The following is a 57,168-nucleotide window of genomic DNA, read 5'->3' on the forward strand; positions in this document are numbered from 1 at the left end:
TGGGCGGCTTCGTGGTGACGGACCGCATGCTGCACATGTTCCACGCCAGGAAGGACGCCGCGCGGCCCGCGGCCGGGGACAAGGCGGCGGGCAAATGAGCGTCCTGGACCCCGCCTGGACAGCGCTCCTGTACCTGGTGGCCGCCGTCTTCTTTATCCTGGCGCTGCGCGGCCTCAGCTCACCCCGCACAGCCCGCCGCGGCAACCTGGTGGGCGCGGCCGGCGCCGTGATCGCCGTCGTCACCGTGTTCCTGTCCGCGAGGCTGGAGAACATCCCCTGGATCCTGGCCGCCATCGCCGTGGGAGCCGCCGTGGCCGCCCCGGTAGCCCGGCGCGTGAAGATGACGCAGATGCCCCAATTGGTGGCGCTGTTCAACGGGGTGGGCGGCGGCGCCGCAGCGTTGGTGGCGCTGTTGGAACTGCCGCACGCGGACGGCCCCTGGGTGCGGCTGGCCATCGTCTTCACGCTCCTGGTGGGTGCCGTCTCCTTTGCCGGCTCGGGGGTGACGTTCGCCAAGCTGCAGGAGCTCATGACCACCCGGCCGGTGCTGTTCCCCGGCCTGCCCGTGGTGATGGCCGCGGTGCTGCTGGCCTCCGTGGCTGCTGCCGCCGCGGTCATGGTGACCGGGTCCACCGCGCTCGCGGTGCTGCTGCTGGTCCTGGGCCTGGCCGCCGGTGCGCTGCTTGTGCTGCCCGTGGGCGGCGCCGATGTTCCCATCGTGATTTCACTGCTGAACGTCTTCACCGGCCTGGCCGTGGCCGCGTCCGGCTTGGTGCTGGGCAACGTGCTCCTGGTGGTGGCCGGCACCCTGGTGGGCGCCTCCGGCACCATCCTGACCCGCGCCATGGCCGCCGCCATGGGCAGGAGCGTCGCCGGCATCATGTTCGGCGCCTTCCGGGGAAGTTCGACGGCGGGATCCACCGCCGTGAGCGAACGGCCGGTCCGCTCCTCCACGCCGGAGGACGTGGCGGTGCTCCTGCGGTACGCGCAGCGGGTCATCATCGTGCCCGGCTACGGGTTGGCGGTGGCGCAGGGCCAGCACACGGCGGCGGAGCTGGCCCAGGCCCTGGAAGCCCGCGGGATCGAGGTGGACTTTGCCATCCACCCGGTGGCCGGCCGGATGCCCGGGCACATGAACGTGCTCCTGGCCGAAGCCAACGTCCCGTACGAGTCACTCAAGGAAATGGTGGAAATCAACCCGGAGTTCAAGACCGCGGACGTGGCACTGGTGGTGGGCGCCAACGACGTGGTCAACCCGGCCGCCAAGACCACCGCGGGCTCGCCGATCTACGGCATGCCCATCCTGGAGGTCGCGGCGGCGCGGCAGGTGGTGTTCCTCAAACGGTCCATGCGCCCCGGCTTCGCGGGCATCGAAAACGACCTGCTGTACGAGCCGCAGACCTCCCTGCTGTTCGGCGACGCCAAGGATTCCCTGGCCCAGGTGCTGGGGGCCGTCAAATCCCTGTAGCCGGCGCTGGCGGGAACTCCCCGGCGGTCAGGCTACTCTTCTCTGAGAAGCTTGCTTTCCATTCCGCCACCTAAGGACGCCATGACTGCCAACAGCTCCACCTCACCCCGGCGCGCAGCCATCATTGTCAATCCCGCCAAGCCGGTGGACATCGACGTGCGCGGCCTGGTGGCCAAGCACTGCGTGGAAAACGGCTGGGGCGAGGCCATCTGGCTGGAAACCACCAAGGAGGATCCCGGCGTCGGGCAGGCCAAGGAAGCGCTGGCGCAGGGGGCCGACATTGTCATTGCCGCCGGCGGCGACGGCACCGTCCGCTGCGTGGCCGAGGTCCTCTCCGGCGGTGACGTTCCCATGGGCCTGCTGCCGCTGGGGACCGGGAACCTGCTGGCCCGCAACCTCGGGATGGACGTGACCGATTACGACGGTGCCATGGCCGGAGCCCTCACCGGTTCGGAGCGGAAGATCGACGTGGTCCGTGCCCGCCGCAGCGACCCGGACCAGGAGCAGCTGTTCCTGGTCATGGCCGGTGTGGGCTACGACGCCACCATCATGGCGGACACCAATGAGGACTTGAAGGACAAGGTGGGCTGGCTGGCCTACGTGGACGCCGGCATCCGGAACCTGCCCGGAAAGCCCGTCAAGGCCACCGTGGTCATCGACGGCGAGACGGTGGTGCACCGCGGCGTGCGCAGCGTGATGGTGGGCAACTGCGGCAAGGTCCAGGGCGGCCTGGAGATTTTCCCGGACGCCAAGGTGGATGACGGCCTGCTGGATATCGCGGTGCTCGCTCCGCACCACGGCAAACTGGGCTGGCTCTCCGTGCTCGCAGGCATCATTGGCAGGGGCAGGACCAAGGACACCGCCGTGGAGTACTTCCAGGGCAAGACCGTGGAAATCACCCTCGAACACAACGACAACTATCAGCTGGACGGGGACCACGAAGGCGAGGGCAAGCACGTCCTGATGACCATGGAGCCGGAGGCGCTCACGCTCCGGATGTAACCGGTACTTAGTTGGGGGTGGCAGGGGTGGTCTTGTGCGCCAGGACCTCCGCCAGCTCCGCCAGCCGGTGGGCCCGGGCAGACTCGGCAGGTGTGAAGGGTTCGCCCGGCCGGGCAAAGACGATGGGCCCGTGCCAGGCCGTGGGGATCTTGAGAACGGCGCCGCCGCCGGCCACCGCGGCGGAAACGTCCGACGGCGGCACTATCCGGGCGCGGAGCAGCTCCGCCACGGCGAGGGGCAGCTCGGTGGGGGCTTCGGCGATCCTGGCGGCGAGGCTCAGCGCTTTCGTCTGTCCGTCAGCCATGGCCAGCGCGGTGGTGGGCCAGGCGTGCGGAGCTGCCCCGCCGCCGTCGCGCAGTGCGTCCAGCAGCTCCCGTTCCCCCATGCTGCCGGGGGCGGACAGCACAAACTCGTCCAGCACGCCTCCGGGCACGGGATGGACGTGCAGGCCCAGGATGTTCACGCCGTTCCGGGCCAGCGAACCGGTCACCTTCTCCAGCGAGCCCGGCTCATCCCGGAGTACGGTCCGCGCCCGCCAGAGCGCGGGAGCGGCGTCGAGGGTGCGGCGGCGGTGCAGCGCCGGAGCGTGCAGCCAGCCGCGCAGCAGCCGGGCGGCTGAGGGTTCGGCCACCCAGATCACCAGCACCGTGGCGGTCAGCGTCAGGACCAGCACCTTGGCCACGTAGGGCAGGTGGGTTTCCACCACGAGGGCGTGCACCAGCAGTTCGATGGGCAGCATCACCGCCACGTTCGCCACGGTCAGGCGGGTCCTGGGCGGCTCGGGCATCATGCCGCAGACTTCGCAGCTCAGCTCGGCCGCAGGAGTGTTCCGGGATGCGCGCGTCATGAGCCCAGCATCGGTGCCTGCTGTTACTGCGGCATTGCCGGCCCATTCCATTCAAGGGAATTTAATGCGCGGCCGGGCGGGCCTCCGCCGTAGGATTTACCCGGAACGTCAGCGTGGCCGGCCGCCCTATCAGGACAACCGGTTACCGCAGGAAGGCGCTGCCCAACGTGAAGATGCTTGCTGAGATGTTCAGCATTGGCCCCGGCAACAAGGACCACCACCCCGCCCTGCGCTGCGCCGTCGGTGTCTTCGTTCCCCTCACCACTTTGGTCCTGCTGGGCCGCCTGGACGTGGCCATCTTCGCGTCGTTCGGTGCCTTCACAGGCATCTATGGCCGCGGCGAACCGCACGCCGCCCGCTTCGTGCTGCAGTTGCGCGCCGGGCTCCTGATGCTGCTGGTGATGTTTCTGGCCGCGCTCGCCGCACGGATGGATTCCGCTTTCGGCCTGGACGCGGCCACCCACACCTGGCTGCTGGTCCTGGCCACCACCCTCGTGGCCGGCGGGTGTTCCGTGGCGATCTCCTGGCTGCGCCTGAGGCCGGGCGGATCCCTGTTCCACATCTTCGCCTTCGCGGCCATCGCCTCCATCCCGCACCAGCCGCCGTTGTGGGAAGGGATGCTGGTGGCGGTCCTGACCACCGTGCTGTGCCTGCTGATCGGCTTTTCCTCCCGCGTACTTCCCAGCCACCGCACGCCCTGGACGTGGCCGCCGCGCATCCGGCGGACCGGGGCGGAGAAGCGTGCCGCCTGGCTTGAAGGGTTCGGCTACCTCGTTGCGGCCGCGCTGGCGGGATCACTGGCAACCTGGGCGGGCCAGCAGTTGGGGTTCGGCCACAACTACTGGGCGATGGTCGCGGCCGTGGTGCCCCTGGTGGGCCACACCACCCGCCACCGGGTGCGGCGCGGCGTCCAAAGGATTGTCGGCACGGTCCTGGGCCTGCTGCTGCTCGCAGCCGTCCTGCTGCTGGGCCTCCAGCCGTGGCAGACCGTGCTGGTCATGGCGCTGTGCCAGTTCGGCGCCGAGATGTTCATCATCCGGCAGTACCTGCTGGCCCAGGTCTTCGTCACCCCGCTGGCCCTGATCTCCACGCTCCTGGTGGTGCCGGCCTCACCCCGGATGCTGCTGCGGGACCGGATCATCGAGACCGTGATCGGCGCCGCCGTCGGCATCGCTGTGGTGCTGGCACCCGGTGTGTGGCGCCGCCTGCGGTCTGCGGCGGGCCAACGCACGACGGCGGCCTGACCGCCTTCCGAGGGCACTGGCCATTGACTCGGGGGCAAGGCATCCCGCGTCCCCGCCGCGGTAGGCTGGACTTCCCGTTGAACGGAAGGGGTTGCGGTGGCGAACTCGCAGTCGGGCGATTCCGTGGTGGACCGCATCGTCCGCCTGATCTCCGCCTTTCCGCAGGACGCAGGCTCCCTCCAGCTCTCCGAGCTTGCCGAACGCGCCGGCCTGCCGCTGACCACCACGCACCGGCTGGTGGGCCAGCTGGCCGGTCACGGCCTGCTCGACACAGCGCCCGGAGGATTGGTCCGCCCCGGGCTGCGGCTGTGGGAGCTGGTGAACCGCGCCTCGCCAACGCTGGCGTTGCGGCAGGCTGCCATGCCGTTCATGGAGGACATCCAGCAGGTCCTTAATCAGAACGTCAACCTCGCGGTCCTGGACGGCCGGGACGTGCTGTTCGTGGAGCGCCTGTCCCGCCGCGGATCGGTGGCCAACCGTGCCCAGGTGGCCGGCAGGATGCCCCTCCACGTCTCTTCCGCCGGCCTGGCCCTGATGGCGCACCAGGACAAATCCGTCCAGGCGGCGTACCTCGAAGGCTTTTCGGACCCCGGCGGCACCCTGACCGCCGATGATGTGCGGACGCTGCTCGCCGAAGCATCCCGCCAGGGCTACGCGCAGCTGAAGGCCGTCATGGATCCGGACACCTGGGGCATCGCCGTGCCCGTCCTCAACCGCCGCCAGCACGCGGTCGCCTCCCTCGGCGTCGTGGTTCCGCTGCGGGAAATGCGGCTCCAGGCGCTTGTTCCGGCCCTGCAGACCGCGGCGCGGGGCATCGCCCGCCGCTTGGCGGACTCCTGACCTCGAACCATTCAACGGAATTGTTGTAACGCCGGTCACCCGCCGCGGCGCACACTGGTGCCAGGCACATTCCGGCCCGCCGGGCCCGCAACGAAGCGAGACAATCATGGCACGCACCACCATCACCACGCAGGTAGCCATCATGGGCGCAGGCCCCGCCGGGCTCATGCTCTCCCACCTTCTGGCCAAGGCCGGCATCGAGTCCACCGTGATCGAAGTCAGAAGCCACGACGAGATCAGCCGCACCGTCCGTGCCGGCATCCTGGAGCACGGAACTGTGAACCTGCTGGTGGACAGCGGGGTATCGGACCGGGTGCTGACCCACGGCGACCGGCACGACGGCATCGAGCTGCGGTTCAACGGCGAGAGCCACCGCGTCGACTTCAAGGACCTGGTGGGCGAATCCGTGTGGCTCTACCCGCAGACGGACGTCTTCACGGACCTCGCCGCCCGCAGGAAGGCCGACGCCGGCGACGTCCGCTACAGCGTCACTGACACCAGCGTCCACGACCTCGAGGGCAAGCCCAAGGTTTGGTTCACGGACGCCGACGGCACCGACTTCGAGATCCAGGCCGACTTCCTGGTCGGGGCGGACGGCTCCCGCAGCCACTGCCGGTTCCAGATCCCCGAAGCCCACCGCAAGTGGTACTTCCATGAATACCCGTTCGCCTGGTTCGGCATCCTGGCCGAGGCACCGCGCAGCTCGGACGAACTGATCTACGCCAACTCGGCCAACGGCTTCGCCCTGATCAGCCAGCGCACCGAGACCGTCCAGCGCATGTACTTCCAGTGCGACCCCAAGGAGAACGTCGCCGAGTGGGACGATGACCGGATCTGGGCCGAGTTCCGCGGCCGGGTCAACGGCAACGGCTTCGAACTCAAGGAGGGCCCGGTCATCGAGAAGATGGTCCTGCCGTTCCGCAGCTTCGTCCACACGCCCATGCGGTACGGCAACCTGTTCCTGGCCGGCGATGCCGCCCACACCGTCCCGCCTACCGGCGCCAAGGGCCTGAACCTGGCCATCCACGACGTCAAGGTCCTCTTCGAGGGGCTGGACAGCCACTACAACTCCGGCTCGGACCGGCTGCTGGAAACCTACAGCGACCGCGCCCTGGACCGGGTGTGGAAGGCCCAGCAGTTCTCCTATTGGATGACCACCATGCTGCACACGCCCGCCGACGCCGATGACTTTTCCCGCGCCCGCCAGTTGGGCGAACTGAATTCCGTGGTGTCCTCACGCCACGGCATGGCCTACCTGGCCGAGGCCTACACCGGGTGGCCGGGCCGCGCCTGACGCCGGACACGCCAGGGAAAGTACGACGGCGGGCGGCCGGGTTCAGGGGGCCAGGAGCCGCCTGATGGTTGCGGCAACGGCTTCCACGTCCGGGGCCTCGTCGCGCCGCACCGTGAGCAGGTGCAGCAGCAGGCCGTCGCCGTAGTCGGCCACGTCCCGTGCCCGGGCTGCAGGGTCCGGGACGCCGAGGGCCGCCAGGGCCTGTTCCAGGTTGCCCACGAGGAGGCGGTGACCGGCGGTGACCGCCTCCGGGCGGTCCAGCGAGAAGGCCATCCGGGCCCGGTTGATGCCGGCGTGCTGCCCGGCCAGTGCCACTACGGTGGACGCCAGCCGGCCGGCCAGTTCATCGATGTCCCGCGGCGGGCCTGCCGGTCCGCGCTGGCGCAGCAGTTCCGCATCCAGGTCCAGCAGCCGCTCCAGGACCGCATCGACCAGGGCGGAGCGGCTGCGGTAGTAGTTGGAGGTGGTCCCTTCGGCGACCTCCGCGGTGGCGTCCACGGCGCGGTGGGTCAGTCCCTTCATTCCCTTCTCCGCCACCACGGCCAGGGCTGCGTCGAGGAGTTGGGTCCGGCGGTCAGGCATGGCCCCAGTCTAGTGACAGGGGGACGTCACCCCTTCCGGTATCACTACAAAAGTAGTAGCTTTGCTGCATGAACGGAATTTCGGTCATCGGCGGCGGAATCGCAGGGCTGGCACTGGCGGCATGCCTGGACCCGGACAAATTCCAGGTCACGGTGTACGAGAAGAGGCCTGAACTTCCGGCCGTGGGCAACGCCCTGGGCATGTGGCCCAACGCCCAGCGCGCACTGGACCGGCTGGGGATCCTCGGCGAGGCCAGGGCCGTCAGCCCCGTGCTCGGCAGCGGGTCGGTCCGGGACGCCCAGGGTAAGCCCTGGATCACGGTCGACGCAGGCGACATGTTCGGCATCTCGCGCGTGGACCTGCTGCGCCTGCTGGACGCGGCGGTGCCCGGAACCGTCCGTCGCAGCACCGGCAATGTACAGGCACCGCCCGCGGACGGAAGCCTGGTGGTGGGTGCCGACGGCGTTCACAGCACGGTCCGCCGGGAGGGGTGGGGGCCGGGCACCGGCGCCAGGCTCTCCCCCTACCTTGCGTTGCGGGGCACCCTGCCCACTCCTGTCGGCCCGGACGAGGTTGGCGAGTACTGGGGCCGCGGCGACCTGTTCGGCATGGCGGCTGCCCGCGGCGGCTCGTTCTGGTACGCCAGCTACCGGTCTGCGGCCGGCCCCTACGGCATCGACCCCGCGGCGGCCCTGGAGGAGGCCCGGGCACGCTATTCCGGCCACGCGCCCGCCATCCGCCGGACGCTCGCCGCCGCAAGCCCCGGGGACTGCCTGGTGCAGCGCCTGTGGACTGTCCCGCGGCTGGGCTCCTACGTCCACGGGCGCACGGTGCTCATCGGGGATGCCGCACACGCCATGATGCCCACACTGGGCCGCGGCGCCTGCGAATCCCTGGTGGACGCCGTCACCCTCGCGGACCTTCTCAACACGCTGCCCGAAGCCGAGGCGCTCCGTGCCTACGACCGGCAGCGGCGGCTGAGGACCCAGGCCCTGGGCGTGGCATCGGCGGCGATGGGGCGCATTGCCCTCGCGGAAGGTGCCCAGCCCTTACGGGACCGGCTGCTCGGCCTGGCCCGACGCCGGAAGCCGGGTACCGCCGTCGTCCGCGGTACCGCCGCCTGACCACCGGCCTCAGGGCCGGCGCGCGGGTCCGGGCAGAACCCCCTCCTCCGCCGCTGACCCGGAACTGCCGGCCGGTGCGGAACTCTCGGCGAGGACCCCGGCGGCGGAGGCACCGCCTGCTGCGGGAGCCGCGGGGAGGCGCTTCCGGTTGCCGCTGCGCCGGGACCGGCCGTACACCAGGTACATCGTGACGCCGGTGATCACCATTAACAGCACGGTGTAGACGAAGGTGTTGGCCACCCCGTCCGTTCCTTCCGCGCCGTCCGTGTTGGCCTTGATGACCAGGCCCAGCGGCTGGAACAACGGGTGAGCCAGGAAGATGGCGGTGTCGTAATCATCCAGCAGGCTGTTGAAGTTCAGGGCAGTGATGGCTGCCGCCGCCGGCAGCACCAGCGGCAGCAGGATCCGGCGGAAAACGTAGAGGGTCCTGGCGCCCATCATCGCGGCTGCTTCCTCCAGCGAGGAATTCACTGCGGCGAAGGAAGCCTTCAGCATCCTCAGCGTGAACGGAATCTTCACAGTGACAAACGCGATCAGCAGGATCACCGTGGTTCCGGTGAGGACCGCCCCGCCCACCATCGGGTTGGGGTGGTCGTAACTGATGATCAGGCCCAGGGCGAGCAGGGCCGAGGGCAGGATCCATGGAATGTGCAGCAGGTATTCGAAGAGCGAGGCCACCCAGTTCCGGTATTTCTGCAGCAGGCGGGCCACGAAGAGCAGCCCGCCGACGGCGATCAGCGCGGCCAGGGCGCTGTAGGCGACGCTGACAACGAACGGACGCAGCCCGGCAGGCTGCGTCAGCACCCGCACGTAGTTGTCCAGCGTGAGGCTTCCCCAGGTGAGCTGCCCGGTCTGGATCGCCGCTCCGTCCGCGAACGAGTACAGCACAATGAGGACCACGGGAAGCGTGTACACCGCAAAGAGCAGGTAGGCCACGGCATGGACCGCGATGTTGGCCACCGGATTGCGGATGTCCTGCTTCTGCAGCTCGGAGGACACTTTGGAGACGGAGAAATAGGTGCCGCCCCGCTCCAGCCGGGACATCACCGCCAGCATCAGCATGGTGGCCACGCCGAGGATCACGGCCAGCAGCGCGGCCAGGTCCCGGGACGTGGGGCTGTTGGTGAACGTCAGGATCATGGGCGTAATGGTCTGGAAGTCCCGTCCGCCCAGCACCTGGGGTGCGCTGAGGGCACCCAGGCCGGTCAGGAAGGAGAGGATGGTCACCGCAAACAGGGTGGGTTTGAGCATGGGCAGCACGATGCGCCGCAGAATGGTCCAGGTGGAGGCACCCAGGTTCTTCGCCGCCTCAATGGTCTGGTAGTCCACGCCCTTCAACGCGTTGGCCACAAACAGCATGTGGTTGGTGGTGGTGGCAAAGGTCATCACCAGCAGGACCGCGAAAAATCCGGAGAACCAGGCCGGGTCCATGCCCGGGAACACCTGCAGCAGCAGTGAGGTGACGATTCCCTTGTCCCCGTAGATGAACTTGTAGCCCGCCGCCAGCACAATGCCGCCGTAGATGAAGGTGGTGGCGTACCCCAGGAACAGGATCCGCGATCCCCGGATCCGGAAATAGTGGGTGACCAGGACAATGAAGATGCCCACCACGTTGACGGTGATGGACAGCGCAACGGCCAGCAGGAAGCTGTTGCCCAGCGCCTTCATGGCCCGCTGCGAGGAGAACAGCTTCTCGGCGGCCCGCCCCGAAAAGCTGCCGTCCGGGAAGAAGGTGGCCATCAGGACGTGGATGTTCGGCCACACCAGGAACGCGGCGATGAACCAGGTGAGCACCACCCCCACCACCAGCACAAAGGGGGACCTGGCCATCGACCGGACCGGTGAGGAGCCGCTCATGGCAGGGCCGCCGCCGTGTCCTGGGCCCGCAGGGCATTCCCGGTTTCCGGGTGGTACTGGAGGATGTGTTCCGGCCGCACGTGGACGGTGGTTTCGGTTCCCGGTTCGGGGTGGGCCCCGCCATCTTCCCGGACCAGGAGTCGGATGTCCGCGCCATGGCTCCGCACCACATACCGGCTGTGGAGGCCGTGGTACGTGCGGGACATAACGGTTCCGGCAAGGCCGACGGCGGCACCCCCGTTCGCGGGGGCGTCCAGGGACGCTTTTTCCACCCGCAGGTAGGAGCGGGCTTCCGTGCTGAGGCCGGCGCCGGAGAGCCGGTTCACCTCGGCGACGAATTCCGGGGTCAGGGACGAACTGTCGCCGATGAAGTTGCAGACGAACTCCGTGGCGGCGTGATCGTAGATCTCCTGCGGGGTTCCCACTTGCTCCACCACGCCCTTGTTGAACACGGCCACGCGGTCGCTCATGGCCAGGGCTTCATCCTGGTCGTGGGTGACGTACACGGTGGTGATGCCGAATTCGCTCTGCAGGTCCTTGAGCTGCTGCCGGAGCTGGTGCCGGAGCTTGGCGTCCAGGTTGGACAGGGGTTCGTCCAGCAGCAGGATCTTGGGCCGGAGGACCAGCGCCCTGGCAACAGCCACCCGCTGTTGCTGGCCGCCGGAGAGCTCAGCGACGTTCTTGGCCAACTGTTCGTCGCTGAGCTCCACCCGGCGGGCGATGTCCCGGACCATCCGGTCACTGTCGGCGCCCTTCTCCTTCCGGACGCGCAGGCCGAAGGCGATGTTCTCCCACACGCTCATGCTGGGAAACAGGGCGTAGTTCTGGAAGACCATGCCCACCTGCCGTTTGTCGCTCGGAAGCCGGGTCACGTCCTTCCCGTCCACTGTCACCGTTCCGGCAGCAGGCTGGATGAACCCCGCCAGGGTGCGCAGCGCCGTCGTCTTTCCGCAGCCGGACGGTCCCAGCAGGGTGAAGAATTCACCCGGCCGGACGTGGAGATCCAACTGCGGAATGGCAGTGAAGCTGCCGAAGGAAACTTTGATGCTGTCCAAGCGGATCATGGCAAACCTGTCTGGTGGCTTCTCGGAGTGGCGGACCGGGCGGCGGGACCGGTGCTACGTCATGTACTCGAGTTCGATCTTCTCCACCCAGGCGCCCATGTTTTCCTGGACAAAGTCCCAATCGATGTCCTGCTGCTTGAGGTCGGCGAAGAAGTCCACCACCTCGGGGTTGGCCTGGGCCTGCGCACCCTTGTTGACCGGCATGGAGTTGAACTGCTTGGCGAACTCGCCCTGGACTTCGGCGCTGCCGAACCAGTCAATGAAATTCTGGGCCTGTTCCTTCTTCTTCGTCCCCTTGACCAGGGCGATCTGCTCCACCGCCAGCGGGACGCCAACCGACGGTGTGGCGGTGTCCACGTTGACCTTGAAGGACTTCTCGCGCTCGGCGATGATCGAGGACGGCATCTGCCCCATGTCCACTTCGCCGGACGCTATCCGGGCAAAGAGGTCGGTCTTGGCGACGGCGGGGCTGCCGTTCTGGAAGTACTGCTCCACCTGCTTCCAGCCTTCGTCGGAGATTCCCAGGTCCCCCGAGTCGTCACGGTAGCGGGTCAGGATGCCGGCGAAGACCAGCTGGGCGGTGGCGGTGCCCAGGCCGGTGACCCGCTCATAGCGGGCCTTGAATTCATCCTTGGTCCACAGGTCGGTCCAGTCCTGGGGGCCGGTGTCCTTGGAGAACTTGTCCGAGTTGTAGCCCAGGAGGATGGCCTGCTTGACCAGCGGCCAGTACGTTTCGCCGTCTGCCAGCGAGGTGTCCACGTCCCCGGCCCATGCAGGCTTGTAGGGTTCCAACACGTCCTCGGCCTTGACCTGCGAGAAGTACATGTTGTTGAGTCCGAACGCGACGTCCGCGATGGGATTGTTCTTTTCGGCGATGAGCTTGTTGGTGGCGTCGGCGCCTCCGGCTCCCACGATTTCGATGTTGAATCCGGCCTCGCCGGCCTTCTTCGTCACCCAGTCTCCGCGGCCCTCACCGTTGGAGTTGGTGTAGACCACCAGGGTGTCTGCGGATCCTGCGCCCGGAGCGGATGAGGCGGCCCCGGACTCACCGGGTGACGGGTTGCCTCCTCCGCATCCGGCAAGGAGGGTGGCGGCGACGGCGGCGGCAACCAAAGACTGTAATTTACGCACGATCAGGACTCATTTCTGCACTGGAACCGGAGCATGTCCGCACAGCCTATAGCCGGGCATGCGGAAAGCGGGGCCGCTATAGCTATCGATTCGATAAACAGCCCGGCTGTTTAATCTGGTCCGCTCGCAAAAACGTCTGGAGGCTCCGGGGTGAACCCCGGGTGAACCTCAGTCCTGCTGCAGTGTTTCGGTCAGGTGGTGGGTGGGGATCCTGTCGCGGTCATAGGTGATCTCGGTGTAGCCGTGGGGTTCGGGCTTGCCCGTGGCGCTGAGGTTCACGAACACGATCTCCTCGATGGTCAGGATGCTCTGCCTGGTGATCATGTTCCGGACCTCCGCGCGCATGGTGAGCGAGGTGCGGCCGAACTTCGTGGCGGTCAGGCCCATTTCGATCAGGTCGCCCTGTACCGCGGAGCTCACGAAGTTGATTTCCGAGATGTACTTGGTGACGGCGCGCCCGTTGCCAAGCTGCAGGATGGCGTAGATGGCTGCTTCCTCGTCAATCCACTTCAGCAGGCTTCCGCCGAAAAGGGTGCCGTTGGCGTTCAGGTCTTCGGGCCGGACCCATTTGCGGGTGCGGAAGGTGATGTCTGCTGTTCCCATAGGCCGAGGTTAGCGGAGGCCGGTCCTTCCGCAGGCAGTGTGACGCCGCGGAACCCGGCTAGGCCATCGCAGTGTGGGCCGCGCTGCGGGAATCGATGGTCTTGGCATAGCAGGCAGAGTGTTCCACGCCGATGTACGGGCCAAAGTTGGGCACGGGTTCGAAACCCGAATTCTGGTAGAAGTTCCGCCCGTCCGCCTGCGCGGAGCCGGCCTCCGCCTTGATCCGCGTGATGCCCTGCTTGAACGCCTCCGCCTCCAGGGCTGCCAGGATGGAACTCGCCACACCCGAGCCGCGGGTATACGGAACCACGTAAAGCCGCTTGATCTCGGCGGTAGTGGGATCGAGCATCCGCAATCCGCCGCAGCCCACCGGCTGGCCCGACCCCTTGTCGTACGCCACCAGGAACACTGCGCAGTCGGCGCCCGACGGCGGTGGGCCGGGTTCGTGGTCCGCGGTGCCAAACCGCGCGTCAAGTTCGGCCTGCTGGGCGCGGCGCAGATCGGCACCCACGGGGTGCGCCCAGGCTACCTGCCTGATGTTCAGCCGCGGATTGGTCTGCATGTCTGGCCTCGTTTCGCCGAAGGGGTGATGCAGATCAAGGCTAGGGGCGCCCGGTTACGCGGGTGTTTCTGCCGGGTAAGGGTCCGGATAACGCCATGCGGCCGGCCTGCGGTCAACTAGCTTGGCAGGCTAGTTATCAGCTGGTCTAAGATAAACGTATGGTTTCTACAGGCAATGAGGGTTCGGGCTACTGGTACGGTCCGGATGGTCAGTTGGACTATGCGGCAGCTGTGTTGAAGTCGTTGCGGGACTACCGGGCGGCCGAAACTGCCATCCGACGCTCCACGCGGGACTCCATGGGCATGGGTGAGACGGACATCCTCGCCCTGCGCTACCTGCTCCGCGCGCAGGCCTCGGGAAAAACGGTGGTACCTAAAGATCTTAGCCACTTCCTGGGCATCACCAGCGCCTCCACGACGTCCCTGATTGACCGGCTGGTGACCAGCGGGCACGTGCGCCGCGAGGCGCACCCGTCCGACCGCCGCTCGGTGGTGGTGGTACCTACGGTGGAATCCGACACGGAGGTCCGGGAAACCCTCGGCGCCATGCACCGGCGGATGATGACCGTCGCGGAGTCGCTGAGTGCCGAGGAAGCCCGCACCGTGGTCGCCTTCTTGGGGCGCATGACCGAAGCCATTGCGGAGCTCGAAGACGCCCACAACAAACTTGCTAGCCAAACTAGCTAGATGGGCTAGTTATATGTAAGCTTACGATCAACCGAAGAATTACTGCCTGACGGAAGTAGTGAGCGCGTTGATCACATTCGAGAAAACCTCTGCAGGGGGAGCAGAGCGTCTAGTCCACTGCGGCACACCGATGGAATTGGTGACGCCCGCTGTGCGCCGTGCCGTCATGGGGTACACCTTCGGGCCCGACGAACCCGGCCCTGTTCAATTGCTGCCCGTGTGGCGCTGCCAGTGCGGTTTCCAGCTCGACGCGTGGAACCCGTTTGGCGAACCGGTTCAGGCGCCCCTGTGATCGCCGGCCGCTACGTCCTCCAGGAAAGGCTGGGGCGCGGCTCGGTGGCGGAAGTCTTCAGGGCGCTGGATGTGTCCGGCGGTCCGGACGTGGCCATCAAGGTGGCTGCGGACAATTCGGACAAACAGCACCAGCGGATCCGCGACGAGGCCACGGTCCTGGCCTCCCTTCGCCACCCGTCCATCGTCAGGTTCATCGATCACGGGACCATGCCGGCCGGCACTTATCGCTCGGGGCATGCCTACCTGGTCGAGGAACTGGCGCTGGGGACAAGCCTCTCAGAGGCGGTCCGTACGGGTACCTCCTCGCCGGACGAGGTGGCAGTCTGGGCGAGGAGCCTTTTCAGCGCCGTCGCCCACCTGCATGACCGCGGCCTGGTGCACCGCGACATCAAGCCGGGCAACCTGATGCTCAGCGGGCTGCGGCGAAGCCCGGTGCGGATCATCGATTTCGGGATCGCCGCCAGGGCGGGCGCCGCCATGGAGCCCGGCATCTCCTCGGGAACGGTCCACTACATGAGCCCGGAACAGGCAGCGGGCGGCGTCGCCAGGCCTTCCTGGGACGTCTATGCCATGGGGCTGGTCCTGCTTGAACTGCTCACCGGCACCAAGGCGTTTCCAGGTACGGCCGTCGAGTCCCTCGTGGCACGCACCCTCAGGAGCCCGGAGATCCCCGAGTCTCTGGGACCGCGCTGGGGCAACTTCCTGCGCGCCCTCACAGCCATGGACGGCGGGGAGAGGCCGACGGCGGCCGAGGCTTCCGTCCTGGCCGGCCGCCTGGTGCCGCCGGGCCCGGCCGCCAGGCCGGATGCGTGTCCGGCGCGTTCGGCCCGGGAACGGCGGGAGCGGCTCCTGGCCACCTAGGGCGGCCCTCCCGACGGCGTGCGGATCCTCAGGGGCGGCTGACGTCCCGGCCCATGGGGTCTTCCGCTGCAGGGTCGGCCAGCGCCAGCCCGCCCACGGGGCTCCCGGCCCAATGGATCAGTTTCCAGCCGGTGTCCGGATCTCCCTCCACCGCCACGATTCCGGTATTGGCCAGAACATGCCTGGCCGCGAACTCGTGGTCGATCCCCTCGGCCCGGAGCCCGGCCCAGGTGCGGATGGCCGCTCCGTGGCTCACCACGGCAACCGTGCCGTCCGCTCCGGAGGCCCGCTCCACGGCTCGCAGGATGGCGGCGTCGAACCGCGCAAAGAAGGCGTGCCCGTCAGGGCCGGCGGGCATCCGGACGTCCAGGTCCCCGGCCGCCCAGGACATCACGGTCCCCATGTAGCGCTTGTGCGACTCGTGGTCCGTGAGTTTCTCCAGCGAGCCCGCCTCGATCTCGTGAAGACCGTCCAGGACCGCAGCCTGCAGGCCGTGGAGCCTGCCCAGGGGAGCGGCGGTGATCTGGGTGCGGATCAGGGTGGAGGCAAAGAGCGCCTCAATGGGGTGGTTGGCCAGCGACCGTGCCATAGCGTGCGCCTGCCGTTCACCCAGCTCGGTCAGCCCCGGCCCCGGGTGCGCGGTGTCCAGCTGGCCAAGGACGTTGCCGGGAGTTTCCCCGTGGCGGATGAGCAGAAGCTTCATGCCCTCCAGTGTGGCACCCATCGGCCGGGGCAGCCGAACGGGCGGCAGGCCCGTGGAGGGAAACTGTGCCGGGGAGCAACAAACGGCGCCGGACCCACCCGGGCCCGGCGCCGCCGTCGTACGTCTCTCCGCGGACGGTGAGGGACTACTTGAGGTGGTCCACCAGCTTGTCCGCGATGCCCGTGTAGGTGCCCGGGGTCAGGGCGAGCAGCCGTGCCTCGGCGTCGGGGGAGAGGCCCAGGCCCTGCACGAACTCCTGCATCCGGGCAGCATCCACGCGGTGACCGCGGGTGAGCTCCTTGAGCCGCTCGTACGGGTTCTCCATGCCTTCGACGCCGGCGATCGCCTCGGCGCGCATGACCATCTGGATGGCCTCGCCCAGGACCTCCCAGTTGGTGTCCAGGTCCCCGGCCAGGACGTCCTCGGCCACGTCAAGGCGTTCGAGGCCCTTGGCCACGTTGGAGATGGCCAGGAGGGAGTGGCCGAATGCCACGCCGATGTTGCGCTGGCTGGAGGAGTCCGTGAGGTCGCGCTGCCAGCGGGAGGTCACCAGGGTGGAGCCCAGGACGTCCAGCAGGCCGGAGGAGATCTCCAGGTTGGCCTCGGCGTTTTCGAAGCGGATGGGGTTGACCTTGTGCGGCATCGTGGAGGAGCCGGTGGCGCCCGCGACGGGGATCTGCGCGAAGTAGCCGATGGAGATGTAGCTCCAGATGTCCGTGCAGACGTTGTGCAGGATGCGGTTGAAGCGAGCGACGTCGGCGTACAGCTCGGCCTGCCAGTCGTGGCTTTCGATCTGCGTGGTCAGGGGGTTCCAGGTGAGGCCCAGGCCCTCGACGAACGACCTGGACACCTGCTGCCAGTCCGCGCCGGGAACGGACGCCACATGGGCGGCGTAGGTGCCGGTGGCGCCGTTGATCTTGCCCAAGTATTCGGTCTTGGCGATGCGGTCCAGCTGGCGGTTGAGGCGGTGCGCGATCACGGCCAGTTCCTTGCCCAGCGTGGTGGGCGTGGCCGGCTGGCCGTGGGTGCGGGACAGCATGGGCACCGCGCGGTTGTCCTCGGCCATCCTGCCGATCTGGGCCACCAGGGCGCGGGCCGCGGGGAGCCAGACGTCCTCCACGGCGCCCTTGACGCCCAGTGCGTAGGAGAGGTTGTTGATGTCCTCGGACGTGCAGCCGAAGTGGACCATGGCGGTCAGGTTTTCGATGCCGATGCCTGGCAGGCGGCGGCCGATGTAGTACTCCACTGCCTTGACGTCGTGGACGGTGACGGCCTCGATTTCGGCGAGCTCCGCGACGGAGGCCGCATCGAATTCGGTGACGATGGCGCGCAGCTGCTCCTGCTGGTCAGCGGTCAGTGGCCCGGCGCCGGGAAGGACGCTGTTGCTGGTCAGGTGGATGAGCCACTCAACTTCGACGGCCACGCGGTCCCGATTGAGCGCGGCTTCGGACAGGTAGTCCACCAGTGGCGCCACCGCGGGCTGGTAACGGCCGTCCAGGGGGCCCAGGGCGATTTTTTCCGGGGACGCGGCGAGGGCCAGGCGTCCTGAGGGCGTGCGGGTGTCAGCTGTGGCGGCAGTTTCAGGCATGTGCTGATTCTTTCACGAACTCCTGCGGCCCCTTAAGCGGCCTCCGTACGTTACTTGTCCACATAGACGACGGCGGCACTGTGGCCGGCGGTCCTGCTTCCGTAGCGTTACCCCATCAGCAGGGTCGGCAATGCTCCCGGGATGCCGGGGGCGGGAAAGCGCAGGTGTGTGGAACATGGTGGGTGAGGGACTGCCGGGAGCGGCCGAGCATGTGGCCGCCGATTTGCTGCCCCTGGTCAGGCGGCTTGCGTCCTGCGCCGTCCAGGTCGAGGAGGTGCTGGCAGGCTTGCGGGACATCCAGCTGCTCAACTGGCAATCCCCCGCCGGTCGGGCCTACCGTGACACTGTTTCCCGCCAAGGGGCAGCCCTGCGGCACGCAGCTGACGCCCTGGAAGGGGCGAAGGCCGCGGTGGCGAGGCATGCCGAGGACAGTGTGGCCGCAGCCGCTGCCGCGTACAGGTGATCCTGATGGAACTGACTGATCCGTCCGGCCAGGAAGGCATCCGGCTGTATGGCGCTGCCCGGGACGGCGATTTGACCATCCGCGGCGGCATCGGCGGGATCGGCGTCCAGCTTGATGAACTCACTGCGGGTGCGGAAAAACTCGAGGCCCTAGCCTCAGGGCTGACGGCTGTTGAGCGGGAAACCGGCCGGGTCCTTGACCAGCTCTGCTGGGTGGACAGGCAGCCGCCATGGTCCGCATCGGGCCACATTGCAGCGGTCCGGGAGAGCCAGTGGCGGGTCCAGGCGGGCAGGGCGGAGTTGCAGCGGATCAGCAGCCAGGTCCGTGCCTGTATTCGGGACTACCAGGACGCGGAATGGCGGGCCAACGTCGGCCGGTCACGCGGAATCACTGCCATGACCCAAATCGGCTTCTCCTGGGGGACCATGATGGCCACGGGAGTTCCGGACCGGCGCGTCATGGAGAACGTCATCGCCATGATGCAACTTTCGGCGCCCCAGGTTCAGGCAGTGAACTCCTCGGCGCCGTTTATCCGGGACGGCGTGATGGCCCTCGTCGCCGGATTCATTCCCCGGCCGATCGGGATTCAACGGGAGGAAACCGTGGCGGTGGAGCTCGATGCTTCCCCTGCCGGGCTCATCGCGCGGATCAGGGAGACCGAGGCGCGCGGATCCCGTTTCATCGAGGTCCTGGAGGTTGATAACGGCGGCGGGGAGGCTTACGTGGTGGTGCTGCCGGGGACGCAGGCGGAGGGCAGGAAAGCCGGCGGCGACAACCCCTTCGATGAGGCCGGGATCCTGGAGGCCATGCTGTACAACTCGGAGGACATGGACGAGGCCCTCCTGGCGGCGTTGGAACAGGCAGGGGCGGAGCCAGGCGCGCCCGTTGTTGTTGCCGGTTACAGCCAGGGCGGCATCCACGCCATGAATTTTGCTGCTGATGCCCGGGTCCTCCAGCAGTACGACGTGAAATACATCCTGACCGCAGGTTCGCCCGTTGCGGGCGTCCGCACGGACGAGGACGTGGAATCACTGCATCTGGAACACCAGGCCGACTGGGTTCCCGGGGCGGACGGTGCGGCCAATCCGGAAACGGCCAACAGGGTCACGGTTTTCACGGACACGCCTCCCGAAGCCGGCGGAGACAAGGGGCTGGGCCCGGGACACCGGCTGACCGGGTACGAGGATGCGGCCCGAAAGGTCGCGGCAAGCGAAGATCCGTCCCTGGTCCATTCCACAGCTGCACTGGGCGGCGTACTGGGGGCCGGCGGCATCGCGAGGGCAACACGGTTCTCGCTGTCCCGGGCCAAGGCGCCGTCAACCACGCTGCAGCCACCTGATCCACGTTTCCATGAGCGCCACCTCGGCGGGCGCTGAGGCCGTGCAGGGTTCCGCCGGGCCAGGACACGGTCAAGGCCGGCGGTCCGCCGGCGCCGGGATACATGCACTCCGGTCTGGCCGCGTCAGGCGATCTGCGCGGCGGACATCTTTGCGGAGACGGCGAGGCGCAGCTTCCCGGGTGCGGTGGTTTCCTGCGAGGCGGGTGCAGGTGCAGGTGCGGGCGCCGGAGCCCAGGCAGGGCACCGGACGTTGTAGTCCAGTATTCCGTCGGTAAACTGCGTCAGCGCTACCACGCCCCCGGCTGTGAGCGGCGCCGCGGAGCACAACTGTTCCGCGGCCGTTGCTGACGCTGCGCCTGCCAGCCAGCTCTTCAGCGGGTACAAATTGCTGGCCGGTCCCACCTCTCCCACGATCTGGGCGAACTGGTATCCGGTGGAGTAGATTCCCACCTCAACTCCGGCACTTTGCAGGAATGCGGTCATGCCTTCCAGTTCTGCGGTATTGGCTGCCTTGTCGGGCAGCCAGCTGTTCCCGGTCTCCACGTCCAGCCAGTACATGCGGCGTGCCGCGCCGCCGGCGTCCGCCACCATGGCGGCATCATTGGCAGCCATGGTGTATCCGTGGATGTACGCGCAGGCCGGGGAGGCGCTGCCGTCACACGACCCATAGGGGTTGGCGATGGCCGCGCCGCCGGCCGTGTTGGCCGCAGGCCACCACACCGAGCCCACCGGGCCCGTGGCGGCCGTGTTCACGTAGACAGCGGATGGCAGGCCGGCCGCTGCCTCAGCGCTGCGGTCCGCCCAGGCCAGTTGTTCGGCAAAACAGGGATTTGCCGTGTGTGGGCGGCCGCCGTTTACGCCAACTATCGAGTAGGCGGGAGACTCAGGGAGTCCGGTGCCGCACTGTGGCCACGAGATGTCGTAGCCAGTGGCCGCCGGGTTGCCGGATGCAGGCGCTGCTGGCGTGTCTGCCTGCGAAGGCCCGGCCAGCCAGCCTGCGAGCCAGCCCATGAGCAGGCAGGCCACAACCAGGATCCGCGTTGCCTTCATTCTTGGCCCCCCGTATGTCGAACTGACCCGACGGGCCCTTCACAGGCCCCGTCGGCAGCCTAGGAGCCTCACCCCCAGGGGGCATGGGTGGCAGGTACTGCATTTTTTTCGGACGGCACCCGGAAGGCACCTGCCGGGTACCTGTCAGGTGAACCTTTGCCTACTTGGCCGCATCGGGTCGCCCGGCAGCGGGTGCCGGCGCGCAGGCCTGGGCGGTTCAGCCTGGGGCGGCTCCGCGCGGGCGCATGAGGAAGGACTGTACGGTACCTGCGGTCAGCGGCGGCCGCCAGGCAGCAGGCCGGCCACCATCGAGACCAGCGAGATGATGATCGCGGCCAGGATTGCCGTCCAGAAGAAAGAGTCAACGGTGAGGTGCACCGGCGTATAGCCGCTGATCCATGCCGTCAGGTACAGCATCGCTGCGTTGATGACAATGGCGAACAGGCCAAGCGTGAGGATGGTGATCGGCAGGGCCAGTAGACTCACCAGCGGCCGGACCAGGGCATTGACCACACCGAAAATCAGGCCGATGAACAAGTACGCCAGGACGATGCCGATGGTTTCGGTGTCCTGGGAAATTCCGGTCTTGGCGACGGCATCGGAGGTCGCCGTGCTTGAGATGTCCATGCCGGGCAGGATCCAGCTGGCCACCCAGAGCGCGGCCGCGTTGACGATGACCCGGAGAATAAAGGAACCCATGGCCCTATGCTTCCACACCGGCCCTGGCGCACCCCTGCAGTGGAGCGTCCGGCAGCGGCAGTGGTGAGGGTGCTGGGTGTCCGGCGCCGAAAGACATTTCAGTCATATCCCTTGACAGATCAGAAAGCGGTTTCACAGACTAGAGAAACCGCTTTCTGATATGCCGTACAGAGACGTCGGCAGCGAAAGCGCGGTTCATTCCAATGGAGGAAGAGAGCACATGCGCATCAAACGTCCTTTGGCAGCTGCTGCCGCGATGGCCGCGGCGGCCGCCATCTGCCTGCCGGCCCAGGCCATCGCCACACCACCGTCCCCGCAATCATCCGCAACTGCCCAAACCGTACGGATGCCGCTTGAACGCCAGGTGCTCCACACCGGAGATGGCTGGGCATCGGCCGGTGCCGGGACCACGGGCGGCGCCGGCGCCACGGCGGACCGCGTCTTCGACGTCCACAACCGGGCGGAACTGGTGGCGGCGCTCGCGGTGGCCGGAACCGAACCCCGCATCATCCGCGTGCACGGGGACATCGCGGCAAATACGACGGCGGACGGGAAGGCCCTGACCTGCGAGGACTATGCGGCCGGTACCGGGTTCTCCCTGCAGCAGTACCTCTACGACTATGACCCCGCCCGCTACGGCACGGACCGTGAGCCCGAAGGCGCGCAGGAAACTGCCCGGAGCAAAGCCGCAGCCAACCAGGCGGCAGTCATCCGCTGGGACATCCCCGGCAACACCACCATCGTGGGTGCCTCCCCGGACAGCAGCATCACCGGTGCCGCCCTGCGGATCAACCGCGCCAACAACGTCATTTTCCGGAACCTCACTGTCCGCGACTCGGCCGACTGCTTCCCGGCCTGGGATCCCACCGACGGTGCTGAAGGCAACTGGAACAGCGAATACGACCTCCTCCAGATCATTAACGGCTCAACGAATGTCTGGGTGGACCACTCCCACTTCACCGATGCCCCCAACCTGGACAAGCTCCAGCCCCTCTACTTCGGACGCAAATACCAGGTGCACGACGGGGCCGTCGACGTCACGAACGGTTCCGACCTGGTCACCATGTCCTACAACCGGTTCTCCGACCACGACAAGCTCCTGCTGATCGGCTCCACTGACTCCACGAACCGCGGGGACGTGGGCAAACTGCGCGTCACCATCCACCACAATGTCTTCGACAATGTCGGCCAGCGCGCCCCACGGGTCAGGTACGGGCAGGTGGACGTGTACAACAACCACTTCCTGACCACTGCCGATTCCCCGACTCCCTACGGATACACGTTCGGCGCCGGGGTGGAGTCGCACATCCACGCGGAGGCCAATGCCTTCACTCTTCCTTCCACCATCCCGGCATCGGCGGCCATCAGCCACTTCAAGGGAAAGGTGATCACCACCATCGGAAACACCGTGAACGGCAAGGCGGTGGACCTGCGCCAGGCCTACAACTCTGCCGCTGCGGCTGACAAGCAACTGGCGGAGGACACGTCCTGGAAGCCGGTGTTCCGGACCCAGGTGCACCCCGCCCAGGCTGTACCGGCCCTGCTGGACGGCAACGTGGGCCCCATTTACACGGCAGGGGAGAAGCGCTGATGCGGGGATTTACGCCAAGCCGGCGGACTGTGCTGGCATCTGCTGCCACAGGCGCCCTCACAGCTGCGGCGGTGCTGGCTGGAGCAAGCCCGGCCGCACAGGCCGCAGGCCGGCCCGCAGCGGCTCCGCGCCGGAATCGTCCGGTGATCTTCGTGGTGGGGGACTCGACGTCCTCCGCCTACCAGCACTCTGAACGTCCCCGCGCAGGCTGGGGCCAGGCGCTTCCCTTGCTGCTTGGCCCACAGGCCCAGGTGTTCGACTACGCATGGTCCGGCGCTTCCTCGAAGAGCTACGCCGACGCCGGGCTGCTGGACGAGGTAGCGGGGGCGCTGCAACCCGGCGACTATCTGCTCGTCTCCTTCGGACACAACGACGAGAAAGTTGAGGATCCATCTCGCGGCACCAATCCGCAAACCACGTTCAAGGAGTACCTGGGAAAATACCTCGACGCGGCCTCAGCAGCACGCGCCACGGCAGTACTGGTCACCCCCGTGGAACGCCGGCGCTTCAGCCCCCTGGGCGTTGCGCAGGACACCCACGGCGCCTACCCGCAGGCGGTCAGGGAACTGGCCGCGGCACGGGGAGTCCCGTTGGTGGACCTCACCGCATCCTCCAAGGAACTGTGGCAACAGCTCGGTCCGGAAGGAACCACCACCCACTTCCTGCACACGGCGCCGGGCCAGTACCCGCAATACCCCGATGGCGTCACGGACAACACCCACTTCCAGGCGCAAGGTGCCCTGGCCGTGGCGCAACTCGTGGTCGCAGGACTCAAAGCACAGCCCGCCGCGCCGCCGGGATGGTTCCGGGAACCAGGCGGGACGTTGGATCCGCTGGCGGCCATCTACTGGCCGTCCGAGCGGCCGGTGGACAAGCCCTTGGTCCTCACCGTGGGAAACGGCGGCCAGTTCACCACCGTCCAGGCCGCCGTCGACGCAGCACCGGCGAACAGCAGCCGCCGCACGGAGATCAGGATTGCCCCCGGGACCTACCGTGGACTGATCCGGGTTCCGGCCAACAAGCCCCGGATCTCCTTCGTCGGCCTCGGGAAGGCTCCGGAAGACGTGGTGCTGGTCTATAACAACGCTTCCGGAACTCCCAAGCCGGACGGGAGCGGCCCCTACGGAACAGGAGGAAGCGCCAGCGTCCGCATTGACGGACCGGACTTCACGGCGCGGAACCTGACGTTCAGCAACGACTTCGATGAAGCCGCAAACCAGGACATGAAGAACCGCCAGGCCGTGGCGCTGTTCCTGGCCGGGGACCGTGCCGTGCTGACCAACGTCCGTTGCCTGGGCAACCAGGACACGCTGCTGGTGGACTCCCCGGCGCGCGCGGTGCAGGCGCGTTCCCTCTTCCAGGACAGCTATATCGAAGGCGACGTGGACTTCATCTTCGGCAGGGGGACCACAGTCTTCGCCGGCTGCACTATCCGTTCCCTGGACCGGGGCTCCGCCACCAACAACGGCTACGTCTCGGCGGGAAGCGTCAATAAGGACATCAAGCACGGCTACCTGTTCACGCAGTGCCGCTTCGTCTCCGACGCCGCCTCCGCCTCGGTCCACCTGGGCCGCCCCTGGCATCCGGGCGGGGACCCGGACGCCATCGCCCAGGTGCTGGTCCACGATTCCTGGCTGGGAGCACACATCTCGGGTTCGCCCTGGACCGACATGAGCGGATTCTCCTGGCGTGAAGCGCGCTTCCACGAGTTCAACAACAACGGACCCGGATCCCGAACTACCCCGGACAGGCCGCAACTGCCTCCTTCCCTGGCAGCCGACTTCACGACGGAGGCCTACCTGCGCGGGGCCGATGGGTGGGCGCCCCAGCTCGCAGGCACCCCAGTGGACAGCGCACCGCTGAACCTGGTGCGGCAGGCCTAGTCCGAACAGACAGAAAGGCGGACGGAGGCCGGGCTCATCCCCGGCCTCCGTCCGGCCATGAGCCAGGCCGTTTCCGCTCCCTGCCCCGGCAGTGAGAAGTAGGCTGGGTTCCATGACCTCATCAGAAACGCTGGCTGACGGCATCCTTCCGCGCCCGGTGGTGGGCCGGTTGCCGCGGTACGCCGCCGGGAAGCCGCCTGCCCCCGTCGAAGGCCTGGCCAGCTACAAGCTGTCCTCGAATGAGAACCCCCTCCCGCCGCTGCCGGCCGTCCTGGAAGCCATCGCCGGGCAGACAGACTTCAACCGCTACCCGGACCCGCTCAGCACCAGGCTCCGCACCGCGCTTGCCGGTTTCCTCCAGGTTCCTGCCGAGGACATCGTCACGGGTGCGGGCAGCCTGGGCGCCCTCAACCAGATCCTTGCCACGTTCGCTGGCCAAAACGAGGACGGCAAGCCCGACGAGGTCATTTACGCCTGGCGTTCCTTCGAGGCCTACCCCATCAGCGTGGGCCTCGCGGGGGCACAAAGTGTCCAGGTGCCCGTGACGGCCGACGGACGCCACGACCTCGACGCCATGGCAGCAGCAGTCAGCGCCCGCACCAAGGTCATCCTGCTGTGCACCCCCAACAACCCCACCGGTCCTGCGCTCACCGCGGCGGAGACCGAGGCCTTTATCGGGTCCGTACCATCCCACGTGGTGGTGGTCATCGATGAGGCATACCAGGAGTTCGTCAGGTCAGCCGATGCTGTGGACGGCCTGTCCCTTTACCGCAAATACCCCAATGTGGTGGTCCTCCGCACGTTCTCCAAGGCACACGGGCTTGCAGGCCTTCGGGTGGGCTACAGCGTGGCGGGCCCTGGCCTGACCCAGCATCTGCGGGTGGCCGCCACCCCGTTCGCGGTGTCGCAAATAGCCGAAACGGCGGCCATTGTTTCGCTGCAGAACTTCGGCCAGGTTGTGGAAAGGGTACAAAGCCTCGTGGATGAGCGGACGCGCGTCCTCTCTGGCCTGCGGGCGCTCGGCTGGGCCGTGCCCGACGCCCAGGGCAACTTTGTGTGGCTTGACCTTGGCACCCACAGCGCCGACTTTGCCGCGAAGGCGGCAGCCCAGGCGCTGTCCGTCCGGGCCTTCCCGGGCGAGGGCGTCCGGGTCAGCATCGGCGAGCAGGAGGCGAACACCCGCCTCCTGGCCTTGTGTGCGGACTATACAAACCCGCCACGGGGTTCCTAGCGCTTAACAAGTAGGCCTGCACGAACCTACTGAAGATAAAGTTAGGATCTGTAAGCCAATGTATATGCCGCTCCGGGAATGTATTCCGATCAAGGCATATATCCCAGCGACAGTGCATTGCATCCGCATGCGGGAAGCAAGGAGACGGTATGGGCACACATCTGCCTTCCACCGAGTTCGACGGAACAGCGGTTGAGGACCAGCGGGAAGCTGACGCCGAAGCCGTCATGGGGCAACCCCCGGCGCAGATGGTGCAGCTGCTGGGTCCCGACGGCACCCTCGGCGCCGACCCCGTCTACAGCCGGTACGCGGACAGGCTGAGCCCGGAGGACCTGCGCGGGCTCTACGCCGACATGGCCTCGATCCGCCGGTTCGACGTTGAAGCCACGGCGCTCCAGCGCCAGGGGCAGCTGGCCCTGTGGGTTCCGCTCACGGGACAGGAGGCCGCCCAGATCGGCTCGGGCCGGGCAAGCCAGCCGCAGGACTACATCTTCCCCACGTACCGCGAGCACGGCGTTGCCCTGACCCGCAACGTGGACCTTGCCGAGCTGCTGCGCCAGTTCCGCGGCGTCTCGAACGGAGGCTGGGATCCCAAGGAGACGAACTTCCACCTTTACACGCTGGTCCTTGCAGCCCAGACGCTGCACGCCGTCGGATATGCCATGGGCATCCAGCGCGACCAAAAGCTCTCCGCCGGCGCGGCAGCCGGCGAACCGGACGCAGCCGTCATCGCCTACTTCGGCGACGGCGCCAGCTCCGAGGGCGACGTCCACGAATCCATGGTCTTTGCCTCCTCCTACAACGCGCCCGTGGTGTTCTTCTGCCAGAACAACCACTGGGCCATCTCGGTCCCCACCAACGTGCAGACCCGCGTGCCGCTCTCCAACCGTGCCAAGGGATACGGATTCCCGGGCATCCGGGTGGACGGCAATGACGTCATCGCCGTCCACGCCGTCACCGAGTGGGCCCTTGAACACGCACGCCAAGGCAAGGGCCCTGTCCTCATTGAGGCCTTCACGTACCGGGTGGGTGCCCACACGACGGCGGATGACCCCACCAAGTACCGCGGCTCGGAGGAGGAGGATGCCTGGCGGGCCAAGGACCCGCTGCTGCGCCTGGAGAAGTACCTGCGCGCCGAAGGCCTGGCCGACGACGCGTTCTTCGCCAAGGTCAAGGCCGACGGCGACGAGCTGGCTGCCTACGTGCGCCGCACCGCGCACGACCTCGAAAACCCGGACATCCGCACCGCCTTCGCTAACGTCTACGCCGAAGCCCACCCGCTGGTGGCCGAGGAACTGGCGTGGTTCGAGGAATACACCGCAGGATTCGACGGCGGCGACGCACCGACCGCGCCGCACGGTGCAGCAGCAAAGGCAGGCCACTGATGACCACCATGACCATCGCCAAGGCCATCAACGAGGGCCTGCGCGCCACGCTCGCAGCCAACCCGAAGTCACTGCTGATGGGTGAGGACATCGGGGCGCTGGGCGGCGTTTACCGGGTCACCGACGGGCTGATCGGCGAATTCGGCCCTGACCGCGTGGTGGATACCCCACTGGCCGAGTCCGGCATCATCGGCACTGCCATCGGCCTGGCCCTGCGCGGCTACAACCCGGTCTGCGAGATCCAGTTCGACGGTTTCGTCTTCCCGGGCTTCAACCAGATCACCACCCAGCTTGCCAAGATGCATGCCCGCAGCAACGGGAACCTGACGGTGCCGGTGGTTGTGCGCATCCCCTACGGCGGCGGCATCGGATCCGTGGAACACCACTCCGAGTCGCCCGAGGCGCTGTTCGCCCACACGGCGGGCCTGCGCATCATCACGCCGTCCAACCCCCACGACGCCTACTGGATGATCCGGCAGGCCGTGGAGTGCAAGGACCCGGTGATCGTTTTCGAGCCCAAGCGCCGCTACTGGCTCAAGGGAGAGGTTGACGTGGAGGCTGCCGGCCCGGCCGGGGACCCGTTCAAGGCCCATGTGCTGCGTGAGGGTACGGACGCCACGATCGTGGCCTATGGCCCCCTGGTGCCTGTGGCGCTGGCAGCGGCCAACGCCGCGGAGGAGGACGGCCGCAGCGTCGAGGTCATCGACCTGCGCTCCATCTCGCCCCTGGACTTCGATACCGTCACCGCGTCGGTGCAGAAAACCGGCCGGCTGATCGTGGCCCACGAGGCACCGACGTTTGGTGGGATCGGCGGCGAAATCGCAGCCCGCATCAGTGAACGGGCCTTCCATTCCCTCGAAGCCCCGGTGATCCGCGTCGGCGGGTTCCACATGCCCTACCCGGTGGCCAAGGTGGAAGAAGACTACCTGCCGGACATCGACCGCATCCTGGAGGCGCTGGACCGCGCCCTCTCCTACTGAGGACACCATGGCACTGAACAAATTCAACCTGCCCGACGTCGGTGAAGGCCTCACCGAAGCCGAAATCGTCTCCTGGAAGGTCAAGCCGGGCGACGCCGTCGCCATCAATGACGTCCTGTGCGAAATCGAAACGGCCAAGTCCATCGTGGAACTGCCGTCGCCCTTTGCCGGGACCGTCACCGAACTGCTGGTGCAGGAAGGGGTGACCATCGACGTCGGCACGGCGATCATCAGCGTCAGCGACGACGTAGCCGGCGATCCCACCCCGGCTGACGTCCGGGCCCCGGAAGCCCCCGGGACTCCGGACGTGCTGGAGCAGCCGCTCTACGGCAAGCTCCCGGACGACGCCCAGGGCCAGGACGCGGAGCAGGGCACGCACGACGGTGGGACGCAGGGCGGTGCCCCGGCCGCCGGGCCGCTGGTTGGTTCCGGGCCGAAGGCCGACGCCGTGAAGCGCAGGCCCCGGATCTCCCGGACGCCCGCCGCCGCTGCGGCACCGAGGACGCCCGCGGATTCCATCACCGCCAACGCCCCTGAGGTGGAGCCGGTCCAGCCCCACACTCCTGCCGAAGTCACGGCGGCCGGCGCTGTGGACACGCGGCCCACGCTGGGCGGCACCATCACGGGGCTGGTCAACCGCGTCCTAGCCAAGCCGCCGGTGCGCAAGATCGCCAGGGACCTGGGCATCGACCTGGCGGACGTCGTGGCCACCGGTTCCCGCGGCGAAGTGACCCGCGAGGACCTGGTCAGCTACCAGGCCCAGCGGGACGCGGAGCTGGACAAGGCGGACGGGTTCTGGGGCAAGGCCGGCAAGCCGCAGGACCAGCGGATTGAGCGGATCCCCGTGAAGGGAGTGCGCAAGGCCACGGCCAAGGCCATGGTGGATTCAGCCTTTGCGGCTCCGCACGTCAGCATCTTCGTGGACGTCGACGCCAGCCGCACCATGGAGTTCGTCAAGCGGCTCAAGAACTCCCGGGACTTCGAGGGCATCAAGATCTCGCCGCTATTGATCCTTGCCAAGGCCGTCATCTGGGCCGCGGCCAGGAACCCCAGCGTCAACGCCGCCTGGGTGGACGACGCCGAATCCGGCAATGCTGAGATCCACGTCAAGCACTTCATGAACCTGGGCATCGCAGCGGCCACGCCACGCGGCCTGATGGTTCCGAATATCAAGAACGCCCAGGACCTGTCGCTCAAGGAACTGGCGGTGGCCTTGAACAACCTTGCCACCACGGCCCGTGCCGGAAAAACCCAGCCCGCCGAAATGCAGGGCGGCACCCTGACCATCACCAACATCGGCGCGCTGGGCATCGACACCGGAACGCCGATCATCAACCCGGGCGAGGTGGCGATCGTCGCCTTCGGCACCATCAAACAGAAGCCGTGGGTCCTGGACGGGGAGGTCATCCCGCGCTGGATCACCACGCTGGGCGGCTCGTTCGACCACCGGGTGGTGGACGGCGACCTGTCCGCCAGGTTCATGGCCGACGTCGCCGCCATCCTGGAAGAACCCGCGCTGCTCCTTGACTGAGGCAAAAGCGGACGGATCGGCCGGGCCGGTGATGCCCGGCCGGTCCATCCGCGCCAGGAACAGGACGGCGCGGTGGCTGACGGAAACCTTCCAGCCGCCGGTGGTGGTCACCGTCCAGCTGCTGCTCAGCCCGCTGATCCAGGACGGCTTCCCGGCCACCATGGCCTACGGCGCGCTGGCGGCCCTGTTTGTCTGCGTGGTGCCGCTGCTGTTGCTGCTGGTCCTGGTGCGGCTGGGCAAGGTTACGGACCACCACGTCAGCGACCGCAGGCAGCGTCTTCCCGTGCTGTTGATGGCTTTGGCATCAATCCTTGCAGGGCTGGCGGTGCTGGCCGCGGCGGGCGCTCCTGCGAGCGTCTTCGCCATGGTGCTGGCCGTGGTGGGCGGCGTGGTGGTGCTGGCGGCCGTCAGCCCGTTCTGGAAAATCAGCGGACATGCCGCAGCCATTTCCTGTTCGGCGGTGGTGGCGGTGCTCATGCTGGGGGCCGCGTGGCTGCCCTTGCTGCTGCTGGTTCCGGCAGTTGGCTGGTCGCGCGTGGTGCTGCGCGCCCATACCCTGGCCCAGGTGGTGGCTGGCTCGCTCTTCGGCGGCGTGGTGATGGCAGGAATCTGGTGGCTCCTGCGGGCCTGGCTGGTGCCCTAGGGTCAGCGGTGGTGGATCAGTAGCCCGGGTAGGCGTACATCATGTCCAGGGCGGCGGTGTTCCCGGTGGACGACGCGATCACCACGGCGGCACCCACCATGAGGGCAGCCCAGGCTGCGGCCGCGCCGGTCATGATGGACAGCAGCTTCCAGTCCTCCCGCATGACGCTGCGGACGGTGTGCGGCATGTTCAGGTCCGGGGCAATCATGTTGGGTGCCGTGTCAACGCTGCCGTCGTCCAGGAGGGCCACAACGGTTCCGTTGCCGCGGTCCACGCGCATGGAGGAAATGTGGTTTCCGTGGCGGGCCAGGAGGATGTCGTGGCCTACGAGCTGACGGCGCTGCAAAGTAATCAAGGGGTCCCCTCGGTGGTGGTCGGGTAGGGTTGTCCGCACCATTGAGGGCTCACTCAATTTTATCGTTGCGCTCTGGGCTGAAAGGCCGATCCGGGCGTGAGAACGCCCACCCCCCGCAGCGATCCGTGCCACCACGGGGAGTGTCCGGCGTAACTCCTAGTCGGCGTCGTACGTGTTGGCGATGTACACGTCGCAGGGGGCGTTGTGCGCAACGCTGTTGGCGACGCTGCCCAGGACGCGGCCGATGCCCTGCATGCGGCGGTTTCCGACCACGATGATCTTGGCCTCCATGCGCAGGGCCTCCTTGATGAGGGCGTCGGCGGGACGTCCGCGGGCCGCCGAGTACGTCACCTTGATCTGTCCGCCCAGCGACTCCGCCACGGTCCGGGCGACGTGCTCGGCGGCGTCCGCGTCAGAGACGATCCACTGGTCGCTTCCGCTGCCGAAGACCTCCGTGCGGTCGCTGTCAAAGGCGGAGACGACGTGGAGGGATGCACCCATGGCTGCTGCCAGGTCCCGTGCGGATTCTGCGGCCTTCTTGGCCGTCCCGCTTCCGTCGACGCCTACAACGATCGTTCCGCTCATGAATTGCTCCTTTGCTAGGTTCTGCAGCAGTGGTGAGGCCAAGGCTACCGTGCGGCCAGCGCTTCCTGCAGTACCGGTGCCAGGCGGCGCACGCCTTCCCGGATGGCATCCGGCGGGACGGCGCTGAAGGCCAGGCGGAGTTTGTTGGACGGTTCGTCCGACGGCGTGAACGCAGCTCCCGGAATGAACACGACTCCCGCATCGATCGCCTTGTGCAGCAGGGGATAGGTGTCCACCCCTTCGGGAAGGGTGACCCAGACGAAGAATCCGCCCTCGGGGCTGGTCCAGGTGGCGCCTTCGGGCATGTACTCCTCCAGGGCGGAGAGCATTGCCCTGCAACGCTCCGCATACAGGCTCCGGTAGGTGCGGATCTGTCCCTGCCAGTCGAAGTCCCGCAGGTACGCCGAGACCAGCATCTGGTTCAGGGCGGGCGGGCACAGGGTCACCGCTTCCGCCGCCAGGTAGTACCGGCGCTGCAGGTGCGCGGGGACCAGTGCCCAGCCGATGCGCAGCCCGGGGGCGAAGATCTTGGAGAACGACCCCATGTAAATGACGTCGTCAGGGTTGTCCGCCCGCAGGGGTGCCAGTGGTTCGCCGTTGAAGCGCAGCAGCCCGTAGGGGTTATCCTCGATGATTAGAATATTCGCTGTGCGGCATATGTCGACGATCTGCTGCCTGCGTTCGGCGGAAAGGGTAATGCCCGAGGGGTTGTTGAAGCTGGGGATGGTGTAGAGGAACTTGATGCTCTTGCCGGCGAGCTGCAGCGCGGCGATCCGGGCTTCCAGGAGCTCGGGAACCAGGCCCGACTGGTCCATGGGCACGGTTTCCACCTGCACCTGGTAAGCCTCGAAGGTGTTGAGGGCGCCTACGTAGGTGGGATCCTCCACGAGCACCACATCGCCGGGATTGCAGAACAGCTTGGTGGCGACGTCCTGGGCGGACTGGGAGCCTGCGGTGATCACCACATTCTCCGGCTGGGCATCCGTGATGCCTTCCGCCGCCATGACCGCACAGATCTGGGTGCGCAGTTCCTCGGTCCCCTGCCCGGCCCCGTACTGCAGGGCGGTCAGGCCGTCGTCGGCGATAATCCGTGCGGCGGTTTCGGCCAGACGGTCCAGGGGGAGTGACCGGAGGTACGGGCTGCCGCCTGCCAGCGACACCAGGCCGGGGCGGAGCGAGATGTCGAAGACGTCGCGCACCGCGGACTGCCGGATGTTGGCGGCACGTTCAGAGAACAGCTCCTCGTGGCGGTGGGCGGAGGTGGCTGCCCGCTCGATGGCATCAATGGCTTCGGCTGGAAGAGACGCGGCTGCAGCGTCGAGTGTCTCGTGGCTCACATGCTCAGGATACAGCGGTGAGTTGCCCCAAAAGCAACACCTGTTGTTTATCTATTTACAGGCCGTCCGCGCCGTCGAGGCGGAGGACCTCTGCCAGCGGCCGTCCGTTGAGGTAGACCTGGGCCCGCACTGCGTCCACGGCGGCCAAGGCTGTCTGGGTTAGCTGCGCCTCCATGCGCGGGATGTCGCACACGCCGCCGAGGCTGAGTGCTCCGGCCAGGTAGACGGTCACCGTGGTCCCGTCGAAGGTGCCGGACAGGAACTTGAGCCGGGAGCCGGCGAGGGCGTTGTAAGTGTCCCGCCCCTGGGCCGGCCCGCCGCCGGGAAGGCTGGTGTCCGTTCCTGCAGTCAGCAGGACCTGCATGGCGGCGGGCAGCGGCTCCATGCCTGCCGGCGCATCCTTGGCCAGGCCCACCAGGCTGTCATTGCAGCCGAAACGCACTCCGTTGCTCCCGCCGTCGTCCAGCAGCACGAAGTACGCCGTGGCCGTGCGGCGGCCGGGGGCGGGTAGTTCCGGCGCGGGGTGTTCCGGCGCGGATCCCGTTGCCGGCGCCTGGCCGGTACTGCCGGCGGCGGGACCCGCGGGCGGTGACCCCGCGGCCGCCTGCCCGGGGGTGGCCGGGTTTACGGATCCGGGCGGGAGTGCCTCCGGCACAGTAGGGGGTGCGCCGGTTGATCCTGCGGTCATTGATGCTGTGCCGGTTTGTCCTGTGCCGGTTTGTCCCGTGCCGGAGGGGCCGGACCCGGGGGGCGTATCCGGCGTGCCTGCGGGCGGCGGCGCCTGGGGGTGCGGCTCAGGCTCTCCGGCCCCGGCGGCTGCCGTGGGATTGCCTGCTGTCCCGCCGGGCGGTGCGGCCGGACCTGCGCCGGGGAGGCTGTCGCAGGCGGTGAGCCACAGCGGAAGTGCAAGAGCGGCGGCCGCCGCCCACATCCTGCGGCGTCCTGTGCCGCCCGTTCCACACGCCATGCTGCACCGCATCCCATTCCCGGCACGTTGAGTGGATTAACGCTACGGCGCCGCGCGCTTCCGGAAGGTGTCCGGGCGGTACCGGTTGGGACAAGACTTGGTTACGGAAGGCCCCGCATACGGTTTCGCCCGGTACGCGAACCTGCGTACCGGGCGGCCGGCTGTGCCGGGTTTAACCTTCGGTGGCCTTAGGCGGCCGGTGCGGTGGCCGTCAGGGCGTCAAAGACTCCCTTGATCTGCTCCACCACTTCGGCGTCGTCCTTCGGGTGGATCTCGGCGAAGCGGACCATGGATCCGGGGACGGCAAGCTTGACGTCCTCGAGCACCCGGGCGCCGGCAATGCCCGCAGCCTTGCGGGCCTCGTCCTGGGCCCACACGCCGCCGTACTGGCCGAAAGCGGTGCCGACGACGGCGGTCGGCTTGCCTGCGAGGGCGCCTGCGCCGAACGGGCGGGACAGCCAGTCGATGGCGTTCTTCAGCGGCGCGGGGACGGTGCCGTTGTATTCCGGGGTGACCAGCAGGACGGTGTCGGCCTTGGAAGCTGCTTCCCGCAGGGCGGCTGCCTCGGCGGGGACCTGGCCTTCCACGTCGATGTCCTCGTTGTAGAACGGGATGTTGCCCAGGCCCTCGTGGATGACGACATCCACCTGCTCGGGAGCGTTGAGCTGGATGGCCTCCGCCAGCTGCTGGTTGGTGGACCCTGCGCGCAGGCTGCCGACAAGGGTAAGGATGGTGCTCTTCGTCATGGAAAACTCCTGGGTGGGGGCCGGTGGCCGGTGTCAAAAGCCAAGGCAATGCTGCCTTCACCCAGACTAAACGGACTGCGGTCCGGTTATATTCCATCGGGCTAGACTGGGGCTTGTGACGTCCATCCCATTCCGCTCCGGCCCGGACCAGGCAGCGGCAGCCGAGCGCAGTGATGCCGCACGGAACCGGAAGCGGCTTCTGTGGGCCGCCAAGGAGCTCATTTCCGAATGCGGCGCCGGTGGCCTCACCATGGACCGCCTGGCCGAGCGTGCGGGCGTCGGCAAGGGGACGGTATTCCGCCGGTTCGGCAGCCGGGCAGGCCTGATGCTGGCGCTGCTCCATGACTCGGAGGTGGACTTCCAGTCACGCTTCATGTTCGGCCCGCCGCCGCTGGGCCCTGGTGCGCCGGCTCTGGAACGGCTGGTGGCCTTCGGCGCCGGGCGCATCGCCTATGTGGTCGAATTCGGTGACCTGGTCCTCGCCGCCGAGGACGCGTCGCGCGGCCGGTTCGATGTTCCCGCTGCCGCCCTGTGGCACCGGCATATTGAGGTACTGCTGGATGATGCAGGGTTCGACGCCGATTCCTGGCTGATGGCCGGATCCCTGGGCGCCGCGCTGGATCCCGAACGCCTCCTGGACCTGGTGCGGCGGCATGGGGTGGCCCCGGAACGCTTGGTTGCGTCCTGGCGCGATCTTGTGACACGCGTCGTAAGGCCTGCATAGATTAGTCCGCCGCGCTTGCAGCGTCCAGTCAAATCAACTTCACAGAATTATTCATAACAATCTGATACGGCACTGCTCTTTTCCCGCCATTACCGGGCATCTTGCCTTTCGGGCTGTGATAGTTTCCTCTGGAATGTGACCCGCAACATAGTCCGCAAGGGCAGTTCCGAGAGGGAAGCGGGAGCCAGCTATCCGCTGGCAACGAACCCCGGTGACGCGGCACAACTCCCGCCCAACCGGGGAAGACGGAAGGATCCAACGCGTGATTGTTGTTTTGCCCCGCATTCCGGCACACCGGCGCCCATGGCTGTGTCCTGCACAGCAGCACGCGGCGGCGAAGCAGAAGTAGTCCCGTGCTCAAGTACCTCGCCAAGCGCGGCATCACGTACGTCTTCATGATCTTCCTGACCACTTCCGCCGGGTACTTCCTTGCCGTCAGCTCGCTGAAACCCGCGCTGCTCGAGCAGGAACGGATCCCGCGGCCCACCCCGGAGCAGGTGGCCAACTCGATGCGCCTCAAGGGCCTCGACCCGGACCTGAGCCCCTGGGAGCGCTACGTCCAATGGCTCACCGGCGTCGTGACCCGCTGGGACTGGGGCCGGAGCCCCAACGGGGCCTACATCAACGCAGAATTCGGGGACCGCGTGTGGATCTCCACCCGGTTGTTCCTGGCCTCCATCATCCTGACCCTCATCATCGGCGTTGCGCTCGGCGTGTATTCGGCGGCCCGGCAGTACAAGTTCCAGGACCGGGTCATCACCTCCTACAGCTACCTGGCCTACATCGTCCCGGCTCCCATCGCCTACTTCCTGGTGCAGCTCGGCGCCATCAACATCAACGAAACGGTGGGGCAGCGGATCTTCTTCGTCACCGGCATATCCACTCCCGGGATGGAGCCGGGATGGGCGCAGGTGGTTGACATGGCCGCTCACTACGCGGTACCCACCGTGGCCATCACGCTGGTGGGCTGGGGCGCGTACCAGATCGCCCAGCGCCAGTACCTGCTGGACAACGTCAACGCAGACTTCGTCCGGACGGCCCGGGCCAAGGGACTGAGCAGGAACCAGGCAATCGCCCGGCACGCCCTGCGGGTCTCCTTCATCCCGGTGGCCCAAAGCATCGCGTTCACCATCCCGGCCATTTTCGCCGGGGGCTTCTTCGCCGAAAAGATCTTCGCCTGGCCGGGCGTAGGCTCCTGGAGCATCGACGCCATTTCCCTCCAGGACGTCAACGCGGCCACCGCCACCTTGGCCTACGGCTCAGTCATCTTTGCCCTGGGCGCCATCCTGGCCGACTTCGCCACCACCCTGGTGGACCCGAGAGTGCGGGTGCAGTAACCATGACCAACCTCAACGCAGTCGATCCCGCCGCCGCGGCACAGGACGCGCACCTGGACAGCGCCGACGTCGTCATTGGCAAGTCCACCATCATCTTCCGCCGCTTCATGCGGAACAAGACCGCCGTGGCCGGCCTGGTGATCTTCCTGGCACTGACCGTGTTCTCCTTCGTGGGCGGTTTCTTCACCACGTGGGACAAGGAAACGATCGACCCCTTCAACATCGGCATGCCGCCCTCGGCCGAGCACTTCCTGGGAACCTCCCAGGCGGGCATCGACCTCTACGCCATGACGGTCGAAGGCACCCGCATCTCCATCCTGATCGGCCTGGTGGTGGGGCTCGTCTCAGTCCTGATCGCCGCCGTCTACGGCTGCACCATGGCGTACTTCGGCGGCAAGGTGGACAAGGTGATGCTCTTCGTCCTCGAAGCGCTCATCATGATGCCCGCCCTCCTGGTGGTGGCCGTGGCCACCAGCGGGGGGGGTGCCGGCCTCAAGCGGGACCTGCCCTCCTGGCTGCTGCTCATCATTGTGCTGCTGGTGTTCAGCTGGATGGGAACGGCCAGGCTCATCCGCTCCCTGTCCATGTCTTTGATGCAGCGGGACTTCGTGAAGGCGGCGCAGTACATGGGCGTACCGCCGCGGCGGATCGTCTGGCGCCACCTGGTGCCCAATATCGGCTCCCTGCTGGTCCTGGACATCACCCGCGGCGTCACCGGCGCCATCCTCGCCGAGGTGGCCTTTTCCTTCATCGGCATCGGCATCAAGGTTCCGGACGTCAGCCTGGGCGTCCTGATCGGCGGGGCCACCTCCCAGGTGCAGACCTTCCCGTGGATGTTCTGGGTGCCGCTGACCGTCATGTTCCTGCTTACCGGTTCCCTGGCCATGATGAACGATGGCCTGCGCGACGCGTTCGACCCCAGTTCAAGTTCCACAGGCAAAGCAAGGAAGGCCAGGAAGATCCGGGTGGAGAAGAGCAAATGAGCAGCGAAACCACCACCGGCTCCGGCCCCACCGCGTCCGTCAACTCCACGGAGGACGCCGTCGAACGGCTGCACATCGCCGGCCTGCACGCACCCACCGACGCCGTGCTGTCCGTGCGGGACCTCAACGTCCGGTTCACCTCGGAAAACGGCGTAGTGCACGCGGTGCGCGGCGTGGACTTCGACCTCATGCCGGGCCGGACCCTGGGCATCGTGGGCGAGTCCGGCTCCGGGAAGTCCGTGACGTCGCTGGCCATCATGGGCCTGCTCCCCGAAACCGCCGAGGTCACCGGTTCGGTCAGGCTCCGCGGCCAGGAACTGCTGGGGCTCAGCGACAAGGCCATGTGCGGCTACCGCGGCAACGACATCGCCATGGTCTTCCAGGACCCGCTGTCCTCGCTCACGCCGGTGTACACCGTGGGCACCCAGATCATCGAAGCGCTGACCATCCACAACCCCACGATGAGCAAGCAGGCCAAGGAAGCCCGCGCCGTCGAACTCCTGGCCATGGTGGGAATCCCCAGCCCGAAGGCGCGGCTCAAGGCATTCCCGCACGAGTTCTCCGGCGGCATGCGCCAGCGCGTCATGATCGCCATCGCCATCGCCAACAACCCCCGCGTACTCATCGCGGACGAGCCCACGACGGCGCTCGACGTCACCATCCAGGCCCAGGTCCTTGAGGTGCTCCACACCGCCCAGGAGGAAACCGGCGCCGCCGTCGTCATGATCACCCACGACCTCGGTGTGGTGGCGGGCATGGCCGACGACATCATGGTGATGTACGCGGGCAAACCGGTGGAAACCGGTGCCGTGGACGACATCTACTACAACCCGCGCATGCCCTACACCCTGGGCCTGCTGGGAGCCGTGCCGCGGGTGGACGTGGCGGAAAAGACGTCCTTGGTTCCCATCGACGGCCTGCCGCCAAACCTGTTGCACGCGCCCACCGGCTGCTCGTTCGCCCCACGGTGCCCGCTGGCGTCCGACGCCTGCCGTGACGGTGAGCCTCCCCTGGCCCCCGTTCCCGGCAGCGCGCTGCACCACGCAGCGTGCATCAAGTCCGAGGCCCTGGGTGGGGACGTGGACGTCCACGACATCTTTGCCGCTCCGCCGGTGCCGGAATCCCGCTTCGACGCGATCCCGCGGACAGACCGCTCCACCGTGCTCCAGCTCAGGGACATCCGCAAGCATTTCCCGCTGACCAAGGGTGCGCTCATCAAGAAGCGCATCGGCACCGTCAAGGCTGTGGACGGGCTGAGCTTTGATATCCGCGAAGGCGAATGCTTTTCCATTGTGGGTGAATCCGGCTCCGGCAAGACCACCACGCTGCTGGAGATCATGGAGTTCCACAAGGACCAGGACGGCGAGGTGGTGATCGGCGGGCTGAGCAACAAGCAGGCCGCGGATGCCAGAACCAAGAGCGCCATGCGCCGGGAACTGCAGATGGTGTTCCAGGACCCCACCGGCGCCCTGGACCCCCGGTTCACGGTGTACGAGGTGCTGGCCGAGCCGCTGCAGAACGCGGGCATGGACCGGCCGGCCATCCGGACGCGGATCATGGAACTGATGAAGCTGGTCGGCCTGCAGCCGGATCACGTGAACCGGTTCCCCAACCAGTTCTCCGGCGGCCAGCGGCAGCGCATCGGCATCGCCCGCGCCCTCGCCGTGAACCCGAAGCTGGTGGTCCTGGACGAGCCGGTATCCGCCCTCGACGTGTCGGTGCAGGCCGGCGTCATCAACCTCCTGGACAAGCTCCGCGCAGAACTGGGCCTGAGCTACCTCCTGGTGGCCCACGACCTCTCCGTTGTCCGCCACATCTCCAACCGCGTCGCGGTGATGTACCTGGGCAAGATCGTGGAAATCGGCGAGGTGGACCGGGTCTTCGATAACCCCCGTCATCCCTACACCCGCGCCCTCCTCTCCGCCATCCCGGTACCGGACCCCCAGGTGGAGCGCACCCGCGAACGCATCATCCTCAAGGGAGACCTGCCGTCCCCGCTTGATGCGCCGAAAGGCTGCAATTTTGCCACCCGCTGCCCGGTCTTCGCGGCCCTGCCTGCCGCCAAGCAGGAAAAGTGCCTGACCCTGGAACCTCCGCTGGAGGCCGTTGCCCCGTCCCAGGCGGCCCGGTCACTGCAACCGGAAGCGCCGGCGCTGGACCAGCAGTTTGCGTGTTTCTTCCCCGACGGGGAACTGGACGACGACATGCTCGTCACGCACGACCAGGCGGAACACCATGCCCCTTAGATTTAGCCGACCCACCAGCAGCACCACCCGCATCAATGAAGGGAAAACCATGAGGAATCTGAACAGGATCGGCGGAGCGGCAGCCATTGCTGCGGCTCTGGCGCTGACCGCCTGCGGCTCTGGCGGCTCCACGGGGCCGGAGACAGCCAAGGGCCAGGAGGCAGGCAGCGACCTGTCCAAGCTGATCAGCATCAACGAAAAGCCGGCAGCCGATCTTGAGCAGGGCGGCAAGGTCACCCTTCCGCTGGGCAACATCGGCCCGGACTTCAACGGCTTCTCCAATAACGGCAACAGCGCGGACAACTCCGCCCTGCAGATCCCGATGAACCCGGTGGCCATGAACAGCGGCGGCATCGGCGGTTGCTGGAAGGTCGACTTCGTCGGCAAGGTCACCGCCAACCCGGACTTCTGCGAATCCGTGGACAGCGAAGTCAAGGACGGCAAGCAGACCATCACCATCAAGGTCAACCCCAAGGCCACCTACAACGACGGCACGCCCATCGACGTGAAGGCCTTCCAGAACACCTGGAACATCCTCAAGAGCCCGGACAACGGCTACGACATCGTCAGCTCCGGCGCGTACCAGTTCGTCGAATCGGTTGAGGCCGGCAGCAGCGACAAGGAAGTCATCGTCAAGACCACCCAGCCGGTGTACCCGGTTGATTCGCTCTTCTTCGGCCTGATCCACCCGGCCGTGAACAGCCCCGAGGTCTTCAACGAAGGCTTCAACGGCAACATGCACCCCGAGTGGATGGCCGGGCCCTTCAAGCTGGACCAGTACGATCCCGCCGCGAAGACCGTGACCATGGTTCCCAATGACAAGTGGTGGGGCAACAAGCCGGTCCTGGCCAACGTCACCTTCCGCCAGCTGGAAAGCAGCGCGCAGATCGCGGCGTTCAAGAACGGTGAAATCGACGCCGTCTCCGCCAACACCATCACCCCGTACAAGCAGCTCGAAGGCACCAAGGACGCGGACATCCGCCGCGGCCAGCGCCTCTTCGCCGGCGGCATGAACATCAACGCCCAGAAGATCACCGACGTCGCCGTCCGCAAGGCCATCTTTGCCGCCGTCGACCGCGAAGCCCTCCGCAAGGTGCGCTTCAACGGCCTGAACTGGGAAGAGCCCAGCTCCGGCTCCATGATGCTGCTGCCGTTCTCCGAGTACTACCAGGACAACTACCCCGTCAAGGAAACCGGTCCTGACGCCGCCAAGAAGGCCCTCACGGACGCCGGCTACGCTCCGAACGCCAACGGCATCATGGAAAAGGACGGCAAGCCTGCCGCCTTCAAGATCAGCAACTTCGGTGACGATCCCACCACCCTGGCCTTCACCCAGACCCTGCAGAAGCAGCTGCAGGCCGGCGGCATGGACGTTGGCATCGACCAGCGCGCTTCCGCCGATTTCGGCAAGGTCATCGGCGGCCGCGACTTCGACATGAGCGTCTCCGGCTACACCGTGGGCCCGGACGCCACGGATGCCGTGAAGCAGTACTACGACTCCAAGACGAACGAAAACCAGCTGGGCGACGCCGAGCTGGACAAGAAGATCGCCGACCTCGCTTCCATCGAGGACAACGCCGAACGCAACAAGGCGGCCATGGAGGTCGAAAAGGAGCACATGGCGAAGTACTTCTCCATGGGCGTGGTCATGAACGGCCCGCAGATTTCCTTCGTCCGCACGGGCCTCGCCAACTACGGCCCGTCGCTGTTCCAGAGCCTGTCCCAGGTCCCGGACTGGACCACCCTGGGTTGGGAAAAGAAGTAACTTTCCCGCTGCATCGGAACAGCCGCGGCCGGCATCTCCCCAGGCGGGAGGTGCCGGCCGCGGCCTTTTAAGCAGCGCCCGGGCGGCGGAAGCATCCTCGTGCGCGCCCGGGAACACAGCGGAGTAGCGTTGGTGGCATGACGGAAACTGAAGCTGCGCCACGCGCCATCCGCACCGCCGTCGTCGGCTTTGGGCTCTCCGGCAGCGTGTTCCACGCGCCGCTGCTGGACGCGGACAGCAACTACTCGCTGGACATCATTGCCACCTCCAATGCCGGCCGGCAGGAGGCCGCTACGGCCCGCTACCCGGGCGTGCGGACCGTGCCTGACGGGCGGGCTGTCCTGGACCGCGCGGACAGCCTGGACCTCGTGGTGCTGGGAACCCCGCCGGCCACCCACTATCCGCTGGCCAAGGCGGCGCTGGAGGCGGGCCTGGATGTGGTGGTGGATAAGCCCTTCGTCGTTTCCAGCGTTCAGGGTGAGGAGCTGATCGCGCTGGCCCGCGACCGGGGACGGGTCCTGACGGTCTTCCAGAACCGGCGCTGGGACGGCGACTACCTCACCTTACGGAAACTGCTGGACGCGCAGGCCCTGGGGAAGGTGCTGCGCTTCGAGTCACGGTTTGAGCGGTGGACGCCGTCGATCGCCAAGGCCTGGAAGGCGCGGGCAACCGCGGACGACGGCGGCGGGGTCCTGTTTGACCTGGGCAGCCACCTGATCGACCAGGCGCTCCAGCTGTTCGGGCCGGCCAGGGTGGTGCACGCCGAGCTGAAGGCACGACGCTCCGACGAGCGCGCCGACGACGATGTGTTCCTGGTGCTCCGCCACCACGCGGGCGTCCTCACCCACCTCAGCATGAACATGCTGTGCGCCCAGCAGGCGCCCCGGTTCAGGGTTTTGGGGTCCGTGGGCGGCTTCACCAAGCATGGGGTGGACCCGCAGGAGCCCTACATTGTGGCCGGCGGCAGCCCCCTCGACGAGGACTACGGGGTGGAGGCGCCGGAGTGGGCCGGCACCCTGGGCCGGGACGGGCACCTGGACCGGCTACCCACCGCCCGGGGCAACTACCCCGAGTTCTACCGCCTCCTGGCAGAAAAGATCCTCGACGGCGGCGCACAATCACCCCACCCCCTCCCGGTAAACCCGGAAGACGCCGTGCAGGTCCTCACCATCATAGAAAAAGCCCGCGAGCTCGCCTCCTTAGGGTCTTAACGTCGGAACGGCAGCCATCCAGAAAGCGTGCGTCAAAGCGACGAAGGAGCAGCACGCGTTGGATGACTGCCGTTCCGACGGCAACAGGGCCTAGGCGGAGACGAGCTCGTGCCAGTCAGCCACGAGCGGCAGGTTGTGCGCCTCGGACACCGAGTGGTGTGCCACGTGGCCTGCGGCGATGTTGAGGCCGGCGGCCAGGGCGGGGTCACGGTCGAACGCGGCCTTGACGCCCAGGTTGGCCAGTGAAATGGCGTAGCGCAGGGTGACGTTAGTCAGGGCGTACGTGGAGGTGTTGGGCACGGCGCCGGGCATGTTGGCCACGCAGTAGAAGATCGTGTTGTGGACCTTGTAGGTGGGTTCCTGGTGCGTGGTGGGGTGCGTGTCCTCGAAGCAGCCGCCCTGGTCCACGGCGATATCCACCAGTACGGAGCCGGGCTTCATCCGGGCCACGAGGTCATTGGTGACCAGCTTGGGGGCCTTGGCGCCCGGGATGAGGACGGAGCCGATCACCAGGTCGGCGTCCACCACGGACTTTTCAATCTCGTAGGCGTTGGAGGCAACCGTCTTCAACCGGCCCTGGTACTGGGCGTCGAGTTCACGGAGCCGGTTGATGTTGATGTCCAGGATGGTGACGTCGGCGCCGAGGCCCAGGGCCATGGCGGCGGCGTTGGTGCCGGCAACACCGGCGCCGAGGACAACCACCTTGGCCGGACGCACGCCGGGAACGCCGCCCAGCAGTACTCCCTTTCCGCCGGCGGGAGCCATCAGGGAGGAAGCACCCACCTGGACGGACAGCCGGCCGGCAACCTCGGACATGGGGGCGAGCAGCGGCAGGGCGCGGCCCTCCTGGACGGTTTCGTAGGCGATGGCCGTGACGCCGGAGTTGATCAGCTCCTGGGTCAGTTCGGGCTCGGCGGCCAGGTGGAGGTAGGTGAAGAGGATCAGGCCCTTCCGGAACCGGTGGTACTCGGCCTTGACGGGTTCCTTGACCTTCATGACCATGTCCGCGCGGGACCAGACGTCATCGGCTTCGGTGACGATCTCGGCGCCGGCAATGGCGTATTCCTCATCGGTGATGCCGGAACCCAGGCCCGCGCCGCGCTCCACCAGCACGGTGTGGCCGTGGGTGCGGAACTCGTGGACGCCCGCAGCGGTGATGGCGACGCGGAACTCGTTGTTCTTGATTTCTTTGGGGACACCGATGATCATCGTGGGCTCCAGGTTCTCGGCGGATGGCCGGAAAGTGCGGGTGGGTTTCGTGTTTCCACGATAAATCCCGTTGTGAGCCAGCCGACATGGCCGCCAGCGCCGGCGCCCGCCGCTACCGCGACATTTCGCGGATTTTACTCTTCCGGCATCGACATTTGTCGAGCCTGCGAGCGTCAGGTGTCGCCTGATGTCCGTTCGTCCCCGGCCCCCGGGTGGCAGTAGTGTTGGCCCATGCAGCAGCAGGGTGTGGAACAGCTCGTGGAGCGGGTGGCGCAGAAACTGGGCCGCGGCCTCTCTCTCGAGGACCTGGACGGCCTGCTGCTCGCCTACAGCTCCAACCAGTCCCACGCGGACCGGGTCCGCGTGAACTTCCTGCTCAGCAAAAAGGTCCCGGCGGATGTGAGCGCCTGGCAGTTGTCCCAGGGCATCGCCACCGCGGTCCGGCCCGTGGTGGTTCCCGCCAATCCGGAGCTGGGCATGCTGGGCCGGATCTGCGTTCCGCTGATGGTCCGCGGGTTCCGTGTGGGATACCTCTGGGTGCAGCAGGACTCGGCGGAGGAAAGCCCGACGGCGATCCTCACCCAGCTGCCCTCGGTCAACCATGAGCTGGAGCTGCTGTCCGGGCTCCTGCTGGACTCCAATACGGCGGAATCCGAGTTTCGGCGGAGCCGCGAAAGGGAGTTCCTGTCCGCCTGCGCCGGGGAACCCAACGCGGTGGCCGCCGTGGCCGGCTGGAAAGAGGTGCAGGGCCGCGGACCCTGGCAAATGGTCACGGTGCTGGATGCGGACAACTGGGCCAGCGGCCCAGACCCCATCGCCTCAACCCTGATTCACCGCTCCACCGCGCTGCAGGCCACCGTGGGGGTGGATGCTGCCCTGTTCAGCGCCGGGACGGAAACCCACTCGGTGCTGCTGTTCCAGGAGCTGGCGGGCCGGGCCAATCATGCCCAGGTGCTGGTCCATTACCAGCTGGAGCTGGCCAAACGGTCCGGGCGGCCGGTGGACCGGATCATCCTGGGAATCAGTGAGGGGTTTGCCCGCACCCGCCAGCTGGGCGAGGCCTACCGGCAGTCCAAGCTGGCGGCCCAGGCGGCCGCCGTCGATCCCCAGCTGGGCGAACTGGTGGACTGCCGCTCCACCGGTGTCTACCAGCTGCTCGCTTCCGCCGGCGGCGGGGTGGGTGCGTGGGCGGACTCCGGGTCCGTCTACTTCCGGCAACTCGAGGACCATGACCGCAACGGTGAGCTCATCCCCGTCCTGGAGCTGCTGTATGACAACGACGGGTCAGTCCAGGACGTTGCCGCAAAACTCCACCTGCACCGCAGCAGCATCTACAACCGGCTGGGCCGGATCCGGCAGCTCCTGGGAGTGGACCCGCTGAAGGGGCTGCCCCGGCTGGAACTGCACGCCGCGCTGAAGATGAGGCGGTGGGCGTCGCGGCCCAGGATCTGACGGCGGTGGTCCGGCTAAACCGGAGTTGCAGCCACGAAGGATGTGATGGCGCCGGCAACTTCCCGCGGCCGCAGGTGCTGGGCCACGTGGCCGGTGCGGGGAATTTCGGCGAAGTGGCCCTGCGGCACCACGCCGGCAAGGCGGCGCGACCACTCCCGGCCCGCAACCTGGTCCTGCTCGCCGCGCAGCACCAGCACAGGGACGTCAATGCCGGCCAGCCGCTGCTCGGTGGGGTACTCCATCATCACCGGCAGTTCCGTGAAGTACCAGCGCGGCCCGCACCGCAGGTAGTCCGTGAAGACGGCCCAGTTGGACGAGGCGCTCTCCCGCAGCAGGGCGTCCAGGAACAGGGCCACGCCCTGGCGCCTCACGCTGCGGTGGCGTTCATCCACCACCGGGCCCATCAGCACCAGCCGGCGTGCCCGGGAGGGTGCGCTCAGTGCGGCCTCAATGCTGAACTGAACCCCCATTGAGTGGCCCACCAGGATGTACGAGTGAATGCCGCAGGCCTTCAGCGCCTCCGCGATGAAGGCTCCGTATTCCTCCACCGGCAGCTGCCTGCTTGGCCGCGGTGTGCCGCCGAATCCCGGCAGGTCCAGCGAATAGGTCGGTGCACCGCCGGCCAGCTGCCCATGCAGTTTCCGAAGGTAGCGGTGGGACACGCCGATGCCGTGGACCAGGACGTAGGCCGGTGTGGCCGCGGCGGACTCTGCGGCAGCGTCCGTGCCCGGCGGCGGCGTGGTGCCGGTCCACAGGATCCGGCCGGTCAGGCCGCGGGCTTCAATGGGGCGGGACTCTAGCGGCTTGGGCACTAAGGCGCCCCGCCGTCGTCGCCCGCGTTGCCGGTGGCCGCGACGTCAGTGGCCGCGTCCCCGGTGCCGGCCGCGGCCTCACGCTCTTTCCGGCGCTGCGTCTCCAGCCACGCCAGGATGGAGGCCTGCCGGATCCGCCGGTGGGTGCCACGGTATTCCACGGGGATCTCGCCGCGGTCCGTCATATTGCGCAGGTAGGTATGCGAGATGCCGGCAAGCTCGGCGGCCTGCGAGGTGGTCAGCATTTCCTCGACGCTGCTGACGGTCACCGCGTCCCCGCGGCTGAGCCTGGCCAGGAGGTCGACGACGGCGTCCCTCGCCTGGGCGGGCAGGCGGTGGACGGTGCCGTCCACGAACACGGTGATGTCGTTGCTGTCGCGGAGGGCCCGGCCCAGCGCCGCTGCCTCGTCTGCGGGCAGCCCGGCTGTGGCCCGGGGGGCTATCAGTGCCATACAGGAAGCCTAGCGCGGGAAATTTATAGGACGTTGACACAGGTCCAGTAACGCGCGTAACCTAAGTCACACGTTCCAAGTAACGCGCGTTACCCACAAGGTCGGCGGTGCAGGGAACACCATCAGGACACGGCCGCCGGCACAGCCCGGCACCACGAAGACCCGGAGCATTCAATGGCGAAAAGCACCACCCCGAGCAAGCCTGCGTCCGCGCGGCAGCGGGGCGTCACCATGACGGACGTCGCCAAGCATGCAGGGGTGTCCCGGACCGCAGTCTCCTTCGTGCTGAGCAACCGCGAAAACGCCAGCATCTCCGAGGAAACCCGCACCCGCATCAACGACGCCGTCCAGGCGCTGGGCTACCGGCCCAACGCCGGGGCACGGGCGCTGGCATCCCGGCGCAGTGACTGGTACGGCATCGTCACCGAGATCGTCACGGCACCCTTCGCCGTGGACATCATCAAAGGTGCCCAGGACCAGGCATGGCTTGACCGCCGGTTCCTGCTGGTCGCGCCCTCCGACCAGGCCGACGCGCAGGGACCCAACCAGGGCCTGGAGGACGCCGCAACAGAGAAGCTGCTGGAACAGCGCGTGGAAGGGCTTCTGTACGCAGCCACCTTCCACCGGGGCGTCCACGTCCCGCAGAGCGCCAATGAAGTACCCACCGTCCTGATCAACTGCTTCGACGCTGACGGAAAGCTGCCCTCGATCGTCCCTGACGAGCGTGCGGGTGGCCGGGTCGCCGTCGAACGCTTGCTCAAGGCCGGCCACACACGGATAGGAGTCATCAACCTCGATCCGGACATCCCCGCAGCAGTGGGGCGGTTGGAAGGTGCACGCGAAGCACTGACCGCCGCCGGACTGGACCTGGATCCGGAACTGGTGGTGTCCGGATACGCGACGGCCGACGGCGGCTACGAGGCCGCCGGCCGGATCCTGGACCGGTACCAGGGGGAGCACAGGCCCACGGCGCTGTTCTGCCTCAACGACCGGATGGCAATGGGCGCCTACGACGCCATCAAGGAACGGGGCCTGACCATCCCCGGAGACATTGCCGTGATCGGCTTCGACAACCAGGAACTGATTGCGGCCTACCTGCGGCCCAAACTGACCACTGTTGCGCTGCCGTTCGAAGAAATGGGCGCCCTGGGCGTCCGGACGCTCGCCGCTCTTACAGCAGGACAGCCGATCATTGCCGACCAGCAACTGGTCGACTGTCCGCTGCTAGAACGCTCCTCGGTCTGACCGCGAAATCAAGGTCCGAAGAGCAAAACCCCTAACCCACCCTTCACCTCGCTGATGAAGACAGGAAAAGAGATAACCATCATGACACACCCCCGATTCTTCAGGGCTGCCCGCATCACGGCCGCCGGCCTGGCGGTGGGCGCAATGCTGCTGACCGGCTGCGCGGCCAACCCCGACAAAGCCGGCGACGCGGCCTCAAACGCCAGTGCGTTCCTCACCATTCCGCGGGAGGACATGGGCACCTTCGTGCAGAACTTCAACCCGTTCGCACCCACGGTGAACCCCATGGTCCAGCAGTCCATCTACGAATCCCTGCTGATCTTCAACCCGGCCAAGGGGGACACGGTGCCGTGGCTCGCCACGGACTGGAAAGCCGCCGATGACGGGAAGTCCATCACCTTCACCCTGCGCGACGGCGTGAAATGGTCCGACGGGCAGCCGCTGGTGGCCGATGACGTTGCCTACACGTTCGAGCTGCAGAAGAAGATCAAGGGCGGCTTCGAATACCTCGACGGCGTCAGCGCCGAAGGGAACAAGGTCACCTTCACCTTCAACAAGCCCTGGTCGCCGGCGCTGTACGACGTCGGCCAGCTCACCATCCTGCCCAAGCACATCTGGTCCGCGCTGGCCGACCCCGAGAAGGACGCCAACGCCAAGCCCGTGGGCACCGGTCCCTACACCGAGGTGGACAGCTTCCAGGCCCAGTCCTTCGTGCTGAAGAAGAACCCCAATTACTGGCAGCCGGAAAAGCAGAAGATCGCCGGCATCAAGATGCTCGCCTTCGCCGGGAACGACGGCGCGAACCTCGCCGCGGCCAACGGTGACGTGGACTGGGCACCGCAGTACATTCCGAATATCGAAAAGACCTTTGTGTCCAAGGACAAGGAGCACCGCCAGTACTGGTTCCCGCCCACGGGGGCCATGATCAACTGGCAGCTGAACACCACCAAGGCGCCCTTCAATGACGTTGACGTCCGCAAGGCGCTGAGCATGGCCGTGGACCGGGACCAGGTGACCAAGATCGGGATGAGCGGCTACGCCCAGCCCGCGGACTGCACCGGTCTGTCCGGCAACTACGAACTGTGGAAGAACAGCGAGGTCAAGGACAACTGCACGTGGACCAACCACGATGTGCAGAAGGCCAACGAGCTGCTGGACAAGGCCGGCTACGCCAAGGGCGCCGACGGCAAGCGCACGCTCAAGGACGGCAAGCCGTTCGAATTCAAAATCTCCGTGGGCGCTTCCTCCTCCGACTGGCTCTCGGTGGCCAACGTCATTTCGCAGAACCTGGCCGAGATCGGCGTGACCGCCAAGGTGGACTCCCCAGACTGGGCCGCCGTGGTGGCCGGCTACGAGACCGGTGACTTCGACTCCGGCATCGTCTGGAGCGCCAACGACCCCAGCCCGTACAAGTACTTCAACACCTCCATGGGCACCTCCACCGTGAAGCCGGTGGGCACCAAGACGTTCGACAATTACCACCGTTTCGGCGACGCGAAGGCCGACGCGCTGCTGGCAGAGTTTGCCGCGGAGTCGGACCAGGCGAAGCAGAAGGACATCGCCAACCAGCTCCAGGAAGAGTACGACGACGTGGCCCCCCTGGTGCCGCTGTTCTCCGGTCCCGAATGGGGCGCCTTCAGTGACACCCGCTTCACCGGCTGGCCCACCCAGGACAACCCCTACGCCACCCTGTCGGTCCGCGCCCCCACCACAGTGCTGGTGCTGACCACGCTGGAACCGCGCAAGTAAGGGCCCTGCCCACCACGCGTGACACCGCTGGCCGCCGGACGTTCCGGCGGCCAGCCCCCAACTCTTTTCACCACTCCCGAATTGGAGGGAACCCGTGCGCTTCATCCTGCGCCGGCTGGGTTTCTACCTGGTCGCCTTCTGGGCATCCATCACCCTGAACTTCCTGCTCCCGCGCTTCATGCCGGGCGATCCCGTCTCCCGCATGTTTGCCCGTTCGCAGGACAGAATGCAGCCCGAACAAATCGAGGCGCTGCGCAAGCTGCTCGGGGTGGACGACCGGCCCCTCTGGGCGCAGTACACCGACTACCTGCACAACATCTTCACCGGCAACATGGGCGTGTCCATCTCCCGCTTTCCCACGCCGGTCACCGAGGTCATCTCGTCCCAGATTGGCTGGACCCTCCTGCTGGGCGGCACCGCCCTGGTGATTGCCGCCGTCGTGGGCAACCTGCTGGGCATCGCGGCAGCCTGGCGCCGCGGCGGAGCGGTGGATTCCGCCCTGCCCCCGGTACTGGTGTTCATCGGCTCGTTCCCGTACTTCTGGCTCGCCATGGGCGCCCTGTACCTGTTCGGCGTGGTGCTGGGCTGGTTCCCCATCCGGCACGCGTTCACCGACGGGCTGGAGCCCGGGTTCACGCCGGAGTTCATCGGCGACGTCGCCGCCCACCTGGTGCTGCCGGCGCTCACCATCGTCCTGGTGTCCATCGGCGGCTGGATGCTGGGCATGCGGAACACCATGATCGCCACCAACTCCGAGGACTACATCACCATGGCCGAGGCCAAGGGACTGCGCCCCGGACGCATCATGCTCCGCTACGCCGCCCGGAACGCCATGCTCCCCTCGGTGACCAGCTTCGGCATGGGCCTGGGCTTCGTGGTGGGCGGCGCGCTGCTCACCGAAGTGGTGTTCGCCTACCCAGGCGTGGGCTACCAGCTCCTCAACGCCGTGCAGGGCCTTGACTACCCGCTCATGCAGGGCCTGTTCCTCACCATCACCGCCGCCGTGCTGCTTGCCAACTTCCTGGTGGACATCCTGTACGTCCGGCTCGACCCGCGCGTGCGCAGCAACTAGGAGGACCGCACCATGGCAACCGCAATCCTGCAGCAGCCCGGCACCACGGCCGGCAAGACCGCCGCAGCGAAACCCAAAACCAGCCGCAGCTTCCTCCGCGGGCTGCTCGCCAACCGGAAAGCCCTGGCAGGCATGGCCGTGCTGGCCGTCTTCATTGTGCTCGCCCTCCTGGCGCCCGTGCTGTTCCCCGGCGACCCGTCCCGGATCACCGCCATGGCATCCCTGGAACCGGACGCCGAACACCTGCTGGGCACCACGGCCAAGGGGCAGGACGTGCTGGCCCTGACCGTGCACGGAGCCAGGAGTTCACTGCTGGTGGGCCTCACCGTCGGGTTCGCCTCGACGTTCATCGGCATCCTGGTGGGCCTGGCCTCCGCGTACTTCGGCCGGTTCATCGATGAGGCCCTGTCCCTGGTGACCAACGTCTTCCTGCTCCTCCCGGGGCTGCCGCTGCTGGTCATCCTTGCCGCGTTCCTCCCGCCGGGGCTGGGCACGGTGATCCTGGTGCTGGTGGTGACCGGCTGGGCCGGTTCCGCCCGGGTGCTGCGCTCGCAGGCCCTGTCCATCCGCTCCAAGGACTTCGTGGCAGCGGCCGTGGTGTCCGGCGAACGGGCCGGACGGATCATGTTCCGGGAGATCCTGCCGAACATGGCCTCGATCGTCATGGGGACGCTGCTGGCCTGCGTCATCTACGGGATCGGCGCACAGGCCGGCCTCGAGTTCCTGGGCCTGGGCGACGTCAGCACCGTCTCGTGGGGCAACAACCTGTTCTGGGCCGGCAACGAGGGGGCGCTGCTCACCGGAAGCTGGTGGGTTTTTGTCCCCTCCGGTGCCTGCATTGCCCTCGTGGCTTTCGCCCTGGCCCTGATCAACTACGCGGTGGACGAGGTCACCAACCCGCGGCTGCGCAAGATCAAGGCGCCCGCCGCCGCTCCGGTTCAATCAGCCCCGGACACCCGCGCCACCATTGAAAGGAGCGCCGCGCAATGACCGTTTCCCAGGTTTCCTTCGGCTCCCACGAGCCCGTCCTGGAGGTCCGGAACCTCACCGTGAAGTACATCGGCGATACCCGGTCCACCACCGCCGTCGACAGGGTGTCCTTCAGCATCGGCACCGGAGAGGTGTTCGGACTGGCGGGGGAGTCCGGCTGCGGCAAGTCCACCATCGCCAACTCCATCATGCGCCTGCTGAAGGACCCGGCGAAGATCGCCGGCGGCAGCATCACCTTCGGCGGCAAGGACGTCCTGGCCATGGGGCCGGAGGAGCTCCGCCGCTTCCGCTGGCAGGACGTGGCCATGGTGTTCCAGTCCGCCATGAACTCGCTGAACCCGGTGCTGACCATCGGCGAGCAGATCGTGGACATCTTCACCACGCACGCGGGGCTGTCCCGCGAGGAGTCCCTCCGTCGGGCCGGGGAACTGCTCGAACTGGTGCGGATCGACCGTGCCCGCCTGAAGTCCTACCCGCACCAGCTCTCCGGCGGGATGCGCCAGCGGGCCGTGATCGCCATGGCCGTGGCCCTCAAGCCCTCACTGCTGATCCTGGACGAGCCCACCACCGCCCTGGATGTGGTGGTCCAGCAGGAAATCATGGCCCAGATCAAGGACCTCCAGCATGAGCTGGGCTTCTCCGTCCTGTTCATCACCCACGACATGTCCCTCATGGTGGAGCTCTCCCACCGGATGGCGGTCATGTACGGCGGCCGCATCGTGGAGACCGCCAAGGCCCGGGACGTCCACGCCGACCCCCGCCACCCCTACACCCAGGCGCTGATGGGTGCCTTTCCGCCACTCACCGGCCCCCGGGTCCCGCTGGCGGGCCTGCCCGACGGCGTGAAGTTCCGGAACATCCCGGACCTCGCCGAGGCGGCGCCCGGCCATTTCGTGGCCCCCTTCGGCGCCGACGACCTGACCATCGCCCACGCCCTCGACGCCGAAGCAGCGGCCCTGGAAGGAGCCTCCCGATGAGCCACCCCATCCTTTCCCCGCAGGCCGGCGGGGACCGTCCCGGCCGGCGCTTCGGACCGGGGGAAGCGGAAACGCCCGCCCTGGAGGTCCGCGGCCTCGGCAAGACCTTCCCCATCGGCGGTCTGTTCTCCCGCCACTCGGTCCGAGCGCTGCACGGGGTGGACCTGTCCATCGGCCGCGGCGAGATCGTTGCCCTGGTGGGGGAGTCCGGTTCCGGCAAGAGCACCCTGGCCCGCTGCGTCGCCCGGCTCGAAAAGCCGAGCGAAGGCGCCATCCTGGTGGACGGCGTCGACATCCTCAAACGCGACCGGTTCCAGGCGTCGCGGGAGTTCCGCTCCCAGCTGCAGATGGTTTTCCAGGACCCCTTCGGTTCACTGAACCCGGCGCACCGGATCGACCATTTCCTGCGGCGCTCGCTGGCCATCCACGGCAGGGGCGGCGCCGGCACGGAACAGCGGCTGGAAGAGCTGATGGCCACGGTGGGTCTGCAGGCAGACATGCTGGACTCCTACCCGCACGAGCTCTCCGGCGGACAGCGGCAGAGGGTGGCAATTGCCCGTGCGCTCGCCGTCGAACCGCAGGTGATCCTGGCCGACGAGCCCACTTCCATGCTGGACGTGTCCGTCCGGATCGGCGTGCTGAACCTGATGCGCCGGCTCCGGTACGAGCAGGGCATCTCGATGCTCTACATCACCCACGACCTCGCTTCGGCCCGGTACCTCGCGGACCGGACAGCGGTGATGTTCGCCGGTGAACTGGTGGAGGAAGGCGAGTCGCTGGACCTGCTGGCAAACCCGGCCCACCCCTACACCCAGCTCCTGGTCTCCGCCGTGCCGGATCCGGCCCGGGCAGGTTCCTACGATCCCGTCCGCCGCGCCGCGCTGCGCCAGGCCGTCATGGCCTCCACCGGCTGCTCGTTCGACGGCGACCCGGACCAGCGGTGCTCCGCCGACCAGCCCGTCCGGCACCAGGTGGGCGATCCCGCAAACCGGCACTGGGTCCGCTGCCACCTGTACCGCCCCCGGGCCGGTGCCGGCGGCCATGCCCTCGCCGCCGAAACCGCCCCGCAGGGCGCCGCCAGGAAGGCTTCCGCATGACTGAACTGATCCACCCGCTCGCCACCGTCCCCCGGGACGAGCTGGTTGCCCGTGCCGAGGCCGATCCCCTCCGGCCCCGCTTCCACTTCGTTTCACCCGCAGGTTGGCTCAACGATCCCAACGGCGTGTGCCAGTGGGACGGCACCTACCACCTCTTCTACCAGTACAACCCCGAGGGCGCCTTCCACCACCGCATCCTCTGGGGCCACGCCACCAGCACGGACCTGGTCTCCTGGACCGACCAGCCGGTGGCCCTGGAACCGTCGGCGGGACCGGACGCGGACGGCTGCTGGTCCGGTGTGCTGGTGAACGACGGCGGCACGCCCACCCTGGTCTACTCGGGCCGGCTGGACGAGCGCGAACTTCCGTGCGTGGCCGTAGGTTCCCCCGACCTGTCCACCTGGACCAAGGCGCCGGAGAACCCCGTCATCGCAGCCCCGCCGGCCGGCGTCGACATCACCGCCTACCGCGACCACTGCGTGTGGCGCGAGGGCAGCCGGTGGCGGCAACTGGTGGGCTCGGGCATCCGCGGCCGCGGCGGCACAGCATTCCTTTACGAGTCGGCGGACCTGCGCTCCTGGGACTACGTGGGCCCGCTCTTCATCGGGGACGCGTCCCAGGGCAGCCCCGCCAATACCGACTGGACCGGCACCATGTGGGAATGCGTGGACCTGTTCCGCGCCGGCAGCGGATCGCTGGGCTCGGAACCGGCAGACGGTTCACCCGACGTCCTGGTGTTTTCCGCCTGGGACGACGGGCGCACCCACCACCCGCTGTACTGGACCGGCCGGTACTCGGCAGATGCGTTCGAACCGGCCGCGCTGCACCGCCTGGACTACGGCGGCCGGTACTTCTACGCGCCGCAGTCTTTCCTGGACGAGGCCGGCCGGCGCATCATGTTCGGCTGGCTGCAGGAAGGCCGCACGGATGCCGCGATGGTGGAGGCCGGCTGGTCCGGCGTGATGAGCCTGCCGCGGGTCACCACCCTGGCGGACGACGGTACGCTGCAGTTCGCGCCGGTCCCTGAACTGGAAAAGTTGCGCGGCAACCACACCAGCCTTCCGGGCCGGGTGCTGGCCGGAACCCTGGATACCGGCGTCACGGGCAACCAACTGGACATCGAACTGGACCTCCAGCTGGCGCCCGGCTCCGTGCTGCGGCTGGCTATCCTCGGCTCAGGCGACGGCGCAGAGGAAACCCGCATCGAGCTGAGCCGGCCCGCGGACGGTGCGGTGGGCTTGCTCCGCCTCGACCGCACCCGGAGTTCCTTGGACGCCTCCGTAGACAAGGAGGACAGGTCCGGGCCGGTTCCCATGACTGACGGCCACGTCCACCTGCGCGTCCTGGTGGACCGTTCCGCCGTCGAGATCTTCGCCAACGGCAGGCCGCTCACGGCACGGGCCTACCCCACGCTCGGCGGCGGACACGTCACGCTGTCCGCCACCGGAAGCATGCGGCTGCTGTCCTTCGACGCCTGGACCATGGCAGACATCGGGGGAGGTGCCCGCACCCTCTTCCCCTAATTCCTGCGCCACATAGTCCCTGCACCACACCTTTCGAGATCAAAGGCGATCTGCATGCACAAGAGACTAGCCGCGGGCCTCACGGCTGCGGTCCTCGGTGCCGGTTTCGTGGGAACGGGGGCCGCCGCACCGGCGGCGGCCCTCGCCTCCGCCCCGGTCACCCTCAACAGCACCACCAGCCCCATCCCGGACGTCGTTGGGTCCGGCGGAACCTGGACCCGGACGGCGCAGGGCGGATACACCGCCGTCGCACCGTCCGGCCAGAACGCCGCGGCAACCAGCGAACAGGTCATCGCGGGCACCGCCCGGTACACCGCCAACGTGACGGTTGATCCGGCAAGCCCCTACGGCGTGGGAGCCCTGGTCTTCCGCGCAACGCCGGATGCCGGTACCGGATACGCGGCCACCATCGACCCCAACCTGGACCGGATCCGGCTCTTCGACCTCGCCACCGGGCAGGACGTCGTCGCTCCGGTAGCCCTGCCCCTGAGCACCGGGCAGGCCTACAACGTGGACGTCCACGTTGACGGGCCACGGATCTACGTCGCCGTGGACGGCGTCTCCCGGATCGACGCCACCGACTACCGCTACGGGTCCGGCCGCGTCGGGCTGCACGCCTTCAACGGAACAGTGGCCTTCGGGCCGCCCGGCGTCCGCACCGTGGATGCCAACATTGACGGGTGGAGCGCCGGCACCGGCTGGTCCGCCACGGCCACGGGGTTCCGCGGTGTTGCCCCGGCGGATACGAACATCCGCGCCATTGCCACCGGGCAGTCACCCGCCGACATCGACTTCTCCGCCGACATCCAGGTGGCCTCCCCGTACGGCGTGGGGGCCGTCCTGATCCGGACCAACGCGGCCGGAACTTCCGGATACGCCGCCGAGGTGGACCCGAACGCGGGCAGGCTCCGGCTCTACCGGGTGTCGGACAACTCCACCCTCGGCACGTTCGCCACTGCCATCACGCCCAACCAGGTGTACCGCCTCCGCGTGACAGCCCTCGGGAACTCCCTGGCTGTGTACTGGCAGACGGACTTCCTGGACCCCAACGGGGCCACGCCGGCCATCACGGCCACGGACACCACTGCCGCCTCGGGCCACATCGGCCTCGGCTCCTACAACGGCACCGCAGTGTTCCAGAGCATGACCCTTCGCGGCCTCGAAAGCCCGCTGCAGGGCTGGCGGACCTCCTCCGGTTCGTGGGAGCCGGACGCCGCCGGCCTGCGCGCCTCGGCAGCGGGCGGCACGGCGGCGAGGTACATCCCGGCGGTGGCGTCCGACGTCGTTGCCTCCCTGGACCTCACCGTCACCGCACCCGCCACCGCCTCGGTGGTGGTCCGCAGCGGTGCCGACGGCGCCGGCGGGCTCGAACTGCGCATCGACCCGGGAACGCGAACGGCGCAACTGTTCAACCGGGCCGGCTCCGCGCTGCTGCTCTCCGGCGCGTTGCCCGCCACCAGCTTCCAGGCCGGACAGCTCAACAGGATCCAGTTCACGGCGCGGGGCACCGACGCGGCCGTCCTGGTCAACGGCACGCCGGTCCTGAACGGCACCGTACCTGCCGCATCCGGATCCGGGTTCGCCCTGCTGGCCACCGGGACGGCCTGGTTCCAGAACGTCCGTGCGGACAGCGTGGACCAGTTCATGAACGGCCTGTACCAGCCCGGCTACCACTACAGCCAGAACTCCGGCAACAGCTCCGACCCCAACGGGCTGGTGTTCTACCAGGGCGAGTACCACCTGTTCCACCAGGACCACGGACGCTGGGCACACGCGGTGAGCACGGACC

Annotated in this window: 52 protein-coding genes (2 of these 52 only partly in view); 33 read left to right on the top strand and 19 right to left on the bottom strand. The window is 67.5% G+C overall.

Translation table 11 applies throughout. The features are described 5' to 3' along the window. The 3 genes from AS031_RS16645 to AS031_RS16655 form a co-directional block, all read left to right on the top strand. On the top strand, positions 1–98 hold the final stretch of the coding sequence (locus AS031_RS16645; protein ID WP_058269278.1) for an NAD(P) transhydrogenase subunit alpha part 2. The gene continues 223 nt to the left of window position 1, outside the view; only the last 98 of its 321 coding nucleotides appear in the window; its start codon lies beyond the left edge, outside the window; the stop codon is at positions 96–98. Then, positions 95–1,468, top strand: a complete 1,374-nt coding sequence (locus tag AS031_RS16650) for an NAD(P)(+) transhydrogenase (Re/Si-specific) subunit beta (RefSeq protein ID WP_058269279.1) — start codon at positions 95–97, stop codon at positions 1,466–1,468. Before AS031_RS16645 ends, AS031_RS16650 begins: the two co-directional genes overlap by 4 nt. 81 nt (positions 1,469–1,549) lie before the next feature. Then, positions 1,550–2,470, top strand: coding sequence for a diacylglycerol/lipid kinase family protein (locus AS031_RS16655; protein WP_058269280.1), 921 nt, complete (start codon positions 1,550–1,552; stop codon positions 2,468–2,470). Positions 2,471–2,477: 7 nt separating this feature from the next. On the opposite strand, the gene AS031_RS16660 is transcribed toward AS031_RS16655, so the two are convergent. Beyond that, complete coding sequence (locus AS031_RS16660; RefSeq protein ID WP_058269389.1) at positions 2,478–3,317, bottom strand: amino acid-binding protein; 840 nt, start codon at positions 3,315–3,317, stop codon at positions 2,478–2,480. 167 nt (positions 3,318–3,484) lie between these two features. Here AS031_RS16660 and AS031_RS16665 point away from each other — a divergent pair, with 167 nt between their 5' ends. The 3 genes from AS031_RS16665 to AS031_RS16675 all read left to right on the top strand — a co-directional run bounded on the left by AS031_RS16665 (position 3,485) and on the right by AS031_RS16675 (position 6,695). Further along, positions 3,485–4,561, top strand: coding sequence for an FUSC family protein (locus AS031_RS16665; protein ID WP_058269390.1), 1,077 nt, complete (start codon positions 3,485–3,487; stop codon positions 4,559–4,561). 96 nt (positions 4,562–4,657) lie between these two features. Continuing rightward, complete coding sequence (locus AS031_RS16670) at positions 4,658–5,401, top strand: IclR family transcriptional regulator (RefSeq protein ID WP_058269281.1); 744 nt, start codon at positions 4,658–4,660, stop codon at positions 5,399–5,401. 106 nt (positions 5,402–5,507) lie between these two features. Beyond that, positions 5,508–6,695, top strand: a complete 1,188-nt coding sequence (locus AS031_RS16675; RefSeq protein ID WP_058269282.1) for a 4-hydroxybenzoate 3-monooxygenase — start codon at positions 5,508–5,510, stop codon at positions 6,693–6,695. Positions 6,696–6,737: 42 nt separating this feature from the next. On the opposite strand, the gene AS031_RS16680 is transcribed toward AS031_RS16675, so the two are convergent. Further along, positions 6,738–7,277: a TetR/AcrR family transcriptional regulator gene (locus AS031_RS16680; protein WP_058269283.1), complete on the bottom strand. Its 540-nt coding sequence runs from the start codon at positions 7,275–7,277 to the stop codon at positions 6,738–6,740. 68 nt (positions 7,278–7,345) lie between these two features. Between AS031_RS16680 and AS031_RS16685 the strand changes: the two genes are divergently transcribed. Further along, complete coding sequence (locus AS031_RS16685; protein ID WP_058269284.1) at positions 7,346–8,401, top strand: FAD-dependent monooxygenase; 1,056 nt, start codon at positions 7,346–7,348, stop codon at positions 8,399–8,401. Positions 8,402–8,410: 9 nt separating this feature from the next. Here AS031_RS16685 and AS031_RS16690 read toward each other — a convergent pair whose 3' ends face one another. The 5 genes from AS031_RS16690 to AS031_RS16710 all read right to left on the bottom strand — a co-directional run bounded on the left by AS031_RS16690 (position 8,411) and on the right by AS031_RS16710 (position 13,618). Beyond that, positions 8,411–10,258 carry an ABC transporter permease gene (locus tag AS031_RS16690; protein ID WP_058269285.1) on the bottom strand — a complete coding sequence of 616 codons (1,848 nt, stop codon included), beginning with the start codon at positions 10,256–10,258 and terminating at the stop codon, positions 8,411–8,413. Further along, on the bottom strand, positions 10,255–11,322 hold the full coding sequence (locus tag AS031_RS16695; RefSeq protein ID WP_058269286.1) for an ABC transporter ATP-binding protein: 1,068 nt from the start codon (positions 11,320–11,322) through the stop codon (positions 10,255–10,257). The genes AS031_RS16690 and AS031_RS16695 overlap by 4 nt, the downstream gene beginning before the upstream one ends. 54 nt (positions 11,323–11,376) lie before the next feature. Then, positions 11,377–12,453: an extracellular solute-binding protein gene (locus AS031_RS16700; protein WP_058269287.1), complete on the bottom strand. Its 1,077-nt coding sequence runs from the start codon at positions 12,451–12,453 to the stop codon at positions 11,377–11,379. Positions 12,454–12,621: 168 nt separating this feature from the next. Continuing rightward, a complete protein-coding gene (locus AS031_RS16705; RefSeq protein ID WP_074447007.1) occupies positions 12,622–13,056 on the bottom strand; it encodes an acyl-CoA thioesterase in 435 nt (144 codons plus the stop codon). Positions 13,057–13,114: 58 nt separating this feature from the next. After that, positions 13,115–13,618 (bottom strand): GNAT family N-acetyltransferase, encoded by a 504-nt coding sequence (locus tag AS031_RS16710; protein ID WP_058269288.1) that lies wholly within the window; start codon positions 13,616–13,618, stop codon positions 13,115–13,117. 158 nt (positions 13,619–13,776) lie between these two features. On the opposite strand from AS031_RS16710, the gene AS031_RS16715 reads away from it, so the two are divergent. Further along, complete coding sequence (locus tag AS031_RS16715; RefSeq protein ID WP_058269289.1) at positions 13,777–14,304, top strand: MarR family winged helix-turn-helix transcriptional regulator; 528 nt, start codon at positions 13,777–13,779, stop codon at positions 14,302–14,304. Between the two features lie 288 nt (positions 14,305–14,592). Further along, positions 14,593–15,459, top strand: a complete 867-nt coding sequence (locus AS031_RS16725; RefSeq protein ID WP_082642034.1) for a serine/threonine-protein kinase — start codon at positions 14,593–14,595, stop codon at positions 15,457–15,459. 28 nt (positions 15,460–15,487) lie between these two features. Here AS031_RS16725 and AS031_RS16730 read toward each other — a convergent pair whose 3' ends face one another. Then, positions 15,488–16,162, bottom strand: coding sequence for a histidine phosphatase family protein (locus tag AS031_RS16730; protein ID WP_058269291.1), 675 nt, complete (start codon positions 16,160–16,162; stop codon positions 15,488–15,490). Positions 16,163–16,307: 145 nt separating this feature from the next. Next, complete coding sequence (gene purB, locus AS031_RS16735; RefSeq protein WP_058269292.1) at positions 16,308–17,750, bottom strand: adenylosuccinate lyase; 1,443 nt, start codon at positions 17,748–17,750, stop codon at positions 16,308–16,310. A gap of 175 nt (positions 17,751–17,925) precedes the next feature. Here purB and AS031_RS16740 point away from each other — a divergent pair, with 175 nt between their 5' ends. Then, positions 17,926–18,213, top strand: a complete 288-nt coding sequence (locus AS031_RS16740; protein ID WP_058269293.1) for a putative T7SS-secreted protein — start codon at positions 17,926–17,928, stop codon at positions 18,211–18,213. 5 nt (positions 18,214–18,218) lie between these two features. Continuing rightward, positions 18,219–19,589 carry a hypothetical protein gene (locus tag AS031_RS16745; protein WP_058269393.1) on the top strand — a complete coding sequence of 457 codons (1,371 nt, stop codon included), beginning with the start codon at positions 18,219–18,221 and terminating at the stop codon, positions 19,587–19,589. Between the two features lie 86 nt (positions 19,590–19,675). On the opposite strand, the gene AS031_RS16750 is transcribed toward AS031_RS16745, so the two are convergent. Both AS031_RS16750 and AS031_RS16755 read right to left on the bottom strand, forming a co-directional pair. Then, the gene (locus AS031_RS16750) at positions 19,676–20,602 is read right to left on the bottom strand and encodes a glycoside hydrolase family 25 domain-containing protein (RefSeq protein ID WP_058269294.1); all 927 of its coding nucleotides are present in this window, start codon (positions 20,600–20,602) and stop codon (positions 19,676–19,678) included. 273 nt (positions 20,603–20,875) lie between these two features. Further along, positions 20,876–21,301: a phage holin family protein gene (locus AS031_RS16755; RefSeq protein ID WP_058269295.1), complete on the bottom strand. Its 426-nt coding sequence runs from the start codon at positions 21,299–21,301 to the stop codon at positions 20,876–20,878. Between the two features lie 220 nt (positions 21,302–21,521). Here AS031_RS16755 and AS031_RS16760 point away from each other — a divergent pair, with 220 nt between their 5' ends. The 7 genes from AS031_RS16760 (at position 21,522) to AS031_RS16790 (ending at position 30,545) form a co-directional block, all read left to right on the top strand. Beyond that, entirely contained in the window at positions 21,522–22,892 is a 1,371-nt protein-coding gene (locus AS031_RS16760; RefSeq protein ID WP_058269296.1) for a pectate lyase family protein, read from the top strand. A 29-nt stretch (positions 22,893–22,921) separates the two neighbouring features. Next, entirely contained in the window at positions 22,922–24,775 is a 1,854-nt protein-coding gene (locus AS031_RS16765; RefSeq protein WP_228379660.1) for a pectinesterase family protein, read from the top strand. Positions 24,776–24,887: 112 nt separating this feature from the next. Further along, on the top strand, positions 24,888–26,006 hold the full coding sequence (locus AS031_RS16770; protein ID WP_082642035.1) for a histidinol-phosphate transaminase: 1,119 nt from the start codon (positions 24,888–24,890) through the stop codon (positions 26,004–26,006). Between the two features lie 149 nt (positions 26,007–26,155). After that, the gene (pdhA, locus tag AS031_RS16775) at positions 26,156–27,391 is read left to right on the top strand and encodes a pyruvate dehydrogenase (acetyl-transferring) E1 component subunit alpha (RefSeq protein WP_058269299.1); all 1,236 of its coding nucleotides are present in this window, start codon (positions 26,156–26,158) and stop codon (positions 27,389–27,391) included. After that, complete coding sequence (locus AS031_RS16780) at positions 27,391–28,371, top strand: alpha-ketoacid dehydrogenase subunit beta (protein WP_058269300.1); 981 nt, start codon at positions 27,391–27,393, stop codon at positions 28,369–28,371. The genes pdhA and AS031_RS16780 overlap by 1 nt, the downstream gene beginning before the upstream one ends. Before the next feature lie 7 nt (positions 28,372–28,378). After that, positions 28,379–29,902: a dihydrolipoamide acetyltransferase family protein gene (locus tag AS031_RS16785; protein ID WP_058269301.1), complete on the top strand. Its 1,524-nt coding sequence runs from the start codon at positions 28,379–28,381 to the stop codon at positions 29,900–29,902. A 31-nt stretch (positions 29,903–29,933) separates the two neighbouring features. Continuing rightward, a complete protein-coding gene (locus AS031_RS16790; RefSeq protein WP_058269302.1) occupies positions 29,934–30,545 on the top strand; it encodes a phosphatase PAP2 family protein in 612 nt (203 codons plus the stop codon). 16 nt (positions 30,546–30,561) lie between these two features. On the opposite strand, the gene AS031_RS16795 is transcribed toward AS031_RS16790, so the two are convergent. The 5 genes from AS031_RS16795 to AS031_RS16815 all read right to left on the bottom strand — a co-directional run bounded on the left by AS031_RS16795 (position 30,562) and on the right by AS031_RS16815 (position 34,535). Next, positions 30,562–30,900, bottom strand: coding sequence for a hypothetical protein (locus AS031_RS16795; RefSeq protein WP_082642036.1), 339 nt, complete (start codon positions 30,898–30,900; stop codon positions 30,562–30,564). A gap of 156 nt (positions 30,901–31,056) precedes the next feature. Further along, a complete protein-coding gene (locus AS031_RS16800; RefSeq protein ID WP_058269304.1) occupies positions 31,057–31,485 on the bottom strand; it encodes a universal stress protein in 429 nt (142 codons plus the stop codon). Between the two features lie 44 nt (positions 31,486–31,529). Further along, positions 31,530–32,822, bottom strand: a complete 1,293-nt coding sequence (locus AS031_RS16805) for an aminotransferase-like domain-containing protein (RefSeq protein WP_058269305.1) — start codon at positions 32,820–32,822, stop codon at positions 31,530–31,532. A 55-nt stretch (positions 32,823–32,877) separates the two neighbouring features. After that, positions 32,878–33,510 carry a hypothetical protein gene (locus AS031_RS16810; protein WP_228379661.1) on the bottom strand — a complete coding sequence of 211 codons (633 nt, stop codon included), beginning with the start codon at positions 33,508–33,510 and terminating at the stop codon, positions 32,878–32,880. A gap of 467 nt (positions 33,511–33,977) precedes the next feature. Then, positions 33,978–34,535 carry an NAD(P)H-dependent oxidoreductase gene (locus tag AS031_RS16815; RefSeq protein WP_058269306.1) on the bottom strand — a complete coding sequence of 186 codons (558 nt, stop codon included), beginning with the start codon at positions 34,533–34,535 and terminating at the stop codon, positions 33,978–33,980. 115 nt (positions 34,536–34,650) lie between these two features. Here AS031_RS16815 and AS031_RS16820 point away from each other — a divergent pair, with 115 nt between their 5' ends. The 6 genes from AS031_RS16820 (at position 34,651) to AS031_RS16845 (ending at position 42,801) form a co-directional block, all read left to right on the top strand. After that, positions 34,651–35,259: a TetR/AcrR family transcriptional regulator gene (locus tag AS031_RS16820; RefSeq protein ID WP_058269307.1), complete on the top strand. Its 609-nt coding sequence runs from the start codon at positions 34,651–34,653 to the stop codon at positions 35,257–35,259. Between the two features lie 353 nt (positions 35,260–35,612). Then, complete coding sequence (locus tag AS031_RS16825; protein ID WP_058269308.1) at positions 35,613–36,596, top strand: ABC transporter permease; 984 nt, start codon at positions 35,613–35,615, stop codon at positions 36,594–36,596. Positions 36,597–36,598: 2 nt separating this feature from the next. Further along, the gene (locus tag AS031_RS16830; protein ID WP_058269309.1) at positions 36,599–37,579 is read left to right on the top strand and encodes an ABC transporter permease; all 981 of its coding nucleotides are present in this window, start codon (positions 36,599–36,601) and stop codon (positions 37,577–37,579) included. Then, complete coding sequence (locus AS031_RS16835) at positions 37,576–39,825, top strand: ABC transporter ATP-binding protein (protein ID WP_058269310.1); 2,250 nt, start codon at positions 37,576–37,578, stop codon at positions 39,823–39,825. The genes AS031_RS16830 and AS031_RS16835 overlap by 4 nt, the downstream gene beginning before the upstream one ends. Before the next feature lie 49 nt (positions 39,826–39,874). Further along, entirely contained in the window at positions 39,875–41,590 is a 1,716-nt protein-coding gene (locus tag AS031_RS16840; RefSeq protein ID WP_058269311.1) for an ABC transporter family substrate-binding protein, read from the top strand. A gap of 137 nt (positions 41,591–41,727) precedes the next feature. Next, positions 41,728–42,801, top strand: coding sequence for a Gfo/Idh/MocA family protein (locus tag AS031_RS16845; protein ID WP_058269312.1), 1,074 nt, complete (start codon positions 41,728–41,730; stop codon positions 42,799–42,801). Positions 42,802–42,891: 90 nt separating this feature from the next. Here AS031_RS16845 and ald read toward each other — a convergent pair whose 3' ends face one another. After that, positions 42,892–44,010: an alanine dehydrogenase gene (gene ald, locus AS031_RS16850; RefSeq protein WP_058269313.1), complete on the bottom strand. Its 1,119-nt coding sequence runs from the start codon at positions 44,008–44,010 to the stop codon at positions 42,892–42,894. A gap of 231 nt (positions 44,011–44,241) precedes the next feature. On the opposite strand from ald, the gene AS031_RS16855 reads away from it, so the two are divergent. Further along, positions 44,242–45,462 carry a PucR family transcriptional regulator gene (locus AS031_RS16855; RefSeq protein WP_058269314.1) on the top strand — a complete coding sequence of 407 codons (1,221 nt, stop codon included), beginning with the start codon at positions 44,242–44,244 and terminating at the stop codon, positions 45,460–45,462. A 14-nt stretch (positions 45,463–45,476) separates the two neighbouring features. On the opposite strand, the gene AS031_RS16860 is transcribed toward AS031_RS16855, so the two are convergent. Both AS031_RS16860 and AS031_RS16865 read right to left on the bottom strand, forming a co-directional pair. Beyond that, complete coding sequence (locus AS031_RS16860; RefSeq protein ID WP_082642037.1) at positions 45,477–46,274, bottom strand: alpha/beta fold hydrolase; 798 nt, start codon at positions 46,272–46,274, stop codon at positions 45,477–45,479. Then, positions 46,274–46,726, bottom strand: coding sequence for a helix-turn-helix domain-containing protein (locus AS031_RS16865; protein ID WP_058269315.1), 453 nt, complete (start codon positions 46,724–46,726; stop codon positions 46,274–46,276). The genes AS031_RS16860 and AS031_RS16865 overlap by 1 nt, the downstream gene beginning before the upstream one ends. Positions 46,727–46,900: 174 nt before the next feature. Here AS031_RS16865 and AS031_RS16870 point away from each other — a divergent pair, with 174 nt between their 5' ends. The 8 genes from AS031_RS16870 to AS031_RS16905 form a co-directional block, all read left to right on the top strand. Next, on the top strand, positions 46,901–47,971 hold the full coding sequence (locus AS031_RS16870) for a LacI family DNA-binding transcriptional regulator (protein WP_058269316.1): 1,071 nt from the start codon (positions 46,901–46,903) through the stop codon (positions 47,969–47,971). Positions 47,972–48,052: 81 nt separating this feature from the next. Beyond that, positions 48,053–49,720 carry an ABC transporter substrate-binding protein gene (locus tag AS031_RS16875; RefSeq protein ID WP_058269317.1) on the top strand — a complete coding sequence of 556 codons (1,668 nt, stop codon included), beginning with the start codon at positions 48,053–48,055 and terminating at the stop codon, positions 49,718–49,720. Between the two features lie 94 nt (positions 49,721–49,814). After that, the gene (locus AS031_RS16880) at positions 49,815–50,792 is read left to right on the top strand and encodes an ABC transporter permease (protein WP_058269318.1); all 978 of its coding nucleotides are present in this window, start codon (positions 49,815–49,817) and stop codon (positions 50,790–50,792) included. A gap of 12 nt (positions 50,793–50,804) precedes the next feature. Further along, a complete protein-coding gene (locus tag AS031_RS16885) occupies positions 50,805–51,782 on the top strand; it encodes an ABC transporter permease (protein WP_058269319.1) in 978 nt (325 codons plus the stop codon). Further along, positions 51,779–52,759 carry an ABC transporter ATP-binding protein gene (locus tag AS031_RS16890; RefSeq protein WP_058269320.1) on the top strand — a complete coding sequence of 327 codons (981 nt, stop codon included), beginning with the start codon at positions 51,779–51,781 and terminating at the stop codon, positions 52,757–52,759. Before AS031_RS16885 ends, AS031_RS16890 begins: the two co-directional genes overlap by 4 nt. Further along, positions 52,756–53,856, top strand: coding sequence for an ATP-binding cassette domain-containing protein (locus tag AS031_RS16895; protein WP_228379662.1), 1,101 nt, complete (start codon positions 52,756–52,758; stop codon positions 53,854–53,856). The genes AS031_RS16890 and AS031_RS16895 overlap by 4 nt, the downstream gene beginning before the upstream one ends. Further along, entirely contained in the window at positions 53,853–55,379 is a 1,527-nt protein-coding gene (locus AS031_RS16900; protein WP_058269321.1) for a glycoside hydrolase family 32 protein, read from the top strand. Before AS031_RS16895 ends, AS031_RS16900 begins: the two co-directional genes overlap by 4 nt. Before the next feature lie 54 nt (positions 55,380–55,433). Then, positions 55,434–57,168, top strand: the beginning of a protein-coding gene (locus tag AS031_RS16905) for a glycoside hydrolase family 32 protein (protein WP_058269322.1). It continues 1,928 nt past the right edge of the window; the window shows 1,735 of its 3,663 coding nt (coding positions 1–1,735); the start codon lies at positions 55,434–55,436; the stop codon falls past the right edge of the window.

The organism is Pseudarthrobacter enclensis, from assembly GCF_001457025.1.
GTDB lineage: Bacteria > Actinomycetota > Actinomycetes > Actinomycetales > Micrococcaceae > Arthrobacter > Arthrobacter enclensis.

Excerpts from the sequence above, each read along its gene's own strand:
- AS031_RS16650 (WP_058269279.1), top strand. The coding sequence starts at position 95 with ATGAGCGTCCTGGACCCCGCCTGGACAGCGCTCCTGTACCTGGTGGCC.
- AS031_RS16655 (WP_058269280.1), top strand. The coding sequence starts at position 1,550 with ATGACTGCCAACAGCTCCACCTCACCCCGGCGCGCAGCCATCATTGTC.
- AS031_RS16660 (WP_058269389.1), bottom strand. The coding sequence starts at position 3,317 with ATGACGCGCGCATCCCGGAACACTCCTGCGGCCGAGCTGAGCTGCGAA.
- AS031_RS16675 (WP_058269282.1), top strand. The coding sequence starts at position 5,508 with ATGGCACGCACCACCATCACCACGCAGGTAGCCATCATGGGCGCAGGC.
- AS031_RS16680 (WP_058269283.1), bottom strand. The coding sequence starts at position 7,277 with ATGCCTGACCGCCGGACCCAACTCCTCGACGCAGCCCTGGCCGTGGTG.
- AS031_RS16685 (WP_058269284.1), top strand. The coding sequence starts at position 7,346 with ATGAACGGAATTTCGGTCATCGGCGGCGGAATCGCAGGGCTGGCACTG.
- AS031_RS16690 (WP_058269285.1), bottom strand. The coding sequence starts at position 10,258 with ATGAGCGGCTCCTCACCGGTCCGGTCGATGGCCAGGTCCCCCTTTGTG.
- AS031_RS16695 (WP_058269286.1), bottom strand. The coding sequence starts at position 11,322 with ATGATCCGCTTGGACAGCATCAAAGTTTCCTTCGGCAGCTTCACTGCC.
- AS031_RS16705 (WP_074447007.1), bottom strand. The coding sequence starts at position 13,056 with ATGGGAACAGCAGACATCACCTTCCGCACCCGCAAATGGGTCCGGCCC.
- AS031_RS16710 (WP_058269288.1), bottom strand. The coding sequence starts at position 13,618 with ATGCAGACCAATCCGCGGCTGAACATCAGGCAGGTAGCCTGGGCGCAC.
- AS031_RS16715 (WP_058269289.1), top strand. The coding sequence starts at position 13,777 with ATGGTTTCTACAGGCAATGAGGGTTCGGGCTACTGGTACGGTCCGGAT.
- AS031_RS16730 (WP_058269291.1), bottom strand. The coding sequence starts at position 16,162 with ATGAAGCTTCTGCTCATCCGCCACGGGGAAACTCCCGGCAACGTCCTT.
- purB (WP_058269292.1), bottom strand. The coding sequence starts at position 17,750 with ATGCCTGAAACTGCCGCCACAGCTGACACCCGCACGCCCTCAGGACGC.
- AS031_RS16740 (WP_058269293.1), top strand. The coding sequence starts at position 17,926 with ATGGTGGGTGAGGGACTGCCGGGAGCGGCCGAGCATGTGGCCGCCGAT.
- AS031_RS16745 (WP_058269393.1), top strand. The coding sequence starts at position 18,219 with ATGGAACTGACTGATCCGTCCGGCCAGGAAGGCATCCGGCTGTATGGC.
- AS031_RS16750 (WP_058269294.1), bottom strand. The coding sequence starts at position 20,602 with ATGAAGGCAACGCGGATCCTGGTTGTGGCCTGCCTGCTCATGGGCTGG.
- AS031_RS16755 (WP_058269295.1), bottom strand. The coding sequence starts at position 21,301 with ATGGGTTCCTTTATTCTCCGGGTCATCGTCAACGCGGCCGCGCTCTGG.
- AS031_RS16760 (WP_058269296.1), top strand. The coding sequence starts at position 21,522 with ATGCGCATCAAACGTCCTTTGGCAGCTGCTGCCGCGATGGCCGCGGCG.
- AS031_RS16770 (WP_082642035.1), top strand. The coding sequence starts at position 24,888 with ATGACCTCATCAGAAACGCTGGCTGACGGCATCCTTCCGCGCCCGGTG.
- pdhA (WP_058269299.1), top strand. The coding sequence starts at position 26,156 with ATGGGCACACATCTGCCTTCCACCGAGTTCGACGGAACAGCGGTTGAG.
- AS031_RS16780 (WP_058269300.1), top strand. The coding sequence starts at position 27,391 with ATGACCACCATGACCATCGCCAAGGCCATCAACGAGGGCCTGCGCGCC.
- AS031_RS16785 (WP_058269301.1), top strand. The coding sequence starts at position 28,379 with ATGGCACTGAACAAATTCAACCTGCCCGACGTCGGTGAAGGCCTCACC.
- AS031_RS16790 (WP_058269302.1), top strand. The coding sequence starts at position 29,934 with ATGCCCGGCCGGTCCATCCGCGCCAGGAACAGGACGGCGCGGTGGCTG.
- AS031_RS16800 (WP_058269304.1), bottom strand. The coding sequence starts at position 31,485 with ATGAGCGGAACGATCGTTGTAGGCGTCGACGGAAGCGGGACGGCCAAG.
- AS031_RS16810 (WP_228379661.1), bottom strand. The coding sequence starts at position 33,510 with ATGACCGCAGGATCAACCGGCGCACCCCCTACTGTGCCGGAGGCACTC.
- AS031_RS16815 (WP_058269306.1), bottom strand. The coding sequence starts at position 34,535 with ATGACGAAGAGCACCATCCTTACCCTTGTCGGCAGCCTGCGCGCAGGG.
- AS031_RS16830 (WP_058269309.1), top strand. The coding sequence starts at position 36,599 with ATGACCAACCTCAACGCAGTCGATCCCGCCGCCGCGGCACAGGACGCG.
- AS031_RS16835 (WP_058269310.1), top strand. The coding sequence starts at position 37,576 with ATGAGCAGCGAAACCACCACCGGCTCCGGCCCCACCGCGTCCGTCAAC.
- AS031_RS16840 (WP_058269311.1), top strand. The coding sequence starts at position 39,875 with ATGAGGAATCTGAACAGGATCGGCGGAGCGGCAGCCATTGCTGCGGCT.
- AS031_RS16845 (WP_058269312.1), top strand. The coding sequence starts at position 41,728 with ATGACGGAAACTGAAGCTGCGCCACGCGCCATCCGCACCGCCGTCGTC.
- ald (WP_058269313.1), bottom strand. The coding sequence starts at position 44,010 with ATGATCATCGGTGTCCCCAAAGAAATCAAGAACAACGAGTTCCGCGTC.
- AS031_RS16855 (WP_058269314.1), top strand. The coding sequence starts at position 44,242 with ATGCAGCAGCAGGGTGTGGAACAGCTCGTGGAGCGGGTGGCGCAGAAA.
- AS031_RS16865 (WP_058269315.1), bottom strand. The coding sequence starts at position 46,726 with ATGGCACTGATAGCCCCCCGGGCCACAGCCGGGCTGCCCGCAGACGAG.
- AS031_RS16870 (WP_058269316.1), top strand. The coding sequence starts at position 46,901 with ATGGCGAAAAGCACCACCCCGAGCAAGCCTGCGTCCGCGCGGCAGCGG.
- AS031_RS16875 (WP_058269317.1), top strand. The coding sequence starts at position 48,053 with ATGACACACCCCCGATTCTTCAGGGCTGCCCGCATCACGGCCGCCGGC.
- AS031_RS16885 (WP_058269319.1), top strand. The coding sequence starts at position 50,805 with ATGGCAACCGCAATCCTGCAGCAGCCCGGCACCACGGCCGGCAAGACC.
- AS031_RS16890 (WP_058269320.1), top strand. The coding sequence starts at position 51,779 with ATGACCGTTTCCCAGGTTTCCTTCGGCTCCCACGAGCCCGTCCTGGAG.
- AS031_RS16895 (WP_228379662.1), top strand. The coding sequence starts at position 52,756 with ATGAGCCACCCCATCCTTTCCCCGCAGGCCGGCGGGGACCGTCCCGGC.
- AS031_RS16900 (WP_058269321.1), top strand. The coding sequence starts at position 53,853 with ATGACTGAACTGATCCACCCGCTCGCCACCGTCCCCCGGGACGAGCTG.